Genomic DNA, 56,959 nt, shown 5'->3' with positions numbered 1-56,959 from the left:
CTCGTCAAGTTCGTCCAGGTTTTGTCGTAAGATCGAAGTATCAAGATTTAAGGAAACAAAGGATTTCATACAGAGTGGGCCTGTGCCAACCTCTCAACTCTCCGCAATCCATCGAGCTGGCTACGCCTAACGACGTCCTCAATTTTTAGATTTTCGCCCTCGAAGCGAACGAGGACTCGCAACTCGGCTCCCACCCTAAGGGAAAAGAGATCTTTCGTCCCGAGCAATAGCTTTGTTTGCTCCAGAGCTGAGGATCGTCCGCCGCGCGACAGACGTTCAACAGCGTTGACCACCTTTGCTTTCTCTTCCGATGCGAGTTGGTCGAGGTATGACCGCGCTGTAAATGTCCACACTATCTGCATCGAAGCTGATCGCCTTTCGTTCCAACTATATAGTAGTACGATCCCCCCCACCTTTCAACGTGTTCCGACCTTGGCTGCAGTGAATGGCCTATCGACAGCAGCAGGACATTCGATAGAATGTTCGGGCCGTCCACCGGGGACCTCATCGAGCGTTACAACGGCTAAGTCGTGTCCAGGGCTCGCCACGTCGTCATTGCTTACGAGCACAGTGGCCAAGACCAAGTCAAGGCGATCGTGTCGACAGAGCGGTCGCAGCGTAGGAAAGATGGCCGGGGAGGCGCCCGAATGGACGACAACATAATGGGAGTCTTGTGTCGTTTTGCATTTAATCGCAAGACTCCGCATGCGATAATTTCAACAAGATAGCGTGGCACTTAAATTGAGATTGAGCAGTTAATTTTGAGATTCAGGCTTCGATTGGCACTTAAGGTGAGATTCGTCGCCATGGAAAAGATGAATGCCGTCGGCCAATCGTCCTCAGAAAATGCTAAACCGTCACAAACGGTTATTGCCAAATCGGAAGGTGCCAGACGCCGAAAATCGCACCGAAAATCTCAAATTAAATGCCACCACCTGCCGGAACGGCCGCGTTCTTACGATTAAATGCCAAACGACACCATCAACCACCGAATTTACGAGATTCCCGCCTTAGACGCCTGCTACTGCGGGTTCAGCGGTCGCCGACCGATGCGCATACTCGTTCGTGCTAGTAATCAAACTTAGCGACTTTGACCAAATCGCCGAAGCATGAACTTCAGCCTTTCGTTCTCCTTCCGGAGCTTCACGACCATGAGGCTTCTCAGATGGCGGTTTTCAGCCTCGAGAGCGGCGAGCTCTTCATCCAAGCCGCACAGCAGCGGGGGATCGCGGCGAAGATTGAGAATTGGTGCACTTGCGGGGCTCGCTGACGGCGTCTTCTTACTCCGTGCTTTCGCTCCAGACTTCGGAGTCCATCCTGAACCCGGGCTACGCTGCTGATGCACCGAGCGCGTGGGGTCGGACGCATCGTCTTCCACAGCTTCAGACTCGATGGAAAACTCTTTCGACGACGACGTTGCGGCAGGACTATCCGGAGGGACTTCGCCGTCAATCGGAACATCCGAGTAGTCTACCACCTCGAACTTCACCGCGACAACGTCCTCCTGAACTGATGCTGCTTGAGGCAGATCAAGCTTTGGCATCACATCGTCAGCCTCTACCGCGCGGGCAACAGCCTGCAAATCCAGATCGCCCCAGATTGAGGTTCGGCGAAGTGTCTGGCGCCTGTTCGTCTTATATTCGACGATGAAATTGGATCGTGGTGTTCGCATGTTCCTAAGAAATGGAATGAGTGAGGGCGCAGAATGATCAGGATGCACGGGAATTTTTGAAACCGGCCAATCCCGAGGATTGCACGTCAAGGTGATCGAGGGATGGACACCGAAAGACCGCTAACTCATACCATGTCTCTTGCGCAGATCAGCGTTTTCGGCGCGCAGCTTCTCTGAGAGCAGCTTTCTGAGGCGCCGATTTTCTTCCTCGAGCTGGATGAATTCGGCGAGTTCGTCATCCACCGAAAGAGATGCTGCGGAAACGGGTGGCGCCGGTTGAGCCAAAGCCTTCTTCCACTGATAATGAGTCTGATCCGAAATACCAGCGCTTTTCACGGCATCTTCAAGGTTGCGCCGCCAGCGACCGTAGCTTCAATCTGACCAATCTTTTCCAGCTTTTCCTCCCCGGTAAGGCCGCGGACCTTCTGCTTCGCCAGTTTCGACGCATTCGCACGAATTTTTTCAGCCTTCGTGTTATTTCCTTTTTGAAGTCTTTTTCGGAGCAGCGGGCTCAGCTTCTGCCGCTACGGCGCCATCCTGGGTCTGGATTTCTTGGTCAGCAATTATTCATCCTCTGTACATCGCTGCTTTGTTTGCCAGCGCGATCCAAGAGTCAATTGTTCTTGCCACCTGTACGGACTAATTCCATGAATCAGATGGCACGACCCGTGATAATACAATCGATCTGAACACATAGTCGTCGGGCTTCTCCAATCTAGAAACCAGTTCTCATGTGTTCGAATCCTGTAGTGCCCGGGTTCGGTGGTTTTGCTAGCCAACACGACGCTGCTGGACATGAGAACGCATCAAAGCCATCAATATTGGTCTAAGCGAGAACTCGCCACTCCGTCAGCCATCTTCCGAGTGATCGAAGGATCGACTTGAAGAGGTTCTATTTCATTCGCTGCGAGGTCCGATCGGGATATCGACGCAGCGGAGCGTCTTTCTCTCTAGGTACTAGCCGCCACAGCACAAGTTGAGCGCGTACCGATCTCCGTGCGAACGAAACCAGGCATCAAAGCTGCGCAAGCAAAAGGCCCACCGCCTGGCAACACCGGTCTCCGGGAAAAACGCCATAAGGTACTGGCTGGGATGGCTGCATGCAGAAGGCTGCTTTCGGCGATCGCATCCAAGCTTCGCCAACATATGACTCCCCACTGTGCAACGCATCCAAATATGTGGTCGCGGAGCGTCCGCATGGATATAAGGTCTCGCATTCGCTCACGCACCTGAACGGGCCGCCATTCTGAATGGATCTGCGAAGTAAAATCGCACCTTAGAATGCTATTATTGCAACCAAGTAGCAAAAACAACAATTTAGCTTGTGGTCAGCTGACAACAAAACAAAGCGGCGGTTCAAAGGGCACTAATGTTTTTCAAGGGATATAATTTGGAACCGCGATTAAGCCCGCCTTTGTTCGCCGCCATTGGCCCGCAGCAACGCCATCAACATTGGTCCGAGAGAAAACTCGCCGCGTTTCGCCCTCGACGTCAAATCGCGAAGATATCCACCGGCCGATGTGATGTGCCCCGCCCGCTCCAGGATTGCAGCCATCATTGCGGCCGCGTTTTCAGCCCCTATTACTTCGCAGGCGTCCTGGTAGGCCGACGGGCTTACCCCCAGCATTGATCGCACGACCACGGCGGCCATCATAAGGTCCCGCCAGCTGCCGATTGCTCCGCCCGGACCATACATGGAAATCTCCGGGCATGCCCGAAGGACCATACCAAGCGGGAATGATTTTATCGATTCGGCTCTTAGTTCAACGTTTTTACTCTGCTTCGCGCCCTGCTCGTTTTCAGAGCAAGGTTCAAGTTCATTGCTGGATTCGGTATTTGAATTCTGTATGTGCTGACGGAATCCGTCATCATTGGCGTCGGATTTTCCAAGATTGACGTGCCGTTCCAATAGATTGACTACTTCTTCCTTCAGCATCTCGACTTCGTCGAGAATTCCGATTAATTCGTCCGCCCCTTTTGCCCGCCGCAGCCGTGCCATGGCTTCAACATAAAGCTCCTCGACCTTGGCCCAATCCCCGGGAACGTGATCTTCCATTGCCGCAGAGATCAATTTCCGGACATCCCGTCGGGCAATTGTGATGCGCTCTTTGACGATTTTGAGCTTGCGATTACCCTCTGCGACCTGCTGGGCCATAACCGCAAGTTCTTCTGATCGGGCCAGAAGCGGCGCAAGACTGAAGCCAAAGGCTGTCTCGATGGACCCATCTGAGCTCTTGCGCGCATAGCGTTTCCCGTTCGGGCTATCATTCCGTTGGATGAGACCTGCATCGACCAAGAGGGCCAAGTTCTCGCGTAGCGTCGTGCCGGCGATACCGTTTGCCCGTGCCGCGAGTTGGGCATTGGACGGAAACACGATAAGATTCGCTTCCTCCTTGAGTTCAGCCTCAGGGTAGAATGATAGAAGCGCGTTGAGCACTGCAAGTGCCCGATCGCGCAAACCCAACAATGATCGCGCGTCACAAGCATCGCGATAGATCTTCCACTTGTCGGCCGATTTACCCTGCCTGATGTCGGCGGATTTGAACTGTGCCGCCACTAAGGCAAGCGTCATCGGCCGCCGCCCAAACGGCGTCGTCACATTTCCACTCTGCATGTCTTTCACCCTTCAATAGGCAAAAGAAATCTGCTCACCAAAAACGGTGCCAAAGACTCTTGACTGCGATTCATGGAAATGCGATTCTCAGGCTGCTTAGACCATTGAGAGAGGCTTCCACGACGGCGACGTTTGGGGGCCTTTCTTTTGCTGTTCCTATCCTTATTTATCCTTCAGATGACGGATTTTCCTTTCTGAAGTTCGCGTAGAGCGCAGGAAGCTGCTCCATAACAAACTTTGCAAAAGTCTCGTCTCTATCTCGGTTCATTTCGATTTTGCACTGCTTGCCGCCGATGGCGAGCGTCGCGATTTGAAGCCCGTCAGCAGATTTTGCGACCAAGCGGGTGGGGGCTACAGACGGCGCCGTCACATCATCTATCTTGGACGCTCTTAGGACGACCAGGAAACGATTGTCAGAATCCCTATGTGAGAAGGATTTGTCCTGGGTGGCTTTGCGGGCCTTCTTCTCTGCGCCCGGGACTTTCAAAAGTTCTGCGAGCTCCTGCCACCTCGGTCGACCGATCTTCGGCGCACGGCCAATGGAATCAATCAACCACTGCGGAACTGCCCGAGCAACTGTTACCAGCTTTTGAGCTTCGTGTCGGTCAACAGACAAAGCCATTTGTATTAGCGACCGTTGAAAACCACCCTCGTCCAGTTTGAGTGCAAACGCCGCCCGTTCGATGAAAGTCAGGTCTTCACGAGCGGAATTCTCAATGCCCTGCGCGACGACAAGACGATCGTCATCCAGTTCGCGGACATAGGCTTTGACTTTCAAGCCGAGTTCGGCAGTCGCACGTAGTCTGCGGTGGCCGTAGGCAACCTGATATCGTCCGATCTCAGCTGGATGCGGTCGAACAAGGATCGGAATTTCTTGTCCATGATCTTTGATCGAAGTCTTAAGGACCTCCAAGACAGCCATGTCTTGGTCCTCAAACCGGTCCGCGAAGGGCGAGGGGTCGACCAATTCTGGGTCTATTTCGACTGGAACAGCTCCGTCAGCAACTTGCTGCTTGAGCTCTTCGTAATGTCTTTCCACCTCTGAGAACGTGTCTTTCAACGACCGGACCGCACCCGAGGCAACTCGCTGCACAGGCTGCTGTGCGTCATTAGAAGCGGTCTGATCGTTGCCCCCGGCAAACATTGAGCGAATGGATTGTGTACGTTTGCTCATCGTTCCGACCCTATCCAAACAACAGTTCTAGTAAGACCGTGTAGTCAGCTGACAACACACTAAGGTTTTGATTTATCAGCGATTGAGCCGCCATCATCGACCCCAGACCTTGTTTATCTGGTCGATAATTTCCAGATTCACGGCATTGATGGATTCCATTGCTCGATCATACGTCGTCCGTCCTACCGCGCCGCGCGAGAGTTCATAGAGCGACTGCTTGGTAAGACCGGCATTGGCGATTGCCGTCGACTTCCATGCGGATGCCGCCATGACGTCGATTCCGAAGACGTCACGAAGCAGCGCCACGATTTCCTGCTCGGGGACGTCGCGCGGATCATGCCTCGTAATAAGAAACCGTAGAAAGTCGTAGTCGAGCCGTCCGCCGGCTTCTTCAATTACCGACACGAGATCGGACGTCATCAAGAGGAACTGGCTCATGGATGCGACATCGACCATTTGGGGATGGACAGTCACAATCATGCCACTCGCTGCGTTAAGGGCGCCCATGGTCAAAAAGCCCAGTTGTGGGGGGCAATCGACGACAACGACGTCGAAGTCCTGTTCGACCTGATTGATTGCGCCTGCGACACGTCTGAAAAATAGATCCTCCGGACGCCCTCGATTCTGCAGCATGAATCGAGGGGTCTGATGTTCAAACTCCATCAGTTCGAGATTACCCGGGACAATGCTTATCCCGGTAAAGTAGGTGCGCCGGATAACGTCCTTCATCGTCACCCTCTGGTCGTCGTAGCGGATCGCACCATAAAGGGTCGTGTTTTCGGCAACGTCGAACTCTGGCTGATAACCGAACATTGCGGAGAGGGAAGCCTGAGGATCAAGATCAACCGCCAAGACACGGTAGCCCTGCAACGCAAGTCCTTGTGCGAGATAAACAGCAGTTGTTGTCTTCGCGGAGCCGCCTTTGAAATTTGCGACCGTGATCACCTGAAGTTTTTCGCCACTGCGCCGACGTGGCCAAAATCTACTTGCTTCCTTAGGTCGAGCTCCGGCAAGATACTCACGGAGTTGATTGATTTGCTCCAAAGTGTAAGAGCGGCGACCGGCGCTTCCCAAATCTGGCGAAGGGCCGAGTCCATCGAGCGAAAGCTGGCGAAGATAGCCGTCTGACACGCCGACAATTTCGGCGACCTCGCCGGAAGTGAAAGATCGAAGCGACTTTTGTGCGGTAGGGGGAAACGCGCGCTCACCAACCGCCCTGAGTCTCGCAGACAACGCTTCCGCGCGCTGGGTGATGTGTGCGGAAGTTGATGCTCGATTAATGTGCCGGTCGATCACGTTCACTTGGGCCTCAGGTTTCAGACGGTTTATTAGCGTCAGACGCGTTATTGCCGTCTCAAGATAACGCATGATTCTGGCAATGCCGCAAGGGAAATAGCGTTAACAGAAGGTTAACGACCGCAGATCCACCTAACACACAAAATCCGGATTTATTATCTAATACAACCTGTTAGCATACCAGACCGTCAGCTATGTTCATGATTTGTCTTACTGTGAATCCTACAATCGTAACCCAAAGGAGACGACACGGAATCCGCATTGTCGTCCAGCTAAAGCAGACTCACCACCGCGACTCAGCTGGATCTTACCTTGTAGAATCCTACAACTACTCACCGTGTCCAAACCGTGCTGAGTTCTCCGCCGAACAACGACGACGGAGAAATTCATGCAGGTTCTCGCGATCTCAACACCGAAAAATATTCAGGAAGCTGAGCTTATCCACCGCCATCACGAGCTACGCGCGCGGGTCTTCGCCGACCGGCTAGGCTGGGATGTCGAAGTTATCGACGGCGTGGAATTGGATGCTTTCGACACTCTGATACCGACTTACATCCTCGCAATTTCCGACAGTCGCCAGGTAGCAGGATGCGCGCGGCTGCTTCCGGCGCCTGGCCCCACAATGGTGGCCGACGTCTTTCACTCACTCCTTCCGAATGGCCGGTTGAACGCCCATTCCGCGATGATCGAGAGCTCCCGTTTTTGCGTCGATACGGCGCTCGGCGAGGGCAGGGGAGACGGATCCGTCCATGAGGCGACGCTGACCATGTTCGCCGGCATCATCGAATGGTGCATGTCGAACGGTTTCACCGAAATCGTCACCGTCACTGACCTGCGTTTCGAGCGGATCCTCGCGCGCGTCGGGTGGCCCCTTCAGCGCTTGGGCGAGCCCAGGAAGTTCGGGGTGACGATGGCGGTCGCGGGAATCCTACTCGCCGACGCCAGTACATTTCAAAAGCTCCGTCCCGCCAACTATCGCTCTGAATTCACCTCCCTCAGCAAGGCAGCGTAGGAGAAATCCGTGAACCAGCTTCGCTCTCACCCTCGGCTTGTGCGTAAACTTCAGGAAGCACTCGGTGACCAGCTCTGCGTGGCGCTGGACGATGCAACAGTCGTCGAGATCATGCTCAATCCGGATGGAAAGCTGTTTATCGAACGCCTCGGACATGGCGTTGCGCCCGCCGGCGAAATGTCCCCGGCCGCGGCCGAAATGGTGATCGGTACTGTCGCGCATGCACTGCAGTCGGAGGTCGATACCGAACAGCCGATCATCTCCGGAGAGCTGCCGATCGGCGGTCACCGCTTCGAGGGACTGTTGCCTCCCGTGGTCGCCAGGCCTGCTTTCACGATCCGGCGCAGGGCATCGCGCCTCATCCCGCTCGAAGATTACGTCCGGACCGGAGTGATGACCGAATACCAGGCCGCGACGATCCGCAGCGCGATTTCCGCGAGGCTCAACATCATCATTTCCGGGGGAACGGGCTCGGGCAAGACGACGCTTGCGAATGCTGTGATCGACGAGATCGTGAAAAGCGCGCCAGAAGATCGGCTCGTCATTCTGGAAGACACCGCCGAAATTCAATGCACTGCCGAGAACGCAGTTCTGCTCCATACCAGCGATACGATCGACATGGCACGGCTTCTAAAGAGCACGATGCGCCTGCGTCCTGATCGGATAGTTGTGGGCGAGGTCCGCGACGGCGCTGCCCTGACCCTGCTCAAGGCTTGGAACACCGGTCATCCGGGCGGCGTGGCGACCATCCACTCGAACACCGCCATGTCGGCGCTGCGCCGTCTTGAACAGCTGACGGCCGAGGCAAGCCAGCAGCCGATGCAAGAGGTGATCGGGGAAGCCGTCGATCTCGTGATCTCCATTGAGCGGACGCCGCGCGGACGGCGCGTTCGCGACGTCATCCAGGTCGAGCGGTTCGTCAACGGTCAATACGAGGTCGAATCCGATCAGCTCACAGAAGAACAGGAAGCGCGCCATGTCGCATAGGAAATCATTCATCGCCGTCGCGCTCTTGGCGGCGCCCATCGTTCTCGCCTCGGTCGCGCCGACCCTTGCCAGCTCCGGCGGCAGTCTCCCGTGGGAAGGGCCGCTGCAGCAGATCCAGGAGTCGATCACCGGCCCGGTCGCGGGTGCGATCGCGCTTGCAGCAGTCGCCATCGCCGGCGGCATGCTCATCTTCGGCGGCGAACTGAATGATTTCGCGCGGCGACTTGTATACGTCGTTCTCGTCGCCGGCATCCTCCTCGGCGCCACCAACATCGTCGGCCTGTTTGGCGCAACCGGCGCCTCGATAGGACTGACGAGCGAACAGCTCACCACGATTGGATCGGCCGGAGGCGGGGAGGGAACTCATGGCTAATTCCCCATCCGGCCTGCAGCGCAACCGCATCCACCGTGCACTGTCGCGTCCAAACCTGCTGATGGGCGCCGACAGGGAGCTTGTGTTGCTGACCGGTCTCGCCGCCGTCATCCTGATCTTCGTGGTGCTGACGGTTTATTCGGCGCTCTTCGGAATCGCCGTCTGGGTCGTGATCGTCGGGCTCCTCAGAATGATGGCGAAGTCCGACCCGTTCATGCGGCAAGTCTATATCAGGCACATTTCCTACAAGCCCACCTACAAGGCGACGACATCGCCTTGGCGCCGGTATTGAGGAGGCGGCCATGGTAGCTCTCAAACGCTTCCGGGCGACCGGCCCTTCCTTTGCTGATCTCGTTCCCTATGCCGGCCTGGTCGACAATGGTGTCCTCCTCTTGAAGGACGGAAGCCTGATGGCCGGCTGGTATTTCGCGGGACCAGATTCCGAAAGTGCGACTGACCTCGAACGCAACGACCTGTCGAGGCAGATCAACGCCGTTCTGTCGCGGCTTGGAAGCGGCTGGATGATCCAGGTCGACGCCATTCGCATTCCGACGGTCGACTATCCCACAGAAGACCGTTGCCATTTCCCCGATCCGGTAACCCGCGCAATCGACGGGGAGCGCCGGGCGCATTTCGCGCGCGAGCAGGGGCATTTCGAGAGCAAGCATGCGCTGATCCTGACTTACCGGCCGCTCGAGTCCAAGAAAACAGCTCTCAGCAAGTACATCTATTCGGACGAGGAGAGCCGGAAGAAATCCTACGCGGACACGGTGCTCTTCGTGTTCAAGAACGCGGTGCGAGAGCTTGAGCAGTATTTTGCCAACACACTTTCGATCCGGCGAATGGAAACCCGAGAAACGGTCGGAAGGGGAGGGGAGCGAATTGCCCGATATGACGAACTGCTTCAGTTCGCCCGCTTCTGCATTACCGGCGAGAACCATCCAATCAGGCTTCCCGATGTTCCGATGTATCTCGACTGGATCGCCACGGCGGAGCTTGAACACGGACTGACGCCGAAGGTCGAAAATCGCTTTCTCGGCGTCGTCGCGATCGACGGTCTGCCGGCTGAAAGCTGGCCGGGCATTCTGAATAGTCTTGACCTGATGCCGCTCACCTATCGGTGGTCATCACGTTTCATCTTCCTTGATGCCGAGGAGGCCCGACAGAAGCTCGAACGCACACGCAGGAAATGGCAGCAGAAGGTCCGGCCGTTCTTCGACCAGATATTTCAGACACAAAGTCGATCCGTCGACCAAGACGCGATGACCATGGTCGCCGAGACCGAGGACGCCATCGCGCAGGCCTCATCGCAGCTGGTTGCCTATGGATATTACACACCGGTCGTCGTGCTATTCGACAACGATCGCGAAGCCCTGCAGGAGAAGGCCGAAGCGATCCGGCGGCTGATCCAGGCGGAAGGGTTTGGGGCGCGGATCGAAACGCTGAACGCCACCGATGCCTATCTCGGCAGCCTGCCGGGCAACTGGTACTGCAACATCCGTGAGCCACTGATCAACACCAGCAATCTCGCCGACTTGATTCCGCTGAATTCGGTCTGGGCCGGAAACCCGATCGCGCCATGCCCCTTTTACCCACCGAATTCCCCTCCCTTGATGCAGGTTGCGACCGGCTCGACAGCGTTCCGTCTGAACCTGCATGTCGATGATGTCGGCCACACGTTGATCTTCGGTCCGACAGGTTCTGGTAAGTCGACGCTGCTTGCTCTGATCGCCGCACAGTTTCGCCGGTACGAAAATGCGCAGATCTTCGCCTTTGACAAAGGCAGTTCACTTCTTCCCCTGACGCTCGCTGCCGGTGGTGATCACTATGAGATCGGCGGCGACAATGCGGAAGAGGGGAGGGCCTTGGCCTTCTGCCCGCTTTCTGATCTCGAAAGTGATGCCAACCGGGCCTGGGCGACCGAGTGGATCGAGATGCTGGTCGGTCTGCAGGGCGTCACAATCACCCCCGATCATCGTAACGCCATTTCTCGGCAGGTCGGACTGATGGCGAGCGCATCCGGTCGCTCACTCTCGGATTTCGTCAGCGGCGTGCAGCTGCGCGAGATCAAGGATGCGCTGCATCACTACACCGTTGACGGGCCGATGGGCCAGCTCCTCGATGCGGAGGAGGACGGCCTGACACTCGGGGCCTTCCAGACCTTCGAAATCGAGCAGCTGATGAACATGGGCGAGCGCAATCTCGTGCCGGTGCTGACCTACTTGTTCCGGCGGATTGAGAAGCGTCTGGATGGATCGCCGAGCCTGATCGTGCTCGATGAGGCGTGGCTGATGCTTGGCCACCCAGTTTTCCGCAGCAAGATCAGGGAATGGCTCAAGGTCTTGCGCAAGGCGAACTGCGCCGTTGTCCTTGCGACCCAATCGATCTCGGATGCCGAACGGTCCGGGATTATCGATGTGCTGAAGGAGTCTTGCCCAACCAAGATTTGCCTTCCGAATGGCGCCGCCAGAGAGCCAGGAACACGTGAATTTTACGAGCGTATCGGTTTCAACGAGCGCCAGATTGAGATCGTCTCGAACGCAGTCCCCAAACGCGAATACTACGTCGCCACGCCGGAAGGCCGGCGGCTCTTCGACATGTCGCTGGGGCCGGTTGCGCTGAGCTTTGTCGGCGCGTCGGGCAAGGACGACCTCAAGCGCATCCGCGCACTGAAATCCGGACATGGCCGCGAGTGGCCAATCCGCTGGCTTGAAACGAGAGGAGTTCACGATGCCGCATCGCTACTCAAGTTCGAATAGATGGTTAGCCTGCCTGGCGGCCGCGGCCCTGACGATCGGAGCCGTACCTTCAGCACGGGCGGGGACCGCCACCGGTGCTGCGACGGAGTGGACGCAGCTCGCCAACAATGCGCAATTGGTGGACCTTCTCAAGAGCTCGGGCCTCCAGGTCGACAATCAGCTGACGCAGATCAGCCAGCTTGCGGAGCAGATCCAGAACCAGCTTAAGATCTACCAAAACATGCTGCAAAACACCGCGCAGCTGCCTGACCATGTCTGGGGGCAGGTCGAAAGCGATCTCAATCAGCTCCGCAGTATTGTCGACCAGGGTCAGAGTATCTCATTCTCCATGGGCAACGCCGACGACGTTCTTCAGCAGCGCTTTCAGAGCTACGCCGACCTCAAAACCAACCTGCCGGATAACGCGACGTTCTCCTCGACTTATCAGTCCTGGTCGACGACCAACCGCGACACGATCGCCAGCTCGCTGAAGGCTGCGAGCCTAACGGCCGACCAGTTCGATAGCGAGGAAGATACGATGTCCTCGCTGCGGTCGATGTCCGAAACGGCGGACGGGCAGATGAAAGCGTTGCAGGTCGGCCACGAGATCGCCGCTCAGCAGGTTGCCCAGATGCAGAAGCTTCGCGGTCTCGTCTCGCAACAGATGACGATGATGGGAACCTGGCTACAGACGGAGCAGACCGACAAGGACCTGGCGCAGGCCCGGCGGGAAAAGTTCTTCAACGCTGAGGTCAAGAGCATTCCGGAAGGTCAGAGAATGGAGCCACGCTGGTGAGCCGATCCGTCCTAATTGCTTTGGTGCTTGCTGTCGCCGCTGCATCCGCCGCGGCCACAGTGCTGATCGTAAAATCCAGCGACGGCGGAAGACCTGCGCTTACCGAGGAGCAGCGCTCAGCCCGGGAGAAGTTCTTCGGCTCGAATAAGGAGCTGCCGCCGATCAAGGATGGTCAGGAGATACGGCCGAGATGGTGAAGCCCGCTGTCACACGTTCACTCCTGATAACTGGTCTGTTCTTCCTCGCCTATGCTGCTCCCGCATTTGCGCAGGAGGGGCAGGTCCTCACGGAACTGGAAAACCAGGTCTCCTCTGCCGCGAAGGGCTGGGAGACCACCATCATGGATGCGGCGAAATCGCTGTTCTGGATCCTCGCAACGATCGAGATCGGCATTGCCGCCGTCTGGCTGGCGATCCAGTCAGCCTCGCTGGATAGCTGGTTTGCGGAGCTGGTGCGCCGGATCATGTTCGTCGGGTTCTTCGCATTCGTTCTGACCCAAGGTCCGACCTTTGCCCGGGCGGTGGTTGACAGTCTTTTCCAAATTGGTGCCGGCGGCGGTTCAGCCTCGCCCGCTGAAGTGTTCGATGCCGGCATTCGCGTCGCCTCGCAAATGTCGCAACAGGCGCAGTTCGGCGTATTCGAGGACAATGCGCTGGCGATTGCCGCGGTGCTGGCAATGGGTGTCGTCGTCATCTGCTTTTCGCTGGTTGCCGCGATTTTTGTTTCGGTGATGGTTGAGATGTATGTCGGCCTGCTCGCCGGCATGATCATGCTTGGCCTGGGCGGTTCCTCCTTCACCAAAGACTTTGCTGTTCGCTATCTTGTCTACGCCTTCGGCGTTGGCATGAAACTGATGGCGCTGGTGATGATCGCAAAGATTGGGTCACAGGTCCTCTTGGGTCTGGCCAATGCCCCGACCGCATCCTCCGACCAGTTTGTCACCACCCTGGCGATCGCCGGTATTTCCGTCGTGGTCTTCATCATCGCCATGTACGTGCCGAACATCATCCAGGGTGTCGTCCAGGGAGCCTCCGTCACCGGCGGTATGGAGACAATCCGCCACGGCGGGCAAGCGGCGTCCTTCGCCGCGGGCGCTGGATTCTTGGCCGCCGGCGCTGCCGGCGCGGGTTTTGCGGCGGCCCAAGCCGCACGAGCTGGCGGTTCATCCGTCGCTGGTGCTGCCCTGCGGGGGATAGGCGCAAGCTTCAGTTCCGGGGCACAAGCCGCAGGCTCGGCCGCGAAGGAAAAGGCAATCGGATCTCCCGGTGCTTATGCGGGGTCCATCCTCGGACTAGCCAACGCCAAGCTCGATGAACAGCGCAGCGGTCACAGCGGCCCGACGCCTCCTCCCGAACGCAACGACAAACCATAATCGAGACAAGGGAAGAATAAATGGCAGCGAACCGCGCCCCTGATAATCCGTATCTTGCCGCCCGCCAGGAATGGAACGAGCGCTACGGCACATATGTGAAGGCTGCTTCCGCATGGCGGATCGTCGGCATTCTCGGCCTGACGATGGCCGTCATCGGCTTCAGCTACGCGATGTATCTCAGTACCCAGGTCAAGCTCGTGCCTTATATCGTTGAGGTCGACAAGCTGGGGACGGCAGTCACGGCAGGCTTCCCGGAGCAGATCGAATATGCCGATGTCCGCGTGGTTCGCGCCACACTCGGCAACTTCGTGACAAGCTTTCGCTCGATCACGCCGGATGCCGTGGTGCAGAAGCAATATATCGACCGCACATACGCTCTTCTTCGCACCTCCGATCCGTCGACGGAGAAGGTCAACGCCTGGTTCCGAGGCAATTCACCTTTCGAGAAAGCGAAGTCCTCGACCGTCGCCATCGAGGTCAACAACATCGTGGCGCTCTCGAACCAGACCTATCAGATCGACTGGACGGAATACGAGCGAGACCGCAAGGGCAAGGAAACCGGCACACGCCGCTTCCGCGGCATCGCAACGGTGGCGCTCACCGCGCCACAGGATGAGGCGACGATCCGCCTCAATCCGATCGGCCTCTATGTCCGGGATTTCGACTGGACGGCACAGCTTTAAGGGCAGGGATTTCTCAATGCAAAAGACAGGATTGATCGCAGCCGCCGGCTGCATGGCCGGACTCGCCTTTGTGGTGGGCGCGCAGGCGCAAAGCATGACGAGCAACGAGGTCAAGGGTACGAATATCTCCCGCAAATGGCGCGGCACACCGGGCCTGGTCACAACGGGACCGGACGGCAAAGTGATTTTTCTGTTCGGCGAGACCCAGCCGTCCGTCGTCTGCTCGCCGCTGCAGGTCTGCGACATCGAGCTTCAGGGCGGTGAGATCGTTCGCGACGTGCTCGTCGGCGATACGGTGCGGTGGAAAGTGGAGCCGGCCACCTCGGGGGCGACAGGCGGGCAGGCCATCCATCTGATTGTCAAACCGTCGGAGCCAGGTCTTCTCACCTCGATGGTCGTCACCACCTCACGGCGAACCTATCATATCCAGCTCAAGTCCCATCCCAGCCAGTACATGGCGCGCGTTGGTTTCGAGTACCCCGAGGACACCTCCACCAAGCTCGCCGACATCAATGCCCGTCTCGAAACCGGCGGCATTCCGGGCACGGCGCCGGATAAGCTGAACTTCTCCTATTCGATCAGCGGCGGGGCTTCGTGGAAACCGAAGCGGGTCTATTCGGACGGGGTCAAGACCTACATCCAATTCCCGAAGTCGATCTCAGGTCAGGATGCGCCGGTGCTCTTCGTCGTCTCCGGCGGTCAGAACCGCATCGTCAACTACCGGATGAAGAACAACATGATGACCGTCGACTATGCGATCGACAAGGCGATCCTCGTATCAGGGGTCGGGTGGCGGCAGCAGAAGATCACCATCCGGCGGGGAGGCTGAACCATGCGCAAGCTCCTCGCACTCTTCATCGCGGCCAAACTACTCTCCGGTTGCCAAACGGCCGACGACGCGATGACCACCAATGCAACCCCGGTTGCCGTCACCGGACCGGCCGCAAGCGCGATCGCCGGTGACATGGCAAGTCGTCTCGCCGAACAAATCGGTCCGGCCAGCGCTGCGACGACCATCAAAATGGAAAAGGACCAGTCGGAATTCGCGACCGCCCTCGAGGCGGCCCTGAAGGGCTGGGGTTATACGGTCGTCACGGACGGCAAGGTCGCCAAAGACATCAAGCCGGTCGAGCTTGCTTTTGCCGTCGAGGGCTTCGACGGGCAGGTTTTTGCGCGCGTTTCGACGCCTTCCATCGCTCTTGGCCGCGCCTATACGCCGACGGCGGCCGGCGCCACGCCGACCAGTCCACTTTCGATCATGCAGCGCAACTGACGGAGAGCAATATGGTCCAGTCGCTCCAACTTGGCGCGCCAGCCCAGTCCGACGATCAGAATGGCATGCGCCGGCTCAACCGCCTGCCGATCATCATCGCCATCATCGTCGTCGCGCTCTTCGTTGGCGTCGTCGTGATCGGCCTGTCGCTGCGGGGGCTGTCCTTCCATCGAGGCGACATCGAGGGGGCTTCCAACACCCCGGCGACCAGCTTCGGCGACCAGCTCAAACGGGGTGTCACCGACGGCATCATCGGCGAGCCGGAGAAGCAGGAAGTGTTTCAACCGACCCCTGTCGTCGAGCAGAAGGTCGAGAAACAGGAGACCGCCGTTGAACGCCGGCCGAATGACCGACAGGAGAGACGCTCGCTCGAATCCGAGGAGGAGTGGAAGGCTCGCCTGAAGCGGGAGCAGGACGAGCAGTATATCCGGGAAGCGCAGCGCCAGCGGATGGCTCGCCTCCAGGCTCGCGCTACGGCGCTCGATTCGCCGCTGAAGGTAGACATCGGAGACTTCGAGAAGGCAACCTCCACCAATGACAGCGGCCGCCAGCCGACAAATGCAGCCGTCAACAGTGCGTCGGACCTTTATGCCGCCGCCATGAAATCCGGCCTGATGGGCCAAAACGTCGATCAGAACGGACAGCCGTCGAAGGAGGATTTTTTCAATCAGGACATCAAGGATCTCGGCTACCTGCCAAACCAGGTCGTGCCGCAGATGTCACCCTACGAACTGAAGCGCGGCTCGGTCATTCCCGCCACCTTGATCACCGGCCTCAATTCCGACCTGCCAGGGCGGATTACCGCGCAGGTCAGCCAGAATGTCTACGACAGCGCGAGCGGCTATCGCCTCCTTATCCCGCAGGGCGCAAAGCTGTTCGGTCGCTATGATTCCAAGGTCTCATTCGGCCAGGAGCGTGTTCTCGTCGTCTGGACTGACCTTATTTTTCCCAATGGATCCACCCTGCAGATCGGCGGCATGGCCGGCACGGACGCCGAGGGGTATGGCGGCTTCCAGGACAAGGTTGACCGCCATCTCTGGAGGACGTTCGGTTCCGCAGCTCTGGTGGCAATCATCGGGACGGGGATCGACATGTCGATGCCGGAGAGTTCAACATTGGCCACCCAGGACACGGCATCGGATGCAGCACGGCGGAATTTTGCCGAAAGCTTCGGTCGCGTCACAGAACAGACAATCTCGAAGAACCTCAACGTTCAGCCGACGATTCGCATCCGTCCTGGCTATAAGTTCAACGTTCTCGCGGACCAGGATATCATCTTTCCATCCATTTATAGCGGGCGCTAACCCATCTCGAACGCTGCTCCGCCCGTCGTTTCGTCGGGTGGAGCGATCCATCCGCGCTCAGAAATCAGCGCTCGCCAAAATCTTCTCTCAAATTGTCATATTTTAGATGAAGAGGCCTTGAATACTCGGTAGAGGTGAGTAGAAAACCAGTTGCAACGGCCGTGGATATGCTTCGGCAGAAGGCAACTGCGTTTTCATCGGAAACGAATGGGGACACGGAATTCGCAGCCACGGTCCGATGTTCCGTATGGCTCCGGCTGGCCGAACGGTGGCACCAGGTAACTCGCGGCGCGTGGTAGGCGCGACGGGTGGGAGGCTCGCAGCTGCGCAAGAGGAGACAAGTCCGTGGACGGAGACCTTCGCTCTTTAATCGATATGACGGAAGCTGCGCACGATGAACGCATGATCAAGGGCGCCCTGAAAAGCTTCGCAAACTCCCATGGCTTCGAACGTTTTGCGTATCTTCAGACCGAGGGCCTGGAAATCCGCACATTCAACTCCTATCCGGAGGAATGGCAGGATATCTATCTTGGCGGCCAATATTCGCGCATCGACCCCGTCATCACGGAAGCCAAGCGTCGCATGGAGATGTTCTACTGGACGGCCGATGATTGGCCGGCTCGTGGCACCTCGGAGCTGAGACGGTTTCGCGACCAGGCGATCGAGCACGGCATTCGCAGTGGGCTGACGATTCCGGTCGAAGGGAGTTTCGGGTCGACGATGATGCTGACCTTTGCCTCGTCGGAGAAGAAAGTCGAGAAAGCCAAACTGCTGGACGCCCAGAAAGCCGTCCGGACGGTCCTTGCAATCCATTACCGCCTGAAGATTATCGCTTCGACGACGATAATCGCTCCGAAGCGGCTACTCTCGCCAAGGGAAGCGATGTGCCTCATGTGGGCAGCAAAGGGCAAAAGTGCCCCGGAAACCGCAATGTTGACGGGGATCAACGCGAGGACGGTGCAGCACTACCTCGATAAAGCGCGCGAGAAACTTGACGCGGCGACCGTTCCACATCTAGTCGCGATCGCTAAAGATCACGGCTTGGTTTGAGGGGTCATTCATCGCCATCGAGCGGAACCTCGGGGATGTAGCCGAGCACATCGATGATCTCCGAAAGCTCTTCCTGCTGGGCTTCGGATTTCCTTTGCCGCGCGGCATACTCTTGCTGCAAGCTTTCGAGCACGGCGCTCGAAACCGAGGGGTCGGCGGACGCGCGGGTCCATTCCTCATAAACAGCTTCGTCGGCGACTATAAGCCGGCGGTGCTCTCGGATTGCAGATATAGCAAGCGCCTCTAGTTCTGATTTTTCCATTGAACGTAAACAGGATCCCATCGGTTTGGTTTCGTGTTTTGTCTCGGATAAGTTCACGTCCTTCATCCGCTTCCCCTTAATTTCTTCATTTGCCGCTCGAAAGCCAAATCCTGGTGAGCATTATACCGCATAGGCCATAACTGCACGGCCTGTCTTTCAGAAGTTCATATACCCTATATCCCAAGGTAACTTGTGACGGCCTGGACGAGCAATATCACGCGCCGTGACGAATCGGAACTATAGTTCCTGGAATAATAGTTCCGATTCAGGTTCCGCTCGCGTCATGGATCTCAAGGAGGTCATGGCGATCAATATGCGTCGAATCCGTCATGGCAAACAATTGACGCAGGAGGAAGTGGCCCACCGTACGGGCCTCAGTGTCCGCCATGTCGGAGCAATCGAGCGTGCCGAGATGTCGGCGACCGTCACCGTCCTTGGCCAAATCGCAGAGGCACTGGGCGTCGAACCTGCCGTGCTTGTGACGAGATGAGTAGACGCGCGCGTGCTGACTGCTAGTTGCTGCCCTTGAGGCCCCGTTATGACGCAGCCGGGCATGAATCTGCTCTAATCGTATTTCCGCGCGGCCGTTCTTTCGTGGATGGCTGTGCTGGTGCTTTGATCAACTCGAACACCACGTTCGTGCGGGGCGTTCCGACAAACACTAATATCATGCATTTGAGTTACACTAATTTTCTGCTTTGAACCTCAATACTCGCCTCGCTGCCCCCGGCGAAACGAAGTCAATCTATTTTTGGCCTCCAATGTGTGAGAGGTCGATCCGCATCCCCGCTCGGCCAACATCCTGCACCGTCTCAGGCTCTTGCTCTCCTGGTTTCGGTTCGGCGCTCTCTTCCTCGTCGGGGATCTTCTCCTCGCTTTGCTGCGGCACTTCAACTGCCGTTCCCGGATCCTCCGCCTGAAACACACTGACGCCCTCGAACTCGCCGGTCTTCCATGCGTAGACCGCATCCTCGAAGATCTGCGGGAAGACATCTTTGCTCGTCGGGTTGCCATACCATTTCGCGACGATCCGGAGCACCTTGGCGAACATCGCCGTGCCTTTGCGGAGGTTCTGGCAGGCATCGACGAGGTCCGGTTTGAGATCACTCGCTTCCTTGACGCCAACGCCGGCGGGAAACTGCGTGAGACCGACGCGGACCACCGCCTGACCAGCATATTGCCGCACGATCACCATCGCCTCGTCAGCCGACGCAGCTTTTGGCACGAGGATCAAACGGCCACCGGATTTGACGGTGACGGCGAGGGGATCAGCCGAGCCTGCTGATACCACGAACCGTTCGACGATCGCGGGTTTTAGGGAAGGGTCGGCGCATTCTTTGATCAGGGCGGCGTCCAGCATAGTGTCTCCTTTCAGGTGTTAAAGGCAATGACGAGCGGCTTTGCGAAGAGTTTTACCCAGGCGGTAGTCGCGGCGCGCTGTATGGCAATGATCGACGTGCCTTCGGTCCACCAGCCGTTTCCGACGGCGAGGATGGCGTCCGGATCGTGCAGCATCGACTGCAGGACCGGCCAAACGATCAGTTGCTCGTAGCAGATCAGTGGTGCGGCCCGGCCGGCACCGATAGTGACGATTGGGTTCGCGAAGAAATCCGCCCGGGCGCCGCCGCTCTCCCCAAACCAGGATCGCCATGGCTGCCACATCGAGCCGGGAACCGGCATGCGTTCGCGATAAAGGATGCGGCGACCCTTGCCGTCGATCGAGACGAGGACATTGTCGTAGCCGTCTGCGTCGACTACCACGGCGCCGGCGATGACGGTGGCATCGCCATCGGCAAGTGCGCCCGTCCATAGACGCTCCACGGTCGGCGTCCAGAAGCCGAGCGCACTTTCTGGCAACACCACAAAGCGGGTGCCATCGCCGGCAGCGTCGCGCACCGTTGCGATCAGGTCATGCTGGCGTCGAAGACCGGTGTCGCGGCCAAGCGAAGCGCCCATTTCCAGATCGACGCCGCGCCAGGCTTCCGGTAGTCTCGGGTCGGTCCAGATTGCGGCGGACCATAGCCAAAAGCCGGTCAAGGCGATGGCGACAGCTGGCCATATGCGGGTTACGAGGCCCGCAAGGCCAGCTGTCATCCAGCCCAGTCCCCACCATCCCCATCCCGGAAACAAAACTCCAGCGGCCGTGACAGGATGCGCCCAGCCCGTGATGCCGAACGGCGGGACGGCCATGATGACGGCCGCAAGGAGATAGCGGAACGGACGAATGCCGGCGATCCCGGTCCACAGGACCGTATGCACGGCGACGAAGCTCGAGGACGCGCACAGCCAGAGGAGCAGCCCCGGCCAGATATCAGACGAATAGAAGGCAGCGACGCCTTGCGGCAGGCCACGAGATGCGGCCAGAAAATAGCTGGCCGAGACAAGGGCCGCGACCGCCCTCGTTTGCGCCATCGACCAAAGAACGGGAAACGCCAGGGCGACGGGCAGAAGCAACGCGTGGCCGCTCCAGCCCACCACGCCGATCGCGATCGAAGCGACTATCAGCTGCGTCGCCCGAAGAAACTCACGGCGCATAGGTGAGGATCTCCTGCGCTAGGCCGAGAATGCCTGAAGCGGGCACCGGACCGAAGTACCGGGAGTCGAAGGAGCCCGGGAACGCCGAATGCAGGAAGAGATGTCCTGGCGGAACGATGCCACTCGGAAACGGCGCCAGCGGCCGCCCCTTTCCGTCTCGTGGCGCGAGGCTGGAAGAGGCAACCACCCGCCCATCGACAATCACGCTGGCGCCGATTTCGACATGCTGGCCTGCGACGGCGATCACCGTCTTGATCAACGGGGCGACGCCACCCGGGCAGGAACCGGAACGGAGATAGTCGCGCGCTCGCGCCTCCCGCATTTCCGCGGTTGCCGGTGGGCAAACGAACACTAGGTCACTGACAGCAACGGGGCGACCGAGCGGAACGATACGCCACAGGCCGAGTGGCTCGCTCGGGGTCAGATTGATGCGATAACCGCCGGCGAGGGCAGTCGCCACCAGCACGATAGCGGCCAACGTCGTGGCCGAGAGGATCACGGCCGCTCGTCGTTGTTGCGCGGTTATCGCCTGGCGCGCTCTAGCTGCCGCCGTCATTTCAGGGAGAGCCCTTGGCTCTTCGTCTGGCGCAGTGTCTCAGCCTGCTTAAGCGCCTCCGTCGTTCGTTCATGAGCGGCAAGCTGCTGGACCGTCCGCATGGAATTCCACGCAGACTGGACCTCAGCCTTCTGGCCAGCCGTCATGCCCGCTGTAACGGTCTCGAAGGCCTTGCCGTTGGTGTCTTTCGCGGCGAGAGGCAGGAAGGTCCGTTCTCCGAAACGCTCGGACACAGCCTTCGCGAAACCTTCGAGTTCAGCTTTCACCATTTTGTCGGCCAACGCATATTCAAGGCCGGCAGGGAGATCGTTGCGATCGATGGCATCGCGGACGCGTTCGAGCATCTGCTTGGCCGCTGGCGAGAGCGCAGGGATGTCGACCGAAACCTTGAGCCGGACCGCGCGCTCCTCCGTCTCATGCTTCAATTCGGCCTCGGCCCGCTCACGAAGATAGCGTTCAAGATTGCGGCCAAGTGCCGGGACATTGGCGATGGCTTTTTCCCGGTCCTGCTTCTCGGCACGGCTGGCAAGAAGACCGGGCTTGCCCTTTAGCGTACCGAAACTTTCGGGGGCGTCGGCGACCTTCGCGAGAGTGGACTTCGCGACCGATTGGTCCTTGACCATCGCGTCGACATTGATTGCCTTGAAGGCAGCCTCCGGCTGCGCGTAGACGAGGTGGAAGCGGGTCGAGACGTCCTCCCATTGTTTCTTGAGGCCGGGGTCGGCGGCGAGCTTGTCCTCGACAGCCTGCTCGAACGATTTAGGGAAGGTGGTGATGCCTGACACCATGGGCTTGGCCTCCTTGATCGGGTTCTGGATTGGGGAGTTTTTGAAGTTGCCGACGAAACCGAGTTTCGTTGCAATTGCGGCAAGACGGGCGCCGAGGCCGACCAGCTTCTGTTTCTGCCGAATGGTCCATTCCAGGCGATCGCGCGCGACCGCCCGGGCGACATTCATGAGGTGCAGGCCCCGGGCTTCCGCGAAGCGCAGCGCCTGGCGATAGAACGACGCCTGCTCGTAATCGAGGGTCGTCTCCTTGGCGTTTCGGCGCGATAGGATCGGGATGAGGCCGCCGGATTTCGCGAAGGAGCGACTGCCGTAGTAGACGGCGAGATCTTCACGATGGCGGGTCATCGCGACGTAGGTCAGATGCCGGTCGAGCGACAGTGACGCAAGCACCTTCACCCGGTCGACGGTCGCCCCCTGGCTCTTGTGGATCGTCGTGGCATAACCGTGATCGAGATTGTTGTAGAAGCGCTGCTCGATAGTAACCTGACGGCGGTGCTCTCCTTCACCAACCTCGGCGACGACCCGGCCAGGAGCGGCTTTGAGCACCTTTGCGAGCATGCCGTTCTTAACGCCGAGGCTGCCCTCGTTCTTGAGGAACACGATCTGATCTCCCGGCGCAAATTTGCGGTGTCCGTCCTCCGTCTTGAATGCAAATCCTTCTGCGACGACACCGCGTTCGACCAACTTGGCGCGCGCCATATCGTTGAGCATTCGCACATCACGGCGAAGGTGCGCGAGGATCAGGCTGGTCTTCGAGGGGTCGTAGTCGCGGTCCCACGCTGCGATCAGGCTCTCGACCGCCTCGTCCTTCAGTCTCAAGCCAATCATTCGACCATGAGCGGTATAGGCGTCGACAGCCTTGCGGATATTGCCACGAGCGAGATCGAGCGAGGCATCGCGCATCCATTGCTGGCGCTGACGGTAGATCGTTTCGAGTTCGGCATAGCCGATGCGAGCGGCAATGGCGCGAAAGGCGGCACCCGCTTCGATCGGCTGGAGTTGTTCGGGATCGCCGACGAGGACAAGTTTGGCGCCGGCCTTGGTCACCGTCTCGACCAACAGCGCCATCTGCCGTGACGACACCATGCCGGCCTCGTCGAGTACGATGACAGTCTTGTTGTCGAGCTGGTTGCGACCCTGGTTCCAGCGAAGCTCCCACGACGACAGCGTGCGCGATGGGATGCCCGCTTCCTTCTCCAATCCCTCGGCTGCTTTGCCGGCCAGTGCTATGCCGACCACACGATAGCCGGCTGCTTCCCACGCCTCACGGGCAGCCTTCATCATCGTCGTCTTGCCGGCGCCGGCACGACCAATCACGGCGGCGATCCTCTCTCCGCCGGCGACATGTTCGATCGCCGTCCGCTGCTCATCCGATAGACGAGAATGGCGTGCAAAGGTCGCCTGCAGCACCGCCTCACGGACACCATGGGAGGCGCGAGCGGAAAGCCAGATAGCGCGGTTGGCCATCTCGGCTTCAAGCCGGATCATCTCCCGGGTCGTGTATTTCGCCAGCTCTCGGACCCCGGTCGCAAGATTCATTCGCTCGCGCTCGAGCCTGAGCGCTTCCGGGCTCTGCAGAATCCTCACCATCAGGCTTTGGAAGAGACGGGCATCGTCGATATAGCGATACAACACCTTCGCAACATCACGTTCGTCGAAGACGCTCTTCTCCCGCGTGATCAGCTCAAGCACGATCTCGGGGCGGCGCTGGATGCGGCGTGCATTCTCGCTACGACGAGCTTCCTGAAGCTCGATGCGTTCGAGTTTGGGAGGCGCGGTCTCCTGCTTCCCGTCGGATTGCTCGGCCTTGCGCTCGATGGCTTTGGCGCCGACGCCGAGGTGAATGGTCGGCTCGAGGTCGATACCCTGCTTTTCGAAGGAGCGGCCATCGATGCGAATATCGAGGCCGGCGAGCGCCAGATGTTTGTTCTGGCAGGCAAACCAGCCGTCGCGGAAAGCGTTGAAGTCCTCAGTGCTACCGGCCCACAGGTCATAGACGATCTTGCCTGCATCATTGCGGATCGGTTTGCCGTCCCGACCGAGCACAGCGACCTTCTTCGAACCGAACCCATCTTCGGTGAGCGGCCGCAATGTCGTCATCAGGTGGACATGCGGATTGCCGGGGGCGTCGTGATAGACCCAGTCGGCGACCATCCCCTTCGCCGTGATGTGCCTCTCCACAAAGTCGCGCATGAGAGCGATATTCTGCTCGGATGTCAGCTCGAGCGGCAGGGCAATGGTGACATCCTTGGCGAGCTGCGCATCGGATCGCTTCTCGAATGCCTCCACCTTGTTCCAGAAGGCTTCGGATGCTCCCGCGACTGAGCGATCTGCAATCATGCTGCGCACCCATTCGGGCGAGTCTGCCGGAATCACAAACTCTTCGTGCAACAGCCCCAGCTTGCGGGTGTAATCGATCGTTCGCGCTTCCCGCTCGTATTCCATTTTCGCGCAGTGCCGGTAGGCCGCCGACAGGACAGCGCTGCGGCCGGAGCCGCGGGCGACGACGCTGACGGAGAAATGGGGGACGGCCACGGCGGAGTTCTTTCCCGGTTGCAAACGAAATCAACGGGTTCGTCGGGAGCGGGAGGCCGGACCAAGCAAGGGCGTCGCGTGAGCGACGTATAATTGCGCCCTTGGAAGCCGCTCCTTCGGAACGGCCGGGATCATTCACCAAAGAATCGCCCTTGGCGATTGTAGGATTCACAGTAGTGCGTTCCGCACTCCGTTCGGAAAGACTGGCTTCGAAAGACAAGCTTTCTCAGCCATGGAGACGATCGGACATGAAAAAACCTGCCTCGAAAATCCGCGACGAAATCGCCAAGTTGCAGGAGCAGCTCAAGGTCGCCGAGACAAGAGAAGCCGAGCGGATCGGCCGGATCGCGCTCAAGGCCGGCCTTGGCGAGATCGAGATTGAGGAAGGGGAGCTGCAGGCCGCTTTCGAGGAAGTGGCGACGCGGTTTCGCGGAGGCCAAGGGGGAGGGAAGGGCGCTACGAACGGAGGGAAAAAGGGTGCCGGCGATAGCAGCGGCGCAACGTCGACGCCGGCGGACTCCTCTGGTGCGGGCGCGGGCAGCACTGGCGAGGCTTGAGCGTATGGCGAGGACGATGACATCCGACGCCCGCAAGAAGGAAACGCGGGAAAAGATCGAGCTCGGCGGCCTGATCGTCAAGGCCGGGCTGCGTTACGAGAAGCGCGCGCTGTTGCTGGGCGCGCTGATCGATGTCGCCCGCCGAATCAAGGGTGATGAGGGCGAGCGATCCAGGCTCACGGCAATCGGCGCGGAGGCCTTTGGCAATGACGATCAATAGGATTGCGCTCGTCGTCGGGCCGGCGGCGCTGATGATCCTGGTCGTCATCGGGATGACGGGGATCGAGCAGTGGATTTCCGGCTTCGGGAAGACCGAGGCCGCACGCTTGGCATGGGGGCGTGCGGGCATCGCGCTGCCCTATGTCGCCAGCGCGGCGATCGGTATCGTGTTCTTGTTCGCAAGTGCCGGCGCGATCAGCATCAAGCAGGCAGGCTGGGGCGTCGTTGCGGGATGCAGTGGAACGATCCTGATCGCGGCTACCCGCGAAACCATACGCCTTGCCGCTTTCACGAAGACGCTGCCAACCGGCAAGACGGTCTTCGCCTATCTCGATCCGGCAACGTCGATTGGAGTAGGCGCAGCGTTCATGTGTGCCTGCTTCGCACTCCGCGTTGCGTTCATCGGCAATGCGGCATTCGCAAGGGCCGAGCCAAAGCGCATTCAGGGCAAGAGGGCACTGCATGGCGAAGCCGACTGGATGAAGCCGCCAGAGGCGGCGAAGCTGTTTTCCGATTCCGGCGGCATCGTCATCGGCGAGCGCTATCGGGTCGACAAGGACAGCGTCGCGGCATTGGCATTTCGAGCCGATAGCGCGGAGACCTGGGGCGCCGGCGGCAAGTCGCCGTTGCTGTGCTTCGATGGCTCATTCGGCTCGTCGCACGGGATCGTCTTTGCGGGGTCCGGTGGTTTCAAGACGACGTCGGTGACCATCCCGACGGCACTCAAATGGGGCGGCACGCTGATCGTGCTCGATCCGTCGAACGAGGTCGCCCCGATGGTCTCCGCGCATCGCGGCGGAGCGGGAAGGGACGTGTTCGTCCTCGACCCGAGGAAGTCGGACATGGGCTTCAACGTGCTGGACTGGGTCGGCCGTTTCGGCGGAACGAAGGAAGAGGATATTGCCTCTGTCGCATCGTGGATCATGAGCGACAGCGGCGGCGCGCGCGGTGTCCGTGACGACTTCTTTCGCGCGTCAGCCCTGCAGTTGCTCACCGCGCTCATCGCCGATGTCTGCCTGTCCGGTCACATGGACGAGAAGGACCAGACGCTTCGCCGGGTGCGCATGAACCTGTCGGAGCCGGAACCGACCTTGCGCAAGCGCCTGCAGGACATCTACGACAATTCGGGTTCGGATTTCGTGAAGGAGAACGTCGCTGCCTTCGTCAATATGACGCCGGAAACCTTCTCCGGCGTCTATGCCAATGCGGTCAAGGAAACGCATTGGCTTTCCTATCCGAATTATGCCGCCCTGGTGTCCGGACGGAAATTCTCGACCAGCGACATCGCCGCGGGAAATACCGACGTCTTCATCAACATCGACCTCAAGACGTTGGAGACTCATTCCGGTCTTGCGCGTGTCGTCATCGGCTCGCTTCTCAACGCGATCTATAATCGCGACGGAAAGCTTGAAGGGCGCGCGCTGTTTCTTCTCGATGAGGTCGCCCGCCTCGGTTACATGCGGATCCTCGAGACTGCGCGCGACGCCGGCCGCAAATACGGAATCACGCTGACGATGATCTATCAGTCGATCGGCCAGATGCGCGAAACCTATGGCGGCCGCGACGCGGCAAGCAAGTGGTTCGAGAGTGCCAGCTGGATCTCGTTCGCCGCAATTAACGATCCCGAGACCGCCGACTACATCTCGAAACGTTGCGGCATGACCACGGTCGAGATCGACCAGGTCAGCCGCAGTTCCCAGGCAAGGGGATCATCGCGAACACGCTCGAAGCAGCTTGCCGCCAGACCGCTTATCCAGCCGCATGAGGTTCTGCGCATGCGGGCCGACGAGCAGATCGTGTTCACGGCCGGCAATGCACCGCTCAGATGCGGGCGCGCCATCTGGTTCCGGCGCAACGATATGAGAGCCTGCGTCGGCGAGAACCGGTTTCATTCGATGGGCGGAAGGGAGAAGGAAGGTTCGAATTCGGCGTCTGCGGTAAACGCCTATGAAACCAAACCGGCTGTAACCTCTGCCGCCGAAGAGGAATGAAAAGCTTGGCGCAAAAGAACGTCATCCCGTTCAGGAAAAATCGGAAGGTCGCCAACGACCGTCCCGGCATTAATGACTCGCGATCGACGCCGCGTCGTCATGGTCACGATCGCGGCCGAGGCTTTCCGACCGCGATTGTCTGGGCCGTGGTGATCGGCGCCGCGGGCTGGCTCTATCTTGATCGCAATGGCCATCTCGACATCGCTGCGGCTTTCGTCAAAGCGCCTGCGCAAGACAGCCAATCGGCGTCGTTCGTGATCTGCGGCGACAGCCATCGCACGAACTGCGTCGTCGACGGCGACACCTTCTGGTTCGAGGGCAAGAAAATCCGCATCGCCGACATCGATACGCCCGAACTCAGCCCGCCCCGCTGCGAAGCTGAACGGATCAAAGGTGAAGCGGCAAAGTCGCGACTACTAACGCTGCTCAACGCCGGAAAGTTTTCGCTGTCGGCCGGCTTCCGCGACGAGGACAAGTATGGACGTAAACTTCGAACCGTATCGCGTGCGGGCAATTCTCTGGGCGATGTTTTGATCAAGGAAGGCCTTGCCCGGCCATGGGATGGCGCGCGACATGGCTGGTGCCAGGGGAAATGACAACCATCATCATCGTCCGCTGTCAGGAGAGAGAGATGGGGCTTGGGATCATAGCCGGCTCGGCTGGTCGATCCGGCAGGAACGGCTCAAGCGAAAGGCAAAGACCAGAGGCGGTAAGCCGCCTCTGGTCTGGGCTTCAATCGCCCGGGTCGAAAGGCTCCTTGTCCTCAAGGCCGATGTGCCATCGTTTGTCGGACCACCGGGAGGGGAGGTAGATCTCATCACCACCGAAGTGCGCGATGATGATCTTTCCGGGCTCGTGGAACAAACCGAAATCGACCTTGTTGTCGATGGCCCAAAGCAGCGCCGCAGACAGAAACTCGCGCGAGATATCGGCGGGAAGGTGCACTTCAGCATCGAAACTGCTGCGCAGATGTTCAAGCCCGGTCGGCTGCTGATCCGCAAGTTTCCGCTCTTCGCTAACCGGCTGTGTGATGTGATGCTGTGTCATCAGGGTCTCCTTTTCGTTTTCTGGCGAAAAGTGTCCGCACCGAAGTCCGTGAGGGGTCAGGGACCGCTGAACGCGGCCGCCGTGCGGCGAGCGGAGGAACCGACTTTCTCTGTGCCGCTTGCGGTGCGGGGAAAATTGGAGGGGCCGCGATGTCATTGACGCCGGAACGGCGGGTGCAAGATAGGACGTCAGAGAGAGATAGGACCGCGTCCTGAAAAGGACGCGACCGCTTGCCAGCTCTGATGGCCAAAAGACCTTCAGTCAGTGCACCTTCAGCTCCGCTCAGAACTCTTCCCAGGTCTGCTTGACGGCGGCGTTGCCGGAAAAGGCCTTGGCGACGGCGCCGACGATCCGGCGCGCGGGCGATGCGACCGGCCGGCTGGATGGGCTCGCCTCGGTGAGGGACGCCGGCCGGCGCATGGCTTCGCCAAACTGGAACTGGCTGATCAGGTCGCGAAGCCGTCCTGCTTCACCGGCAAGGGTCGCGCTCGCCGCATTGCTCTCCTCGACCATGGCCGCATTCTGCTGCGTGACCTGATCCATCTGGTTGACGGCGGTATTCACCTCCGCGAGACCGACCGATTGTTCCCGGGCCGATGTCGCGATCGAGTCCATATGCTGGTTGACGGTGACGATGTAGCCCTCGATGGTTTTCAGGGCAGTCCCGGTCTCGCTGACGAGCTTCACGCCATTCTCCACCTCGACGGAGGAGTTGCGGATCAGCTCCTTGATCTCTCTGGCGGCCTTGGCGGAGCGTTGCGCGAGTTCACGCACTTCCTGTGCAACAACCGCGAAGCCTTTGCCGGCCTCGCCGGCACGGGCCGCTTCGACGCCGGCATTGAGCGCAAGTAGATTGGTCTGGAACGCGATTTCGTCGATGACGCCGATGATGTTGGAGACCTGCTTCGACGATTGCTCGATCTTCTCCATGGCGTCGACAGCACTCGCCACCACTTGGCCGGATTGGGAGGCACTGGTATTGGCCTGGGCGGCGATCCTGCGGGCTTCGTCGGCCCGCTTGGAAGAATTGGCGACATTCACGGTGATCTGGTCGAGCGCCGCCGCCGTTTCTTCCAGCGACGCGGCCTGCTGCTCGGTGCGCTTGGAGAGATCATCGGCGCTGATGCTAACCTCGCGGCTGCCGCTATCGATGGCGTTGGCCGCGTCGGCGACGGAGCGCAGCGTCTCGGCAAGCTGGCCGGCCGCGCCATTGAAATCGGCGCGCAGCGTCTCGAATTCATCCGCGAAGGGCTCGGAGAGACGGAACGTCAAATCACCCGCAGAAAGGTGCTTGAGCCCTTTGCCGAGACCTTGGGTGGCTTGGGCCATGGCTTCTGCCCGGAGGCGATCGCTTTCAGCCTTACGGCGACGATCGTCTTCCGTCAGGTTTCGCTGTTCTTCCGCTTCCTGCTCGAGGCGAATATTGGCGACCGCATTGGCGCGGAACACTTCGACAGCGCCGGCCATGTCCGTTATCTCGTCGCGACCGGACATGGGAACCTGAGTGGAATGATCACCGGAGGCGATACGGCCCATGACCGTCGCAAGCCTGATCAGCCGCCGCGTCACGAAACGCCGGACGTAGAACAGGGCGGCAAGCGCGGCTGCAATCACCAGAAAGCTCGTTGCCGCATTGACGGCGACAGTCTGCTGGGTCATCCCCCGAGACAATTCCGCAGCATTTCGGGCGGCCTGCTTTTCCTTCGCCGCGATCAATTTGACGTCGACGCCAAGGATGATGGAGGTCACCGTCAGATCATTCAGCATATCTGCGATCTGACCGTTGACCTTGGCCTGGGCGGATCGAAGCGCAAACAGGCCTTCAGGACCTCCACCCTCATTCTGGAGAGCCGTGACAAGCTGTTGCATCGCAGCACTACCGCCTGAAGCTTTCAGCCGCGCGAGGATGCTGTCAATCTCCTTGCCAGTCGCATCATATTGATCCTTGACTGCGGCCAGTTCGGTGTCTGACGCATCCGGTATCGCCGATATCAGTGTCGATATCTCGGCGGCCGCCATCTGGAGATCGGTCAGGGCACGCGATCGCTCGATACTGCTGTCCACCGCTCCGACCTGCGCGTTGCGGAGCATTGACGCCAGGGACTTGTAACGGGACAGAGCGCGAGCCACGCCCTCCTGCATGCGGAATTTCGCCTTGATCCGGTCGGAAGATATGGCTGTCAGCTGATTGAGCTTTGGTTCGAGGCTTTGGCTCGTCTTCTCGACCGAATCGAGCAGTTCCGGCGCCACGCCAAGGTCGCGCAAAGCCGTCAGTCGACCGCTTTGACCGGCGAGGATGGCTTCCAGGCGCTTCGAACTTGCGTCGAGCGAAGCGAGATCCGGCTCATAGACGAGATTGGGCGCCTCTGCGAGAAGGATGGCGCTTTCTTGCGCGAAGGCGAGGGATTCGGTGACGGTTGGGAGGGTTCGATCGCCGAGTTCCTTGACGATGCCGGAACTTTTCATCGAATACCAGGACGAGGAGGCGCCGGCGATGGCGGCGAGGGCAGCAATGCCGACAAATGCCGCCGTCAAGCGTCCGGCGATCCCGAAATTACGTCGGTCGTTGGATTTCGCTGTTGCTGGTGTCATCGAAGACGGCTCCTTGGATTCGGGGCGACAGTGGGCGCTTTGATCACGCCACGCTCGCTGGGGTGGTTCGAATAGTTTCGTGATGACATCGACTTCTGACGTTCATCGAGCCGCGGTAACGCGGGGCAGGCATTTGTCTTACTTGCCGTACAGGGCCTTAAGATCGGTGTCGGTCAGGCTGCTTGGCATCCAGAACTTCTCCGACAGGTCAGCGCGGTAATTCGCCTTTGCCTTCTGGATGTCCCAGCCGTCGGGCTCATAGACATAGCGTTTGTGAATGGCTTTGCCATCGAGCAGCGCGACGGCAGCGCGAACAGCTGCGGCCCCTTGTTCCGGCCCGTATTCGGTGGCGATGGCATCAACCCCGCTGTCGATCCATTTCTGGAGAAATCCGTTGTTCACCTCACCGGTGATCGGCGGAACCTTCGCGCCATATTGCTGGAAGACATCCATGCAGGCGCGGCTCATGTCGGCGCCCGATGACCAGATGCCGTCGACCTTCGGGTTTTCGAGATAGAAGGTCTCGCAAACCTTGTGGCCGTAATCATACGACCAGAGACCGGCATCTTCGGCCACGATCTTGATATCGGTGCCCTTGATGGCTTCGAGCAGGCCCTTGTAGCGGTTGATGTCTTCGGGATGAGTCGGCAGTCCGCGCAGGACCCAGATATTGCCCTTGCCTCCGAGTTCCTTGACCAGGAACTCTCCCGAGACCTTTCCGAAGTTCTCGCCGCCGCCTTGAATATCGACGGTGAATTTGTCGGTTTTGGTAAGGCCCGTATGGACGATGACGGGAATGCCGGCATTGACCGCTTTTTCGATACCAGCATCTGCGGAGGTCGGAGAGACCGGTGTCACGATGATGGCATCGACCTTCTGGGCGATCAGCTCATCGATATCGGCGATCTGCTTGGCCTGGCTGAGATTGGCGTCGAGCAGCACGAACTGAGAAATGCGCGGATCACTCTTGGCAGCGGCTTGCGATTCAGCGGCCATTTGGGCAGCCCATGTGTTGGCGTTGACGCCAAAGTGGCTCATCCCGATTTTCCAGGGGCTCGCCTTCTTGAATTTTTCTGCGGGTATTGTGTCCTTGTCACCAGGGCGGGCTACCACCCCGTTCATCAAGTCTATGTCTTGCGCTCTTGCGCTGTGGCCAAGGAGGAGTGCTGCTCCCAAGAGGAGAGCATATTGTTTTTGTTTTGCGAACCCAAGCACGGTCTGTCCCCTCACGTATGGCCACGATGGCGACGATCGTCACCCACTCGAAAAACTTCAGTCATCGGATGCATATCGGATAGTGCTGCCGCGATAGTCGCCAGCTGCGGAACCGTCGCCCGCTTCGCGACTGGCTACCTGCGCCGTTCCTCCGCTCCGGCCTTTGATCTCGGCTTGGTAGGCGAGAATTGCCTTCTGCGTACGTTCAGCTTGCCGCAGGACGCCAAGCAGGCTCTCCGTCGCCTTGAGAAAGCGGCCGCCTTCTTCTTCCATCTGGTCGATCAGTGCACGTTGTTCGGTGCTGAGGCTGCGCTCCAAGGGGAAGTCGATAATTTCTGCCATGTCTCTGACTTTCTCTCATTGCGCTGCAGTGCCTGATCCGCAGGTGCTTTGCCTAGTTGAACCTGATTGCAATAATAATTATTCAGAGAGAATGAAAATTAAATTAAAGTTTGAATGAAGTCGTCGGATCCACTCTCGGATGACTTGCACGGCCATGTCCGGAGCGCTCGGGATACTGCAACTGATCGCGCGAGGTTGGCCCTGTGCCATCCGCGAGAGGATCGTCACGCGAATGCGCGGAGACCGACTGGGCTCCGGGAGCCACAGCGACTAGAGCCGTGCGGCTGCGCCGACTCGCCCAGACAATCGCTCAGGTTTTGAGAAACATCACCGCAATGAATCGGTTGGCCTCGAACGATTCAAAACTGTCGTTGGACGCTCGGGCACGGATCGGCGACTCTGCGAACATGGTCACGCAACCTTACCAGCTCTACATCGAGCGAACCGACACGGCGAAGAACATGGCCCGCTTTTACGCCATGCAGATTTCCATATCGCTTTTCGGGGAAACCTGCCTGACGCGACGCTGGGGGCGGATCGGGACCTCTGGACAAATGATGGTGCACCATTTCGGGCGGGAGGAAGAAGCGGTCAGACTGTTCCTCGACCTGACGCGGCAGAAGCGAGCTCGCGGCTATCGACCGAGGACTTTTGCCCAGCGTCCTCTCAGCTGACCAACGATGACGCCCGAGCCGGAACGAAGGAAAAGGGCCGCCGAGGGCGGCCATGGCGCGTCATTCGCGCCTATTCCAGTCGGTCTCGAAGTTGAGCTCGATCTCGACGAAGAACGGAATCTTGATCGCGAGCTTCAGCCCGAGCTTTCCCTTGCGGAAGAAGTGACAGATCACTCTCCCGAGATTACCGAGCCGGCGGCCGGTGGCTGCAAGGAACTTTGCGAGTTGTTGCATGGTAGGTTCTCCTTTCGAATTGCTGATATCGCGGGGATCGAAAGCAGACCTCGGAGGAGGGCCGCACCGGAACGGTCGAAGCGCGAGCGGAGAACCTGGAGCCGCCTGAATTTTGACTGGGCGAGGAGCCGCATGCGGTGGGGAAAATTCTGGTGGCGCAAGGTTGCGGCGTGACGCGAGGACTGCAACATCCCCTGACGTAGATGACAGCTGTGTCGAAAGGAGAGATGCGATGGCGCGGTTGTTCCTCGGGCGGAAAGCGCTGGAATCGGAGACGGTGATCGCCGACGAAGCTCGGCTCTGAAATGAGAAGAGAAGCCGCCTCAGAAGGGCGGCTCGGCCTTGATGGTGCCGACCTGCTCGGCCAGTTGCACGGCGAGCTCGGCCCGTGCAAGTTCAAGCTCGCCCTCGATCTGGCGGCGCTCGGCCGCGTCGCATGCGTTGTTCAGCTCGGCCCGCAGTTCTTCGATGTGCTGTTCGATCGTCATGATCTCATCTCCTTGAGTTCGTGAAAGACGAGCTCGCAGGGCGGGACGGGATGGCGGGGTCAGGGATCGCGATAGCGACCGCCGGAGGCGGCGAGTGGGGGAGCCGAATTTCTGGATCGGGCCGCAGGACCGGGCCTGAAATTTGGGGGTTAACCGCTCGTCCTTGATGCCGTCGGCCCGGCCCGGCACCATCAGGAAATCTGAGCGGCTATCCCCGTTTCCGCATGGCACCAAAAAGCCGGAACCTGGCTCGATGCCTGGTGCCGGCTTCTCACTTTGGCGGGAGAGGCTCCGCCGGATCGGCGGAGCCTCGAGAACCTCAGTCGCGGTTGGGGCGTGACCAGATCAGCTGCAGGCCATCTTCGCCTTCGACTTCGGCCAGCGTTGCGTAGATCGGGGCGGGGAAGCTCGGGTCGTCGAGCTTGACCGAGAGATAGTCGCGGCCCTGCTCGGAGGTCTTCTGCCAGGCGGCGCCGAGCTCGACGTTGCCGGCGTAGATGCGGAAGTGCGGCCCCTTGTCGGAGGGGTTTTCGACGCGGGCGATGCGGGCCTTGACGTTGAGGGCGAGGGTGCGGATCGAGCCGGAGAAGCCGTTTTCGGTGGAGGTGAAGGTGCCGATGGTAGCCATTGTCCAAGTTCCTTTTGCTGTTTCGGGCCGCTCCATTGCGGCCTCGATGGCTGTCGCAAGGACCGGGGACGATCGGACCGCACCCAGAGGGCCGAAATGAAATGGAGGGCGGCCGGGAGCAACTTTGTTGTCGCGCGAGGAATGGCGACGAAGTCGGCAGGGGAAGAAAGTTTCGAATGGCCGTTGCGGGAGGACGATCGAGGCGACGCCGCTCTCCGGTCAGACATGCCTCATCGAGCCCGCAAATGGAGCGCCGCTAACGTCAGGTAAAGGGACGGGACAATGGCTCCCCTGAAGGGCAACGGCAATAGGCGAAAACGGTGTCGTGGCAATCCACATCGGCAAACGTCCAGGGACGCCGTCCGACTGCATCAGGCTATCCGGAAATGGAGGCCGGAAATCCGTAGCTGTTGTCGGGCAGCTCGGAGCTCACGGCCATGTCGAGAGAATTGTCTGCACGGCGAAAGACCTCGTAGGTGATCCTGTCGACGATTTCATTGTTTTCTCCGAAGACCAGCACGCGTGGCTTGAGCTTGATGATGTCATCGATTTCGCAAAAGACGCTGGACGCGATGATAATCTCATCGCCTTGCTGGCACGTGCGAGCGGCCGCACCGTTAAGAATGCAGCACCTGGAGCCCGGATCACCGTAGAGCACGTAAGTGCTGATCCTTGCTCCGGACATCTTGTTCCAGATTTCCACATATTCCAGCGGTTTCAGACCGACCTCCCGGCAGAAGTCCGCATCGATCGTGATCGAGCCGTGGTAGTTCAGCTTTGCGTCGGTCACTCGAATGCCATGCAGCTTCGCGCCCACGTATTTTTCCACAGCCTGCCCCTTCCAGTTGATATCCTCGCATCCTATATTTGTGCGACGCAGCATTCCGCAACAACCCATGTGGCGAAGTGTTTTCCTTACAAACAACCTGGACAGGCGGGGGAGGGTGGGAATCCTTTTGTCGCGAATGGCGACGGCATGCCGTCGAAACCGTCGGTATGAAACTTGGAATGACAGCCTGTTGTGTTCGGTGGCGTGCGCGATATCGTTCAGGCGCGATTCGTCGCCCAGGAGGATTTATGCGTCAGCAGACAAAACCGTTCATCGTCGAGAGGAAGCCGTCTCGCAAACCCAAGTCCGATGCCACGAAGTCATCGATCTGGGGCACGTTGGACCTCACCCTGAACCAGCATCCGCAAACCGAACCAGAGCCAATCAGAGAGACGGCCGTCGGTACTGGCGACCGTCCCTGATTCAAAGCACGCCTATGCCGCCGCCTTGTCGGCACCTTCCGCGGACGGCTGCAGACCGTGAAGATAGCTGACTGCACGCTGCGCATGCGCTGCCGCCTGAAAGATCGCCCACTTGTCATTTGAGAGAACGGTGAGCCACGACTGAAGGTAAGAGGCGTGATCCGGTCGCGGCTCCAGCTCTGGAGCAATCCCGAGGTCCGCGCAGAGAAAGCAGCTGCCGAGTTCGGCAATCAATTCCTCGCGGGCGCGCTCCGTCCGGTCCTTCGCGTAGCGCGACAGATCGCGATCAAGACGATCTTTGGCTCCAACCCAATGAATTTCCTCATGTCCAAGGGTCGCGTAGTAGGACTCCACATCCCGGAAGGTCTCGAACGGCGGCATCTGGATGTGGTCGGTCACCGGCGAATAATATGCCTGCGATCCGCCATGCCGGATGACGGCGCCAGTGTCGCGGAAGAAGCGATCGGCAATCTCGATCCGCTCAATCGGATCGAGGACCGGTGTCGGCCGATGGTAATAGTGGTCCGGCAGACCGTCGATCTGGTCAACGTTGAAGACGAAGTACGCCTTCAGAAAGGGAATTTCCCGATCGACATCGTTGCCGTTGCGGTCGGTCTCCGACTTCGTGAAGCGGCTCGCGAACACGACGGTCGAGCCGGTCTCGCCCTTCCGCACGGCCGATCCCAGTTCAAGCGCCTGCTTGAATGTCATCCACATCGGCGAGGAATATCCACGGGCCAGGCCCTCCGACCAAAGCAGCAGCACATTCATGCCGGAATAGGGCTGACCGTTGTGGCGAAGCGGCCGGGTGATACGACCGTTCGTGTTCGCGGCGTTCCATGGCTTCATCCATGGGCGAACTCCTTTCTCCAGATCCTCGATGATCTTGTCAGTGATCCGCGTGTAGATGTCGGCCCGCTGGCCTTCGTCCTTCCTGCTCATTTCAAACCTCCAATTCAAGGAGGTCGCGCCGATCGCGACCCCGTCACGGCGGTCCAAAGTGCGGAGCGGAAAGGGGTGAGGGCACCGAAAGGCCGGAACGGACGTGGAGGACGGCGAAGCCGTTGCCCGAACGCCTCGCTCCGCCAGGACCAAAAGCCGGACGGGTTCGCGACGGGCCGATCTCGGCGTCACTGCTTCAGGAGATTCAAGGAATTGTTTCGAGGTCGGTCGACCTGAACTCATCCGCAGTGGCGAGGATCGGCACGCCATGGAATTTGGCACAGGCATAATGCAGGCAATCGCCGAGGTTCAGGCCATGGCGGCCGCTGCGATAGCGGTGAGCAGCGACAAGGGCGAGCCTCGTCGTCTCGGATGCGGGCGGAAGATCGCGAATCTCGATTTCCCGCGCTTCGAGGAATTCCATCACGATCGTTTCGACCGCGGGCACTGGAAGATTGAACTTGTCGGGCCGTGCAAGGCCGAGGACTGTTTCGAGAATGGCGACCGGAGATGTGAAGGGATGTCTGGCAGAAGCAACGGCGTCGGAGACGCGCGCCGCTTCCGGCTCATCAGAGAGAAGCGCGATGATGGCGCAGGCATCGACGAACATCAGGCGTCATCCCACATTTCGTCGAAGGCTTCAGGAGGAAGAGGCTTGCGGACGTCGTCGCTCATCGCGACCCCATGCTTTTCCCGCAGCCGCGCAGCAGTCTGCAGTGGCGTCTCCGCGCGATTGCGACGCTCGATCGCCTCCCGCATGGCAATGACGATGGCGTCGGTAATGCCGACGCCGGCCATTTCGGCGAACTTGCGCGTCAGCGCGTCCGCTTCCGGATTGTTGACGTTGATCGGCATGGGTCGTCTCCATGTAGATAAATCTCGAAAATAATGTAGATCATCGGGCGACCTTTTCCAAGGCCGTAGGCACGCTTGCTTCCCGACATGGAAAAAGGCGGGGCCGGAGCCCCGCCCGAAAGCGCTCAGTCGAAGGCCGACATCTGTGCTTCGGCCGCCTTGCGATCAAGAGAGTGACCTGGGTTTTCGACGGGCCGATCGAAGGGTTTCCAGGCCTCACCGACGATTTGCTTGTAGGCTGCAACGGCGCCCTCCGCGGCCACCCGAAGCGCATGAGCCTGCACGCCCATGTCGGCGGCAAACTCGCGTCTGCGCTGGGCAGCACTGTCGTAGCCGACAGGGCCGTCGAGGTCCTCGTCGCGGGCGTCGTTGGCAGCCTTGGCCGTGGCATCGCGTGCCTCGGTGACGGCGCGGCTATAGAATTGGCCTGCGCCGTGCGCCGAGCCGACGAAGGCGCCGACGATCCGCTGCAGATGGATCTGCATGGCCTTTTCGCCGAGACCATCGCTCAGAGCATCGGCCGTCTCGGAGATCAGACGCTCATGGAGATCGCGGATTCCGTCGCTGTCGACGATCGCGGTTCCGAAGCTCTCGGCGATCTTCAGCGCCTGGGCACTGTCGGGGCATGTGAGCCGGACCATTTCGACGGTTGCGCCTTTGCGCAGAGCCACGACGCGAGCGGATTGACGAGGGGAGGTAGCGGGCTTTGCCATGATTTCTTCCTTTCAACCTCGAAGCGGCTCCGGCCCCGTGCCGATTTGCCCTTCGGTGCGGTCGCCCCGAACCGGCGGAAGACGGGCGCTTCAAGGTCCGGAGACGACAGGCTGAGCGGAGCCGGTTTGCGGGCAAGCGGGGCATCCTGCCCTGCGAGGCCCGCAAGCCTGCTCCGTGAGGGACGGCGCCTCCGGCCGCCGGGCGGCGCGGATAGCGGCCTTGAAGCGAACGGCCGCTGGTTCAGACCGCAGCAAAACCGAAGGGCAAATCGGCACGGGGTCTGGTCCAACCAGGTACTGAAAGGAAGATGGCTGCCGGGACGCTATACGTCGTCACTTCCCGAACTCGCCGCACGCTCAATTGGCGCGATGATGGTCTCGGCCGAGGGTTTCGGCTTGGGCAGCCGATAATATTGCAGCCAGCTCGGACCGTGCGTGTTTCGAAGACCGCGGAGTGTCCCGCCATCGTCATAGGGCGCGCCACCCATCCAGACGTTGTTCAGGATGCTCTTCCAGCGACGCCCGTGTCTTGCGGCATAGGCCTGGAGCGCGGCTTCCTGTTCACCGCTCAAAGGAGGAAGTCTTTCGCGCTTCGGAACAGCGCGCTGCTTACTCGAGGCAACGTCAGCCTGTTCCTCCCTCGCGGCGATCATTCGTTTAAGCTCCGCAACGCCCGCGTCGAGGCACGCCTTTCCGTTGAGGTGGTGGAACTGCTGCCAGAACGCGGTGCGTTCCGCGGACGATGGCCCAATGCCGGCGCTCCGTTCGAGGTCTCCGATCGTACCCATGTCGCTAGACCTCCGCTCGTGGCTGAGCCGCGTCGCCAACGGGTTCGAACCGTTTGCGAAAGGCGGCTATCGCTGCATCCTGCCGAGCCAACTTTCGTGTCAGCGCGTCAACTTCCGGCTGACGCTCCGCTGTCAGGGCGGCGAGATTGTTGCGATAACGTTCGAGGAAGAAGCCCGTATCCGGCGCCTTTCCGCGCCGATATCCGGTTTGCCGGCGCGCGAGCTGTGGCAGGATCGATGTTATCCGGCGCAAGACCTGGCGATCGATCAGTTCGAGCTGGCGCTGCGTCTGCCGCCGCGCTTCTTCCATACGCGCCAGTTGCGCATGGTGGATTGGCATTGCAGCCATCACGCATCCCTCCCTTGCCACCCCACAAAACTGGAAGGACCGTCACAGGGATTATGACGGTCAGGATCGATGACGAAACCGAAGCGGTCGCGCGCGGCATACTCGGCGCGGGGCACGAGAAAGCGCATCTCCTCCACCCGCCCATCGCGCCGGCCGCCTCGCGTGGCGATGACCTCCGTCATGTCGGCATGGCGGCTGGAAAAGATCGCGGAGATCACGATCCAGTCGCCGGCATGCTTGCGCTCGAAGGCTTCCCGGTCCTTTGTCCAGGATTGGCCGGGCTGGAGTTCGCGGCCGTGGATCGCCTCCCAGGCGGACGGCCAGCTATTGCGGATCGTCTCATCGGCACATTTGCGCTCGTAGGACGTGAAGAGATCTGGGAAGGTGAGGGCGACAATCGCCCATTCTGCGTCCTCCTCGTACCAGGGCAAGGACTTTCGCAGCATCGGAAGGACGCGGGCATTCCGTTCGGCCGACAGATGAAACCCGCCATGACCGGCGGTCATATGGGAGACGATCCCCTCGGCGTAGATCGTCGCGAGCTGCGACAGACCCCATGGCGTAGTCGCTGCCATGCGGCTCTGGATCCGCCCGAGCGCGGATAGTTCATGGCTGTGCCGCGCGGTCTCGAACACGCGCGCGCGGAACGCTGTCTCATCTTCGAGGCGCCCTTCGTGACCGTGGAAATCCTCCCGCGTCAGCTCTGACAGCGGGCGAGTGAGGCGCCAGGCGCTCGCGAGGAAGCTGGCGCCATCGCGCGCCGGCACCATTGCCAGGAAGGTATCGGCGATCCGGGCGACCGGAAAGCCGTCCGCGCTGACGCCGAATTTCACCGCGGAGTCGTCGGCGGTAGGAACCCTGTCGTGTTGAAGATCGGGCGTGCTCATGCGGCAACCCTCCCTTCGACATGAGCCGCCGCGACCTCGTCGGCGGTCACCTCTTCGAGGATGGCATTCGGGTATCCATGCTCTTTCAGCCAGGCCACCGCCGCCTCGTGATTGCCGGCGAGATGGACAAGCTCCGCGTTCGCACCGGCGCGATCGAAGAGGCGGATAGAACCGAGTGCGGGGCGTTCGAGAACCTTGAAGGCGAGATCGGAATCGAGACCGAAGGTTCGGTGAATGCGCATGACGACGGTATTCTTTCCGCCGAAATCAGCCTCATGCAGCGTGAAATGCCCGGGCGAGGCGTAATTTCCGGATTGGCGCGGACCCTCCTTGCGGATCAGGCGGCCTTTGCTGTTGCGGGTTTGCCAGGCCGCCAGCTTCTTCTTGAAACGCTCGGGCGGCCGAGGGCTGCCGTCGGACCAGGCGACGATGGAGCCGATCGGGGCGAGGTCGTAGATCAGGGACGCAGACATAAGACATCTCCTTGGAATTCTGCGGTTCATGGAAACGAAGCCGCCGCCGGTGATGGCCGGCGGCGGTTGTCGATCGGATGAGAAGGGAAGGGAGGCTATTCGGCCGCAATGCCGTAGGCGGTTTCGTCCTCGTCAGGAGCCCCGTCGTCGGCCTCCGGATCGGGGGCGTCAAGTTCGGCGGCCTCGCCGGCGGCGCTGTCGTCCGCGAGTTCGCCAAGACCATCGCTCGTTTCTTCAGTGGTGACGCTGTCCTCCTCTTCGACGATCTCGCCTTTCTTGATCAGGTCGGCAAGTTCCTTCGGATCGGGCGCGAACAGGGCTGCCGGGTGGACGAAGTGCCCTTCCTTGAAGTGCTCGACGAGTGCTGCGCGGGTCTCGCGGACCTTCGGGCGCGGCAGAACCGGGGTGTCCTTGCACGACGCCTCAAGCGCCGCCCGCGACAGGCAAAGCAGGAAATCTTCGGTGCCCATGTTCGGGAGATATCCATCGGCGCCGATGGCCTCGCCGGCGATACGTGACACGATCCCGCTGTTCGACATGCCGCGGCGGCAAGAGAGCACATCGACCAGCATCGAGCGGGCGGCAACCCGCAACGTGTCGATCTCGAAGGACAGCTTACCGTCAGAGTCGAGCAACCGAACCGCATGGCGAGCGAACCGCTTCGTGCCGAAGACGGTGTCGTTTGCCCCGGAGTCGACCCGTACATTCAAGCCGGCGAAGGCGAGCACGAGGAGCGCCGTCAGCGTGTCGTCCTCGATCGGCGCGCGAGCGAGCGCTTCGTGCAGCGCGTCGGTCCTGAGGTCACCGATCATGTCGTGGCCCTTTTGCGTGACATCCGGACGCTGTTTCGGCGCGTCGATCACATCGTCGCCAGCGGTGGCACCACCTCCAACGACCGCTCTCTTGCCCGCCGTCTTCTTCTCCTCCGGCATCCGGTAATGCACGGTCTGAACCTTGCCGTTCCGATCCAGGTACATTGCGGTGTGGTCGCCCTTGCCTGGCTTGCCATAAACGCGGCTGGCCTTCTGCGGCAGCTTTACGTCACCCCATTGCGTGACCTCGGCGATCACGCCCTTCTTCGGCAGATTGTTGGTCATCCACTCCTGCTGGGCGCCGAGATAGGCTTCGACGTTGGTGGTGTAGCGGCTGTCCTCATCGGCAGGGGCAAACAGATCCTCGATCCATTCGATGCCATAGGCTTCCCTGAGATCGTCGCCGAAGCTCGCATCCTTTGCGTACATGCGGGTCTTGCTCAGCGCGTTGGCGATCTGGAACCACGTGGCAGGCTGGCCCTTCTTCGGCTTCTGCGCCTTCCAGACTTCCTTCTGCTCATCGAGGTGTGCCGCCGCGATCGTTCGAAGCTGCTGCTCGTTCGGCATGTCGCCGAGCGCCATTTGGTCGAGCATCGCCGGAAAGACATTGGCGAGCAGCCGCAACTTGCGAATCTGCCGGACGGGGAGGGCAAGTGCGACCGCAATCGCTTCCTCGGTCCAGTCGAGTGCGATCAGGCGTTCGATGCCGCGCCACTGGTCGACGGGGTTGAGCGGCTCCCTGGCGATGTTCTCGACCATGGACCGCATGGCGCCATTATCGTTAGCGGCTTCGACCACGAGAACCTCGATTTCCTCAAGGCCCGCGGCGATCGCCATGCGGGTCCGCCGATGGCCGGCTTCGATGACGTAGCCGTTTCCGCCATCGCTTTGCGGAAAGATGACGGGCGGCTGGATGATGCCGACGGCTTTGATGGTCGCGAGCAGCAGCGCATCAGCCTGCGGGGTGGATTTCGACTGACGAGTATTGTCCGGGTTGTCCTTCAACGAGCGCGGATCGACCTTCATGATGTGCATGGGATTTTCCTCTTCCGAGATGCGGGACACGGCTCGCTTGCCGGTCCTTCCTGTCTTCGTTTCTTTCGAAGACACCTCCCGGACCGCGGGGCGGGCGGCCCGGCGCAACTGCGGCCGAGCGTCCCTGCTGCGATGTCCGAGCGGGGCTAACAGCCCTGCGCGGGACGAGTGGCCGGGATGCGCAGGCGGCGGTTGAGCGCAAGCGGCGACTGGAAGACCGATCTGCGACCGGTTTCTTTTCCCTCTTCCTTCTTTTTGTCCTCCCTCCTTCCGGAAACTGCCGCTCACACTTTTGATAGTTCACAGCAACCGGAAACGCGCCTTAGGCTGTCGCAGCTCAAGGAGGTTTCGATGCACGATACAAAAGAGATATTTGCCTATCAGGTCGTTCCGGGAACAGACGAGATCCTTGCGTTCACCGAGACTTTGGGGCTCGCCTGGCAGGAGGCCTCCCGACATTTCGAGGGGCTGAAGGCCATGGACGAGAATGTCGAAGCGGGGTTGCGATCTACAAAGTCGGTTTGAAGAATCCGAGCCTCTCCGACTTCGTGACCGTCCTGAACGACCCGGAGGATATGAGCGGGCGGCTGATCGAAAAGATGGAGCGCGTCGAGGTGATTACCTGAGCGGGGGAAAACCGCGACGAGGATGACCGTCGTAGGGGTCGCTTCGATGAACGGAAATCAGGACAAAAAAAGAGGGCCACGAGAAAACTCGGGCCCTATAGGTATGAAGGTAATTTAAACCTCCAGAGGGGAACAGCTGCTGCGGCGGCACTGGGAGGAAAACCGCCATGTGCATCAGCTGTGAGCACTATGCTCAAATTTCGGTCGGAAGGAAAGCAAATATTGTGCAATGCAGCTATGCAAATGCTGCGTCGCATCAAAACCGCGATTCCATTCAAGCAGACTCCGCCGAGGCGGCGTCGTTCTGAACTGACGCGGCGGCAAGAGCGTCCTCGACGTCACGAAGCTGTCGGCGCTTTTCGGCAAGTTCGTCGGCGAAGGCGAAAGTGCCGCCTTCGCGCGAGCGATAGGAGACGAGCCGCCGGTGCGCATCATCGAGGCGATGGCGATAACGCTCGCGTTCCTCCTCGAACCCGTCGAGCGCATGCTCGAGGCGGGAGATGGCGCCGAGCGGTGTCACTGTGACCGCAAGGTCAATCTCGTAGGCGGCGCCTGTGCGCTGGAGCGTGGTGGCGTAGCGATAGCCGTCGCCCTTTCCGAAGCGCTCTCCCTCATAGACAAGATCGAAACCGCCGATAGATGCGAGGTGAACCTCGCCCTCCTGTTGGAGCTGGAGGAGCGTGAGAACCTCCTTCATCAGCGCGCGACCGGCTTCCTTGCGCTCATGGTGAAGCTTGCCCAGCACGGTCATCGCGAAGGCATCGCCGGCGGTCGGAACGAGCCGACCGATATCCTGGCCGATCTCGCCGATGCGGCGGGTCGACGTCTCGATGTCACGCTCGGCATCGCGCATCTGCCGGCGCACCGCATACTGGTCATCGTCATGGGCGGCGCGCAACCGTTCCAGTCGCGCGATATCGGCTTCGAGACCCGCTTTCTGCATCAGCCGCTCGTCGCCGGAGGCGATTGCCTTGGCCATGGCGAACTGGTTCGCCTGCCCTTCACCGAAGTCTTCGAGCCGGCGGATCGAAGTATCTCCGCTGAGCGCGGCGGCGATGAAGCGGGCCTTGCGCTCGTTGTTCTGCCACATGGAAGCGTCGAGGCTGCCCTCGGTCGCATAGGCGAAAATGTCGACGACATCGTGCTGATTACCCTGCCGGACGATGCGGCCTTCGCGCTGCTCGATGTGCGACGGCAGCCACGGCACATCGAGGTGATGCAGCGCTTTCAGCCGCGCTTGAGCGTTCACGCCCGTTCCCATCGTCTCCGACGATCCGATCAGGAACCGAATTCGGCCGGCGCGCACGTCGGCGAAGAGCCGTTGCTTGGCCTCGGTCTTCTTGTAGTCCTGCATGAAGGCGATTTCGGACGGGGGAACGCCCAGCCGCACAAACTCGTCGCGAATCCAGCGGTAGGCGGAAAAGCCGCGGGTCTTCTCGACGTTGATCGTGCCGAGATCGCTGAAGATCATCTGCGCGGCGCCGGGCAGGTCAAAGGGTTTGCCGTCCGGCCGGACGTAGGTATCGTCGCTCGTCTCTTGCCAGATGCGGAAGGCATTGCGGACGAGGAGGTTGAGCTTGTTGTCCTCCTCATTGTCGTTGGCCGGTATCACGAGGCGGAGATCGATCGCCGCATGGCGACCGTCGGTAATGACCGAGAGCAGGATATCGTCGCCGGGCTCAGCCGGTCCCTCGCGCATCTCGATCGCCTTGATGCGGGCATCGAGGATCTGCTGATAGGCCTTGAACGCCGGCGTCGGCTTGACGGTCAGGATCTGCCGTCGGCCGGTGGAGATATCAGGCACCTTGACGTATTCGCGGAGATCCGCCGGCATGACGACGTCGGCGAAAGCCCGGAACATGGCGATCAGTTCGGGCACATTGACGAAGCTCGCGAAGCGGCTGACCGGCTTGTATTTGCCGGACGGCTGGATCTCCAGCTCGGTCGTCGTATCGCCGAAGCAGGACGCCCAGGCATCGAATTCGTGTAAGCCGCGCTCGGCGAGAGCCTCGTGGCCGAGCAGGCGCTGGATCGAGAACATCTCACCGAGTGTGTTGGTGATCGGCGTGCCGGAGGCGAGCACCAGCGCGCGGCCCGGGTTCTTCGTTTCGAGGAACCGGGACTTCACATAGAGGTCCCAGGCGCGCTGCGAGCCGTTCGGGTCGATACCCTTCAGCGTCGACATGTTGGTCGCGAAGGAAAGCTTGCGGAACTCTTGCGCCTCGTCGACGATGATCTGGTCGACACCGATCTCGGAGATTGTGAGCAGATCGTCCTTGCGGGTCGCGAGCCCTTCCAGCCGTTCCTGCAAGCTTTCCTTCAGTCGCTCGAGGCGCTTGCGCGACACGCGGTCCTCGCTGTCCACCTTGGTCAGCAGATCCTCGTAGAGCTCCAACTCATCGTGGATCATCTGTTGTTCGAAGGCGGACGGCACGGCGATGAACCTGAAGGCCGAGTGCGTGATAATGATCGCATCCCAGGTCGCGGTCGCTGCCCGGCTCAAAAAGCGAAGCCGTTTGTCCTTGGTGAAGTTGGTCTCGTCGGCGACGAGGATCCGGGCATTGGGATAGAGTGCCAGAAATTCCCGCGCCGCCTGCGCCAGGCAATGACCAGGGACGACCAGCATCGCCTTGGCGATCAGGCCGAGACGTCGTTGTTCCATGATCGCGGCCGCCATCGTCATCGTCTTGCCCGCGCCGACGGCGTGGGCGAGATAGGTCGATCCGGAGGAGATGATCCGCCAGATGCCGCGTTTCTGGTGCCCATAAAGAACAAAGGCGCCAGAGGCGCCGGGAAGTTTCAGATGCGATCCGTCGAATTTTCGAGGCGCGATGTTGTTGAACCGGTCGTTATAGACCCGCGCCAGCCGGTCGGTGCGATCCGGATCGGTCCAAACCCAGTTTTGGAAGGCTTCCTTGATTTTCTGCAGCTTGTCGCGCGCCGCCTCGGTATCGACGACGTTCAGGACCCTCCGCTCGCCACCGGCATCCTTGTAGATATCGAAAATCTGGGGAACACGGCTGTTCAGCGCGTCGCCGAGCAACTCGCCGGCATCACGGCGGCTGGTGCCCCACTCCGATGTGCCGGCGGCGCAGTAGCCAAGCTGCCGTGCTTCCACCGTCCAGCTGCCCAATTCCGGCATATGGTGGATCCTGATCTCGGCACCCATCATCTCCTTCACGAAGGCGACGACGTCGCTGGCCGGAATCCAGGGCGCACCGAGACGTGCGGTGATGTCGGACGGGCGAAGATCGGCGGGTTGGACTGCCTGAAGCGCGCGGACGTTACGCTCGTAGGCTGGATCGAGTGCCGCGGCAGCTTCGGCGACACCAAGCTTGGTGCGGACCGCACCGGAGAGGTAGGCATCCGACGTCTGCCAGGAGCCATCGGCGGGATCCTGGAAAATCGCATCGCCGAGCTCGTCGACGACGGCATCGGCATGTCTGTGCAGCAGTTCGGCGATATGCTCGACATCGACGCGGCCACGTTCGTTGAGCACCACGGCCAACGCATCCGCCGCACTGGTGATTTCGGGCGGCGCAGGCGGCGCGATGACCCGTTCGGAAAAGATCGGGCGCGGTTTTGCGGTATCGGTGTCGAGGTCGTAGTCCTCGATCGAGGCGACCAGCCAGCAATCGGGATCGTCGAGGAAAGGCTGCAGGTTTGGACGGCGGTGCGTTTCGCGCACCTCGCCGGATTCCTCGTCCTCGCTGATCGAGACGGTGGTGTGGTTGATCGGACCGAAATCACGCACGAAGCTCGACCAGGCGATGCGCAAGCGAACCTGCAGATCACGCCACGGCCGATCCTGCTCCTGGGCCCTCAGCACCTCACGCACCGCGTCGCGGATTGGGATCAGCTTCTTGATGATCCCGACGTGCTTTTCCGGGATGCCGTCCCCGGTGCGCCCCTTGCGGACTTTGACCTCCACGGGTGCGCCGTCCACCATCTGCATCAGGCCGTGCCTGTTATCGATGAAGAAGCTACCCTCACGGACCTTGGCGTCACCGGGGCGAAGATCGATGATCTCGCCGAGCTCGTCCTCGAGGTCGACGTCGATTGCGGTCGGCTCACCGTCATAGCGGCCTTCAGGCAGCAGGCGAACGACGTTCTTTAGAGCCGCCTGCAGGTCCTCGCCAGCGCGTGGCTGGCATGTATAGGTCTCGCCGAACGGTCCGGAGGTCAGGGCATGATCGCCGAGGACGAAATTAGGATGCTCTGCAAACCAGCGGTTCACGCGAACTGCGCCCTCGTCTTGGCTTTCGGGCCGCACCTCCTCGAGATCGAGCCATGACAGATCGCTTGTCGGTTCGCCGACCTTGCGCTTGCGGAAGAACAGAAGGTCGACCACGACATCCGTGCCAGCATCGCGGCGGAAACTCCCCTCCGGCAATCGGATCGCGGCAATCAGGTCGGCGGTTTTGGCGATGTACTCACGCGCGGTCGCGTCGGCCTTGTCCATCGTGCCGGAACTGGTGACGAACGCGGCGAGCGCGCCGGGCTTCAGCAGGTCGATCGAACGGGTGATGAAGTAGTCGTGCAGCCTGAGACCGAGTGAGCGATAGGTCCGGTCAGACCGGACGGTGCGATCGGAGAAGGGTGGATTGCCAATGGCGAGATCGTAGATCGGCGCCAGATCGGCGCGCGCAAAATCGCCATTGATGATGCGGGCCTTAGGCTGCAGCAGCTTGACGATCCGGGCCGTGACGGGATCGAGTTCGACGCCGGTGACGAAGGTCCTGTCGCGAAAGGCCGCCGGCATCAGAGCCGGAAACAGGCCCGTACCGATACCCGGCTCGAGCATGCGGCCGCCACACCAGCCCAGGCGCTGCAAGCCCGACCAGATTGCCCGGATGATGAACTCCGGCGTGAAATGGGCATATTGCGTGCAGCGGGCGAGCGACGCGTAGTCGGCATCTGAAACGGCACTTTCGAGCGAGCCACCGAGCTCGCCCCACCCGGCCCGGAAATCGACTTCGCCGGGGCGGCGGAACATACCGTTCGCCAGTTCGCTGGCGCCGAAGCCGGTGAAGCGGATGAGTTGCGCCTGCTCCTTCGCGTTGGCTGGCCGATCCTGCTTCTCGATGTTGTTCGCGATCAGGATCGCCGCAACATTGGCGCGAGCGCGATCCTTCCAGGATCCGGCCAAGCCCCGATCCGCATCGTCGAGGTAGAAGTTGCACCGGTTGCCCTGGCGCCGGGGCGCCGGACGTTCTATCGCCGCGGCCGGCAAGGCCGGGGAGGGAGAGGGCGGCGTCGGTTCCGGGTCATCGTCGTTGGCCGCGACCGTATCGAAGCCGCCGAACGGTGTGACGCCCAGGCCGAGGCCTGATGACAGCGCGCTGCTGCCGAACATGTCGAGAGTGAAGGGATCGTTGCTCATGGAGGTTTCCTCGGAAAATGGCGAGCGTCATCACCCCGCGGGAAGCACTTGCGGGGATTAAAGGGAGCTCAAGGGTTTGGGATAGGTGGCCAAACGGGCCGGACTGGTCGCGAATTGCCTAGGGCTTCGCGACCAGGAAGAGCTGCATCGAGTCCTGAAGGAATGCGATACGCAGGTGCGTCGCCTCCGGCGCGGCCGCCATCATCGCTTCGAGCTGTTCCGCATCGACGAAATCGACTCCGTCATCGCCGCCGAATGTCCGGCGTTTGACTGCGAACCAGTCGTCATTGGTGCGGGGATCGCATTCCTCGGCATAAACGACCAAAGGCTTGGCGCCATCGGGCAGCTTGCCGTTCGACAGGAGGTAGACTCCTTGGTCGCCGACGAGCCAGAGGCCGGGCTTCTCGTCCTTGCCAGGGCGCAGGCCGTAGTAGGGGTTACGAAAGCCGCCATTGGCTTCGGCGTCGGCACGACTGCGGGCGACGACCTCGCGGACGGATGTAAGCGGGAAGGAAAGCATAGTGTGCCTCCCTCATGCGGCAATCGGCGAGGGGAGGTGGCGCAGCTGCACCGGCAGCTTCGCCGCGATCTCGTCGTCGGTCAGCTCGTCGAGCAGTTTCAGAGTGCTGCCCACTGCGCCGCCGTAGAGCATGATCGTGCGCTTGCCGCGCGCAGCTTCGTCCCAGCGATCGCCGGCATAGCCACGATAGTCGTCCGCCGTGATGCTCCAGATATGCTCCAGGCGTTCCTCGCGCGTCATGGCGCGCACCGGCCGGCTCTCACGCTCGATGATTGCCACGCGCATGCGCTCGACGGCGCCTTTGTCCGATAGATCGCAATAGCCGTGGAAATGTCGGATGACACCATCGATGCGCAATGCGAAGAACACTGATGTCACCGAACCCGTCAGATACTCGCGCATGGCGAACATCGACCCGCGGATCCAGAGCGGTGGCAGGATCTCGAACATATAGTCGTGCTCGGTCTCGGCGATCTCGAACCATTCGCCGGAATAGAGGAGCGAGGCGTCACCGTCCCAACGGTTCGGACGTTGAGCGTGCCGATCGAACATCCGGAACATTTGCTGGCGTGAGGCAACGCCGTGGAAGACCTTGCGGATTGCGGGAGAGGGATACATCTGCGGCTCCTTGGAGATGGTTCCGGACCGAAGTGCGGCACTGTCCTTCCGACCTTGCCATCCTCTTCAGTCCTTCATGACACCTCCCGGGCCGCCGGCATCGCGACCGGCCGGGTCAAGGGCCGGCTCGCCCGGGCGAAGCTTCCCTTGACGCGGGCGGCGCGAATGCGGCACGCCGCCTTCCTTCCTTTCCCTCTTTTCTTTCTCCCTGATTTTCAGGGTTTCGTTCCAATCCTCCTCGGGCGGGCGGAGCCGCGACCAGTCGCAGCCGACGGTATCCGCGAGCGCCCGCAAGCGCTCGGCAAACATCTCTCCTTGCGGATTGCCGTCTGTCGCGGCGACGAGGAGACTATCTGCTCGCGAGGCCATCTGCCGAAGCGCCGCCTCCGTCGACGGCGACCATCCGCCCCCGGTACTGAGATACACGGTTCCATCGCGCAGCCCCTCGATGGCGGCAAGGCTCATGGCGTCGATCGCAGCTTCCGTCACGGCCAGGCGCAACGCTGGGTCCGGTCCCAGACGGAAGAGGACCTTCGTTCCACCGGAGGCAAATCCCCGATATTCAGGACCGCGCGCCTCCCAGCCGGTCACAACTCCGGCATTGTCGGTGTGCGCTGCCCACATGCTGCCTTGCGGGCCTTCCCGCAGACGGTCTTGCCCGATCGTGGCTCGGAGCAGAGTGGCAGGAAGGAAGCGCTCACCGTTCAGATAAGCCCATGTCGACGAGCTGGGCCACGGCCGGCGGCGTGCCTGCCAACGCTCGGGTAAAGAAAGATCGAGGTCTCGGTCAGGCCTCGGCGCCTGCCATTCCGGCTCCGTGATCGCAAAACCAACAAGGCCGGCGACCCTTCCGGCGCCTTCGAGAAAGCCAACATGATCGAGATGTTCGACAAGTCCGAACACATCGCCTTTCGCATCGCCGAGCGGATCGAACCATCCGCGACCGTCATGGGTGACGATGATAATTTCGCCCGACCGGCGGAACTTCACCGCCCGCCGGGTACTCTCCTTTAGATCGATGGCGAAGCCCGCCTGCTCAAGAACAGCCGCGCAGCTCACCTGGTCGCGCAGCGCCTCTATTTCCTTTCTGTCCATGCTTTTCCTCATTGCCTTTCTTGCCCGTCGCTTCGCAGGCGCGCTCCACCCGCCGCGAAGAGCAAAGGCCGCAAGGGCGCGGCTGACAATTGTCGGATCATGCAATACCCGGCCGCGGCGCAGCCTCCCTTGCGGCCTGCCGCGCGCAAGCGGCACGCCGAAGGCACTGGCGGCCGGCTCAATGAGCCGGCCAGGGGAAGAACTCATTGACGATCTCAAGGGCGTCACCGGCGTCGATCTCGTCAGAAGGGAGGACGCCATATTCGCCGTCGACTTCGAAGACGGTGACCGGGACCATCAGGTCGCGGGAAAGCTGGAAGGCGTGGGACTGAGCGAGGGAAAGATCGTGCGACATATAAGAGGCTCCTGCGGGAGCGGGCCAATCCCGCTCGATGGCTCCTCAAAAGGCCCGGCGACGGGCGCGATCACCGCGAGGCGAAGCCGAAGCGGCCGCAGCTTGCTAGCGGACCCTTAACGGGTTGATCGTGGAAGATCCGGCGCCGGGCCAGGACGCCATCACAAAAGAGCGGGATTGGGCTGCTTCCGGGGGAGATGAACGGTTCGCGCACGCATTTCATACCATGCCAGTTTCGCGGCTGACTTCCGCAACACGAAGATGGTTTCCGCTTTCGACATTGCCGTTGACTGGCAATCTATCTCGTCCGGATCGTTTCCGACGGCGTTTCGCCAAAAGCCTGATAGTAGACGGCCGCAAACCGCCCCATATGGGTGAACCCTGCACTGCGTGCCGCGTCGGCGATCGACCGCGAGCCGGTATCGTCGACCAGCGCTCGGCGCGCTGCTTCGAGGCGGATCGTTTTGAGATAGCCCAAAGGCGTTGTGCCCTTGAACCGCTGGAAGGCGACCTGCAATGCTCTGACGCTCGTACCGGTCTCGCTGGCTATCGACGCAACAGTGAGAGGTTGCGACAGGTTGGCATGCATATACTCGATCGCCCGTTTCACCTGCCGGGGCACCGCCGGCGAGACCGGCCGCTCGAGCCGCGGCATGTAGCTATTGGGAACAACCTCCAGAAGTGCGATCATCGTCGACTCAAACAGCCGCTCGATGGCAGCCGGCGCCAATCGATCCGCGTCGGAAAGATTAAGACAGCTCCATACGAGATGGCCGAGTGCGGCCAGCCGCAGACCCTTCTCGGTGGTCAGATCGACGATGCGGTCGAAATGAAGGTCTGCCGTGACAGGCCCATCCAAGAGTTCACTGACCTGTTGCACCATCGCCGACTTTGCGAAGGAGAGGCCGATATAGCTGGAATGTTCATGAGGGGTCAGCTCATCGAACTGAGCGAGATCCTCCAGAAAACCAACTGCCTGTGCCGTCGAAAGGCGCAGTGCCCCCGAACGTGTCCCAGGCGTGGTGGATAGGGGCAGGTAAAGCAAATAAGCGTCTGGCGCGCCATCGAACGCCAGCTTCAGGGCTGAATGGCACTTTCCTTTCCAGGCGTGGAACCGGCCGACGATGTAATGGCTGTCCCCGACGCAAGACACGTGATCGCGATCCAGCTGACCAACCGGGCCGGCCTGCGCGATGTTGCCATGTCGGAGTGCAGCATGCTGCAATGGGCATCTCCAGGAGTTGAGTTTCGCCGCATAACCGGAGCGGCACCAAACTAGGCGTTCCCGCGGGAACCCTTTACATCCGTCGCGGCCATGGCCTTGACGAGGGATAGGACCTGACGGCGCAGTGCCGGCCTTGCTATCCTGGCGAAGGCGACGTTGAGGTCTCGCCCCTCGTCGGTATCGAGGAAGGCGCTGAGCTCCATCTCGGCGCCGGTGCCTGTCAGCCCATCGGGTTTTCCATCACGGCTCTGGCTGTCGAAGAAATACGACACCGGCACACCGAGCAGAGTGGCGACATTGAGCAAACGGCTCGCGCCGACGCGGTTCGTGCCCTTCTCGTATTTCTGGACTTGCTGGAACGTCACGCCCAAAGCCTCGGCGAGTGTGCTTTGGCTCATTCCGCGCACGCTTGCTCCCACCTCGACATCGATCGGGCTCGGCGCTTTGGCCTTGCTCTGATTGTTCACATGATTGGTCATTTCATCGCCATCCCTGTCGTTGAAAGGTCGTGGGTTTGCTGCTCGCCGCCCTGCGGCCAACATCAGTCGGGCTCCGAAAGGCTTGCCTTCTCGAGAGCCTCCTGCATCGAACTCGCCTCGAGTGCAGCAAGCGCTTGCTCGAGATAGCTTTCGATTTCAATGACGCTTCTGCCTTGGAGCAGGGCGATTTCATCAACAGTCTTTCCCATCGACACCCATCGAAGGCAGGTCTTTTCGATGGGCGAAAGCATCCAATGTTCCATGACCAACCTGCTTTCGTTGGTGTTTATTTTCATCCTCGAGCAACAGGGCGAACGATCCGCCCGATGGGTTTGCCCCTGACTTCCGCAGCGGAACGACTGGTGACCTACCTCCCGGTTGCCTCGCAGATCCGAAGAAAGCTTTCCGCGCGCAGACTGGCGCCGCCGACCAGAACACCGTCGACATTTTCAAGAGCAAGAATCTCGGCCGAATTCTCAGGTTTGACGGATCCACCATAGAGGATCCTGAGCTGTGCACCGATCGATCCATAGGCATCGATCAGACTGGATCGGATGCAGGCATGGGCGGCGAGAATTTCGCTTTGTTCGGGCAGCCGACCGGTCCCAATCGACCAGACCGGCTCATAAGCTATGACCAAGGCGAGCTCGTTCATTTCGGCGGGCAGGCAACCCTGCAGCTGGTTTTTGAGGACAGTAAGCGTCTCCTGGCGGAGATGCTCCGCTTCTGTCTCACCGACGCAAATTACTGGCATCAAGCCGGCGCTCACCGCAATCTCGGCCTTGCGCCTGACCATCGCGTCCGTCTCGCCCTGATATTGCCGCCTCTCGGAATGACCGAGTATGACGACGCGGGCGCGGGAATCGGCGATCATCCTGGCGGATATGTCGCCGGTATGGGCGCCAGCTTCCTGAGCGCTGCAATCCTGGGCACCGAGAAGAAGCCGGCTTCCGGCGATTATCCTCACGGCGGATTGCAGGAGCGTTGCCGGAGGACATATAGCCACATCCGCATTCAGCTCGCCGATGTTCCAGGCGACCTTTTCGATCTCGGCGAGATCGGCCGTAAGCCCGTTCATTTTCCAGTTGCCGACGATGAGCCGGCGGGGAGTGTTACTCAAGTTCTTGCCCCCGGTTAGTGGCTATATCGCTTCGCCATCTCGGCAAGCGGCAAGGGCTTGATGGCGGAGGCATGTCCGGCGGCGCCGAACTGCTCGTATCGGTCGCCGCAGACCGCTGCCATCGCCTCGATGCCCGGGGCGAGGTATTTGCGTGGATCGAACTCCCCGGGATGAAGGGCAAAGACGCGGCGGATCGCCCCCGTGAACGCCAATCGAAGGTCGGTGTCGACATTCACCTTGCGAACGCCGTGGCGGATGCCTTCCTGGATTTCCTCGACCGGAACACCATAGGTCGGTTTGACCTCGCCGCCATGCGCGTTGATCAGTTCCTGCAATTCCTGGGGCACGGACGACGACCCATGCATGACGAGATGGGTATCGGGCAGGCGGGCGTGGATCTCCTTCAGGCGCTTGATGGAAAGGATGTCGCCGTCCGGCTTCCGGGAGAATTTGTAAGCGCCATGAGACGTGCCGATGGCGATGGCGAGCGCATCCACCTTCGTCAAGCGCACGAACTCGGCAGCCTCTTCCGGATCGGTCAAAAGCATGTCGCGGCTGAGCTCGCCGTCAAAGCCGTGCCCATCTTCTGCTTCGCCGCGGCCGCTTTCCAACGAGCCGAGATGGCCGATTTCTCCTTCGACGGAGACGCCGACCAGATGCGCCATCTCCGAAACCTTGGCCGTGACGGCGACATTATTTTCGAAGCTGAGAGGCGTGCGCCCATCTTCAGAGAGGGAACCGTCCATCATCACCGAGGAGAAGCCGGCAAGAATTGCCGACATGCAGGTCGACGCCGAATTGCCGTGGTCCTGATGCATGCACACCGGGATATGCGGATACATCTCGATCGCCGCACGGATCAGATGCGACAGCGTCGCGTCGCCTGCAAAAGCTCGGGCGCCGCGGCTTGCCTGCATGATGACCGGGCTGTCGGTACGATCAGCAGCCTTCATGATGGCGAGCATCTGCTCCATGTTGTTCACGTTGAAAGCCGGGATGGCGTAGCCGTTCTCGGCGGCGTGGTCGAGCAATTGACGAAGGGTGACGAGAGCCATTTAAGAGCCGATCTCCTCTTGCGAGTGATGGATTTGGTGAAATTGCACCAGGCGTTGGATTTCGTTGCTCGAGCCGAGCAACACCGACACGCGCTGATGATGAGCCTGTGGTTGGATGCGAAGGATGTCTTCGGTTCCGGTGGATGCTGCACCGCCGGCCGCCTCGACGAGGAACGCCATGGGATTGGCTTCATACATCAGGCGCAGCTTGCCGCCGGCGCGGCGATTGGACTCGTCCGCCGGATAGAGAAACACCCCTCCGCGGGTCAGAATGCGATGGACGTCGGCCACCATCGAGGCGGTCCAGCGCATGTTGAAGTCCTGTCCGCGCGGCCCTGCCGATCCCGCAAGGCATTCGTCGACATAGCGTCGGATCGGCTCATCCCAGAAACGCTGGCGCGACGAATTCACGGCAAACTCGGTCGTTTCCGTCGGCACGCGCATGCGCGCGTTGGTCAGTTTGAATTGCCCGTCAGACGGATCCAGCGTGAAGCCGACCACGCCGAGGCCGAATGTGATAACGAAGAGCGTCGAGGGGCCATAGATGGCATAGCCGGCGCAGAGATACTCTCGCCCCTTGCGTAGAACATTGGTGTCGCCGTCCGCCTGGACCTGACTCACCGCAAAGATCGAACCGACGGAAAGGTTGACTTCAAGGTTCGATGAGCCGTCCAGCGGATCGACGTAAAGGATGAGGTCGCCAGCGGCTGGAGGTTTCAACCACGTGACCTCCTCCGCCTCCTCGGAAACATAGGCAGCAAGCGAGACCGCCTCGCCGCATGTTTCGCGAAACACACGATCGGCCAGGACATCGAGGAGCTTCTGATCTTCACCCTGGACATTCGTCGTGCCGGAGCTGCCTATATGGTTCTGAAAGGCTGCTTCCTTCAGGTGATCGGCAACAACGATCGCTGAGGCTGCTATGCTTTCAACCAAGCTTGCCAGGGCAGGATCGACTTTCGTCTCGTGGAGATAAGCGCCAAGTTCTATGTCCGGTGTGATTGTCATGTCGATGTTTCAACCTGTCTCGTAAATCCAGTGAGATCCGATTTCGTTACTCCGCTTCAGACGCAGTTCTGTCCGGCCAATGTAATTCGGTGGCGACCTCACGCCGCGCTCTGGCTGGCCGGTCTTTGGTGCGACAACTCCTCGGCGTTTGAGAACCCAAATTCTCGTGCATTTCCTTCGATCCTGAATTGCTGAACCAGGGCCAGCAGGCTGTCGGCCTGAGAGGCGAGTTCGCGGCTCGCGGCCGTCGTTTCCTCGACCATAGCCGCATTGTGCTGTGTCATCTGGTCCATCTGATTGACGGTCGAGTTGACCCCCTGCAGCGCACTCGACTGATCGTGGCTGCCGCGGGCGATCGTCTCG

Annotated in this window: 59 protein-coding genes and 1 pseudogene (1 of these 60 cut by a window edge); 20 read left to right on the top strand and 40 right to left on the bottom strand. The window is 60.3% G+C overall.

All coding sequences use genetic code 11. The annotated features are described in order from the left end of the window. The 6 genes from PL640_RS24170 to repA form a co-directional block, all read right to left on the bottom strand. Nucleotides 1-69, bottom strand: the start of a protein-coding gene (locus PL640_RS24170) for a Shedu anti-phage system protein SduA domain-containing protein (RefSeq protein ID WP_077768120.1). It extends 570 nt beyond the left edge of the window; the window shows 69 of its 639 coding nt (coding positions 1-69); the start codon lies at nt 67-69; its stop codon lies off the left edge, out of view. Between the two features lie 1,012 nt (nt 70-1,081). After that, a complete protein-coding gene (locus PL640_RS24165; protein ID WP_012476012.1) occupies nt 1,082-1,672 on the bottom strand; it encodes a hypothetical protein in 591 nt (196 codons plus the stop codon). Between the two features lie 120 nt (nt 1,673-1,792). Continuing rightward, entirely contained in the window at nt 1,793-2,008 is a 216-nt protein-coding gene (locus PL640_RS24160) for a hypothetical protein (protein WP_116979320.1), read from the bottom strand. 1,066 nt (nt 2,009-3,074) lie between these two features. Next, nucleotides 3,075-4,286, bottom strand: coding sequence for a plasmid replication protein RepC (repC, locus tag PL640_RS24155; protein ID WP_012476011.1), 1,212 nt, complete (start codon nt 4,284-4,286; stop codon nt 3,075-3,077). A 166-nt stretch (nt 4,287-4,452) separates the two neighbouring features. Then, nucleotides 4,453-5,460, bottom strand: coding sequence for a plasmid partitioning protein RepB (gene repB, locus PL640_RS24150; RefSeq protein WP_012476010.1), 1,008 nt, complete (start codon nt 5,458-5,460; stop codon nt 4,453-4,455). Between the two features lie 93 nt (nt 5,461-5,553). Continuing rightward, nucleotides 5,554-6,762 (bottom strand): plasmid partitioning protein RepA, encoded by a 1,209-nt coding sequence (repA, locus tag PL640_RS24145; RefSeq protein WP_234888145.1) that lies wholly within the window; start codon nt 6,760-6,762, stop codon nt 5,554-5,556. Between the two features lie 382 nt (nt 6,763-7,144). Between repA and PL640_RS24140 the strand changes: the two genes are divergently transcribed. From PL640_RS24140 to PL640_RS24080, 13 genes are all read left to right on the top strand, one after another. Beyond that, a complete protein-coding gene (locus tag PL640_RS24140; protein ID WP_012476008.1) occupies nt 7,145-7,768 on the top strand; it encodes an acyl-homoserine-lactone synthase in 624 nt (207 codons plus the stop codon). Nucleotides 7,769-7,777: 9 nt separating this feature from the next. Next, on the top strand, nt 7,778-8,755 hold the full coding sequence (gene trbB, locus PL640_RS24135; RefSeq protein ID WP_077768123.1) for a P-type conjugative transfer ATPase TrbB: 978 nt from the start codon (nt 7,778-7,780) through the stop codon (nt 8,753-8,755). After that, on the top strand, nt 8,745-9,128 hold the full coding sequence (locus PL640_RS24130) for a TrbC/VirB2 family protein (protein WP_012476006.1): 384 nt from the start codon (nt 8,745-8,747) through the stop codon (nt 9,126-9,128). The genes trbB and PL640_RS24130 overlap by 11 nt, the downstream gene beginning before the upstream one ends. Next, nucleotides 9,121-9,420, top strand: coding sequence for a conjugal transfer protein TrbD (locus PL640_RS24125; protein ID WP_012476005.1), 300 nt, complete (start codon nt 9,121-9,123; stop codon nt 9,418-9,420). Before PL640_RS24130 ends, PL640_RS24125 begins: the two co-directional genes overlap by 8 nt. 10 nt (nt 9,421-9,430) lie before the next feature. Then, nucleotides 9,431-11,887 carry a conjugal transfer protein TrbE gene (locus PL640_RS24120; RefSeq protein ID WP_012476004.1) on the top strand — a complete coding sequence of 819 codons (2,457 nt, stop codon included), beginning with the start codon at nt 9,431-9,433 and terminating at the stop codon, nt 11,885-11,887. Beyond that, complete coding sequence (gene trbJ, locus PL640_RS24115) at nt 11,859-12,662, top strand: P-type conjugative transfer protein TrbJ (RefSeq protein WP_077768124.1); 804 nt, start codon at nt 11,859-11,861, stop codon at nt 12,660-12,662. The genes PL640_RS24120 and trbJ overlap by 29 nt, the downstream gene beginning before the upstream one ends. Further along, on the top strand, nt 12,659-12,859 hold the full coding sequence (trbK, locus tag PL640_RS24110; protein WP_012476002.1) for an entry exclusion protein TrbK: 201 nt from the start codon (nt 12,659-12,661) through the stop codon (nt 12,857-12,859). The genes trbJ and trbK overlap by 4 nt, the downstream gene beginning before the upstream one ends. Next, nucleotides 12,853-14,034, top strand: coding sequence for a P-type conjugative transfer protein TrbL (gene trbL, locus PL640_RS24105; RefSeq protein ID WP_012476001.1), 1,182 nt, complete (start codon nt 12,853-12,855; stop codon nt 14,032-14,034). Before trbK ends, trbL begins: the two co-directional genes overlap by 7 nt. A 20-nt stretch (nt 14,035-14,054) precedes the next feature. Next, entirely contained in the window at nt 14,055-14,717 is a 663-nt protein-coding gene (locus tag PL640_RS24100) for a conjugal transfer protein TrbF (RefSeq protein ID WP_012476000.1), read from the top strand. A 16-nt stretch (nt 14,718-14,733) separates the two neighbouring features. Continuing rightward, nucleotides 14,734-15,546 carry a P-type conjugative transfer protein TrbG gene (gene trbG / locus PL640_RS24095; protein ID WP_012475999.1) on the top strand — a complete coding sequence of 271 codons (813 nt, stop codon included), beginning with the start codon at nt 14,734-14,736 and terminating at the stop codon, nt 15,544-15,546. 3 nt (nt 15,547-15,549) lie between these two features. Next, nucleotides 15,550-15,990 (top strand): conjugal transfer protein TrbH, encoded by a 441-nt coding sequence (gene trbH / locus PL640_RS24090; protein ID WP_012475998.1) that lies wholly within the window; start codon nt 15,550-15,552, stop codon nt 15,988-15,990. Nucleotides 15,991-16,001: 11 nt separating this feature from the next. Further along, on the top strand, nt 16,002-17,294 hold the full coding sequence (trbI, locus tag PL640_RS24085) for an IncP-type conjugal transfer protein TrbI (protein ID WP_012475997.1): 1,293 nt from the start codon (nt 16,002-16,004) through the stop codon (nt 17,292-17,294). 345 nt (nt 17,295-17,639) lie between these two features. Then, on the top strand, nt 17,640-18,344 hold the full coding sequence (locus PL640_RS24080; RefSeq protein WP_077768125.1) for an autoinducer binding domain-containing protein: 705 nt from the start codon (nt 17,640-17,642) through the stop codon (nt 18,342-18,344). 4 nt (nt 18,345-18,348) lie between these two features. On the opposite strand, the gene PL640_RS24075 is transcribed toward PL640_RS24080, so the two are convergent. Then, nucleotides 18,349-18,672 carry a transcriptional repressor TraM gene (locus tag PL640_RS24075; RefSeq protein WP_012475995.1) on the bottom strand — a complete coding sequence of 108 codons (324 nt, stop codon included), beginning with the start codon at nt 18,670-18,672 and terminating at the stop codon, nt 18,349-18,351. Nucleotides 18,673-18,889: 217 nt separating this feature from the next. Here PL640_RS24075 and PL640_RS24070 point away from each other — a divergent pair, with 217 nt between their 5' ends. Beyond that, on the top strand, nt 18,890-19,096 hold the full coding sequence (locus PL640_RS24070) for a helix-turn-helix domain-containing protein (protein ID WP_077768126.1): 207 nt from the start codon (nt 18,890-18,892) through the stop codon (nt 19,094-19,096). 255 nt (nt 19,097-19,351) lie between these two features. Here PL640_RS24070 and PL640_RS24065 read toward each other — a convergent pair whose 3' ends face one another. The 4 genes from PL640_RS24065 to traA are packed head-to-tail and all read right to left on the bottom strand — an operon-like array spanning nt 19,352 to nt 25,020. Then, nucleotides 19,352-19,966, bottom strand: a complete 615-nt coding sequence (locus PL640_RS24065; protein ID WP_012475993.1) for a TraH family protein — start codon at nt 19,964-19,966, stop codon at nt 19,352-19,354. A gap of 11 nt (nt 19,967-19,977) precedes the next feature. Beyond that, on the bottom strand, nt 19,978-21,141 hold the full coding sequence (locus PL640_RS24060; RefSeq protein ID WP_012475992.1) for a conjugal transfer protein TraB: 1,164 nt from the start codon (nt 21,139-21,141) through the stop codon (nt 19,978-19,980). Next, nucleotides 21,131-21,697 carry a conjugative transfer signal peptidase TraF gene (traF, locus tag PL640_RS24055; RefSeq protein ID WP_012475991.1) on the bottom strand — a complete coding sequence of 189 codons (567 nt, stop codon included), beginning with the start codon at nt 21,695-21,697 and terminating at the stop codon, nt 21,131-21,133. The genes PL640_RS24060 and traF overlap by 11 nt, the downstream gene beginning before the upstream one ends. Then, on the bottom strand, nt 21,694-25,020 hold the full coding sequence (gene traA, locus PL640_RS24050; protein ID WP_012475990.1) for a Ti-type conjugative transfer relaxase TraA: 3,327 nt from the start codon (nt 25,018-25,020) through the stop codon (nt 21,694-21,696). Before traA ends, traF begins: the two co-directional genes overlap by 4 nt. 248 nt (nt 25,021-25,268) lie before the next feature. Here traA and traC point away from each other — a divergent pair, with 248 nt between their 5' ends. The 4 genes from traC (at nt 25,269) to PL640_RS24030 (ending at nt 28,383) form a co-directional block, all read left to right on the top strand. Next, complete coding sequence (gene traC / locus PL640_RS24045; protein ID WP_012475989.1) at nt 25,269-25,577, top strand: conjugal transfer protein TraC; 309 nt, start codon at nt 25,269-25,271, stop codon at nt 25,575-25,577. 4 nt (nt 25,578-25,581) lie between these two features. Next, nucleotides 25,582-25,797: a type IV conjugative transfer system coupling protein TraD gene (gene traD / locus PL640_RS24040; protein ID WP_012475988.1), complete on the top strand. Its 216-nt coding sequence runs from the start codon at nt 25,582-25,584 to the stop codon at nt 25,795-25,797. Then, nucleotides 25,784-27,787: a Ti-type conjugative transfer system protein TraG gene (gene traG / locus PL640_RS24035; protein ID WP_012475987.1), complete on the top strand. Its 2,004-nt coding sequence runs from the start codon at nt 25,784-25,786 to the stop codon at nt 27,785-27,787. The genes traD and traG overlap by 14 nt, the downstream gene beginning before the upstream one ends. 200 nt (nt 27,788-27,987) lie before the next feature. Further along, a complete protein-coding gene (locus PL640_RS24030; protein ID WP_234888144.1) occupies nt 27,988-28,383 on the top strand; it encodes a thermonuclease family protein in 396 nt (131 codons plus the stop codon). Nucleotides 28,384-28,519: 136 nt separating this feature from the next. Here the strand turns inward: PL640_RS24030 and PL640_RS24025 are convergent, their stop codons facing one another. From PL640_RS24025 to PL640_RS24010, 4 genes are all read right to left on the bottom strand, one after another. Continuing rightward, entirely contained in the window at nt 28,520-28,834 is a 315-nt protein-coding gene (locus PL640_RS24025; protein ID WP_077768127.1) for a hypothetical protein, read from the bottom strand. 282 nt (nt 28,835-29,116) lie between these two features. Next, entirely contained in the window at nt 29,117-31,426 is a 2,310-nt protein-coding gene (locus tag PL640_RS24020; RefSeq protein WP_012475985.1) for a methyl-accepting chemotaxis protein, read from the bottom strand. Nucleotides 31,427-31,564: 138 nt separating this feature from the next. Then, entirely contained in the window at nt 31,565-32,641 is a 1,077-nt protein-coding gene (locus tag PL640_RS24015) for a substrate-binding domain-containing protein (protein ID WP_269830112.1), read from the bottom strand. Nucleotides 32,642-32,698: 57 nt separating this feature from the next. Beyond that, on the bottom strand, nt 32,699-32,983 hold the full coding sequence (locus PL640_RS24010) for a hypothetical protein (protein ID WP_077768129.1): 285 nt from the start codon (nt 32,981-32,983) through the stop codon (nt 32,699-32,701). Nucleotides 32,984-33,390: 407 nt separating this feature from the next. Between PL640_RS24010 and PL640_RS24005 the strand changes: the two genes are divergently transcribed. Next, nucleotides 33,391-33,657 carry a WGR domain-containing protein gene (locus PL640_RS24005; RefSeq protein ID WP_306801661.1) on the top strand — a complete coding sequence of 89 codons (267 nt, stop codon included), beginning with the start codon at nt 33,391-33,393 and terminating at the stop codon, nt 33,655-33,657. Between the two features lie 60 nt (nt 33,658-33,717). On the opposite strand, the gene PL640_RS24000 is transcribed toward PL640_RS24005, so the two are convergent. The 13 genes from PL640_RS24000 to PL640_RS23940 form a co-directional block, all read right to left on the bottom strand. Beyond that, nucleotides 33,718-33,891, bottom strand: a complete 174-nt coding sequence (locus tag PL640_RS24000) for a hypothetical protein (RefSeq protein WP_162854302.1) — start codon at nt 33,889-33,891, stop codon at nt 33,718-33,720. Between the two features lie 323 nt (nt 33,892-34,214). Then, on the bottom strand, nt 34,215-34,379 hold the full coding sequence (locus PL640_RS23995) for a hypothetical protein (protein WP_162854301.1): 165 nt from the start codon (nt 34,377-34,379) through the stop codon (nt 34,215-34,217). Between the two features lie 319 nt (nt 34,380-34,698). After that, the gene (locus PL640_RS23990) at nt 34,699-35,007 is read right to left on the bottom strand and encodes a DUF736 domain-containing protein (RefSeq protein ID WP_015084482.1); all 309 of its coding nucleotides are present in this window, start codon (nt 35,005-35,007) and stop codon (nt 34,699-34,701) included. Between the two features lie 376 nt (nt 35,008-35,383). Further along, nucleotides 35,384-35,836, bottom strand: coding sequence for an aspartate 1-decarboxylase (gene panD / locus PL640_RS23985; protein WP_077768181.1), 453 nt, complete (start codon nt 35,834-35,836; stop codon nt 35,384-35,386). A 434-nt stretch (nt 35,837-36,270) separates the two neighbouring features. Further along, nucleotides 36,271-37,200, bottom strand: a complete 930-nt coding sequence (locus PL640_RS23980) for an ArdC family protein (protein ID WP_077768131.1) — start codon at nt 37,198-37,200, stop codon at nt 36,271-36,273. 205 nt (nt 37,201-37,405) lie between these two features. After that, nucleotides 37,406-37,810 carry a type II toxin-antitoxin system VapC family toxin gene (locus PL640_RS23975; protein ID WP_077768132.1) on the bottom strand — a complete coding sequence of 135 codons (405 nt, stop codon included), beginning with the start codon at nt 37,808-37,810 and terminating at the stop codon, nt 37,406-37,408. Beyond that, the gene (locus PL640_RS23970; protein WP_077768133.1) at nt 37,810-38,055 is read right to left on the bottom strand and encodes a type II toxin-antitoxin system VapB family antitoxin; all 246 of its coding nucleotides are present in this window, start codon (nt 38,053-38,055) and stop codon (nt 37,810-37,812) included. The genes PL640_RS23975 and PL640_RS23970 overlap by 1 nt, the downstream gene beginning before the upstream one ends. A gap of 125 nt (nt 38,056-38,180) precedes the next feature. Continuing rightward, nucleotides 38,181-38,768: a hypothetical protein gene (locus PL640_RS23965; protein WP_012475981.1), complete on the bottom strand. Its 588-nt coding sequence runs from the start codon at nt 38,766-38,768 to the stop codon at nt 38,181-38,183. A gap of 323 nt (nt 38,769-39,091) precedes the next feature. Further along, entirely contained in the window at nt 39,092-39,556 is a 465-nt protein-coding gene (locus tag PL640_RS23960; RefSeq protein WP_012475980.1) for a hypothetical protein, read from the bottom strand. Nucleotides 39,557-39,560: 4 nt separating this feature from the next. Then, complete coding sequence (locus PL640_RS23955; RefSeq protein WP_012475979.1) at nt 39,561-39,905, bottom strand: hypothetical protein; 345 nt, start codon at nt 39,903-39,905, stop codon at nt 39,561-39,563. Continuing rightward, nucleotides 39,905-40,792, bottom strand: coding sequence for a DUF7007 domain-containing protein (locus tag PL640_RS23950; RefSeq protein WP_012475978.1), 888 nt, complete (start codon nt 40,790-40,792; stop codon nt 39,905-39,907). Before PL640_RS23950 ends, PL640_RS23955 begins: the two co-directional genes overlap by 1 nt. After that, a complete protein-coding gene (locus tag PL640_RS23945) occupies nt 40,789-41,265 on the bottom strand; it encodes a Nif11-like leader peptide family natural product precursor (RefSeq protein WP_077768134.1) in 477 nt (158 codons plus the stop codon). The genes PL640_RS23950 and PL640_RS23945 overlap by 4 nt, the downstream gene beginning before the upstream one ends. A gap of 95 nt (nt 41,266-41,360) precedes the next feature. Then, on the bottom strand, nt 41,361-43,112 hold the full coding sequence (locus tag PL640_RS23940; RefSeq protein ID WP_012475976.1) for a ParB/RepB/Spo0J family partition protein: 1,752 nt from the start codon (nt 43,110-43,112) through the stop codon (nt 41,361-41,363). A 351-nt stretch (nt 43,113-43,463) separates the two neighbouring features. Here PL640_RS23940 and PL640_RS23935 point away from each other — a divergent pair, with 351 nt between their 5' ends. Continuing rightward, nucleotides 43,464-43,637, top strand: coding sequence for a hypothetical protein (locus PL640_RS23935; protein WP_236771566.1), 174 nt, complete (start codon nt 43,464-43,466; stop codon nt 43,635-43,637). Between the two features lie 375 nt (nt 43,638-44,012). Here PL640_RS23935 and PL640_RS23930 read toward each other — a convergent pair whose 3' ends face one another. From PL640_RS23930 to PL640_RS23875, 12 genes and pseudogenes are all read right to left on the bottom strand, one after another. After that, complete coding sequence (locus PL640_RS23930) at nt 44,013-49,121, bottom strand: DEAD/DEAH box helicase family protein (RefSeq protein ID WP_012475975.1); 5,109 nt, start codon at nt 49,119-49,121, stop codon at nt 44,013-44,015. A gap of 118 nt (nt 49,122-49,239) precedes the next feature. Beyond that, entirely contained in the window at nt 49,240-49,641 is a 402-nt protein-coding gene (locus tag PL640_RS23925; protein ID WP_012475974.1) for a DUF3085 domain-containing protein, read from the bottom strand. Nucleotides 49,642-49,653: 12 nt separating this feature from the next. Beyond that, nucleotides 49,654-50,259: a DUF1419 domain-containing protein gene (locus PL640_RS23920; protein ID WP_012475973.1), complete on the bottom strand. Its 606-nt coding sequence runs from the start codon at nt 50,257-50,259 to the stop codon at nt 49,654-49,656. Nucleotides 50,260-50,325: 66 nt separating this feature from the next. Beyond that, nucleotides 50,326-51,354 (bottom strand): DUF3991 and toprim domain-containing protein, encoded by a 1,029-nt coding sequence (locus PL640_RS23915; protein ID WP_077768135.1) that lies wholly within the window; start codon nt 51,352-51,354, stop codon nt 50,326-50,328. A gap of 178 nt (nt 51,355-51,532) precedes the next feature. Next, on the bottom strand, nt 51,533-51,709 hold the full coding sequence (locus tag PL640_RS23910; protein WP_162854299.1) for a hypothetical protein: 177 nt from the start codon (nt 51,707-51,709) through the stop codon (nt 51,533-51,535). A 298-nt stretch (nt 51,710-52,007) separates the two neighbouring features. Next, complete coding sequence (locus PL640_RS23905; RefSeq protein WP_077768136.1) at nt 52,008-52,934, bottom strand: helix-turn-helix transcriptional regulator; 927 nt, start codon at nt 52,932-52,934, stop codon at nt 52,008-52,010. 50 nt (nt 52,935-52,984) lie between these two features. Then, nucleotides 52,985-53,413 (bottom strand): helix-turn-helix domain-containing protein, encoded by a 429-nt coding sequence (locus tag PL640_RS23900; protein WP_077768182.1) that lies wholly within the window; start codon nt 53,411-53,413, stop codon nt 52,985-52,987. Nucleotides 53,414-53,475: 62 nt separating this feature from the next. Further along, on the bottom strand, nt 53,476-53,676 hold the full coding sequence (locus PL640_RS23895; RefSeq protein ID WP_077768137.1) for a helix-turn-helix transcriptional regulator: 201 nt from the start codon (nt 53,674-53,676) through the stop codon (nt 53,476-53,478). 104 nt (nt 53,677-53,780) lie between these two features. Beyond that, nucleotides 53,781-54,533 (bottom strand): triose-phosphate isomerase, encoded by a 753-nt coding sequence (tpiA, locus tag PL640_RS23890; RefSeq protein WP_077768138.1) that lies wholly within the window; start codon nt 54,531-54,533, stop codon nt 53,781-53,783. A gap of 14 nt (nt 54,534-54,547) precedes the next feature. Further along, the gene (gene fba / locus PL640_RS23885) at nt 54,548-55,588 is read right to left on the bottom strand and encodes a class II fructose-bisphosphate aldolase (protein WP_012475968.1); all 1,041 of its coding nucleotides are present in this window, start codon (nt 55,586-55,588) and stop codon (nt 54,548-54,550) included. Further along, the gene (locus PL640_RS23880) at nt 55,589-56,596 is read right to left on the bottom strand and encodes a class 1 fructose-bisphosphatase (RefSeq protein WP_012475967.1); all 1,008 of its coding nucleotides are present in this window, start codon (nt 56,594-56,596) and stop codon (nt 55,589-55,591) included. Nucleotides 56,597-56,694: 98 nt separating this feature from the next. Further along, nucleotides 56,695-56,959 (bottom strand): annotated as a pseudogene (locus PL640_RS23875) (hypothetical protein); the annotation flags it as partial.

Origin of the sequence: Agrobacterium sp. ST15.16.024, from assembly GCF_027956545.1 — a bacterium.
In the GTDB taxonomy this organism is placed as follows: domain Bacteria; phylum Pseudomonadota; class Alphaproteobacteria; order Rhizobiales; family Rhizobiaceae; genus Agrobacterium; species Agrobacterium cucumeris.
Note: the sequence above shows the minus strand (reverse complement) of the source record. Positions and strands in the feature narration are given on the sequence as shown.

Coding starts and splice junctions, on each gene's coding strand:
- PL640_RS24165 (WP_012476012.1), bottom strand. CDS start 1,672: ATGCGAACACCACGATCCAATTTCATCGTCGAATATAAGACGAACAGG.
- repC (WP_012476011.1), bottom strand. CDS start 4,286: ATGCAGAGTGGAAATGTGACGACGCCGTTTGGGCGGCGGCCGATGACG.
- repB (WP_012476010.1), bottom strand. CDS start 5,460: ATGAGCAAACGTACACAATCCATTCGCTCAATGTTTGCCGGGGGCAAC.
- PL640_RS24140 (WP_012476008.1), top strand. CDS start 7,145: ATGCAGGTTCTCGCGATCTCAACACCGAAAAATATTCAGGAAGCTGAG.
- PL640_RS24130 (WP_012476006.1), top strand. CDS start 8,745: ATGTCGCATAGGAAATCATTCATCGCCGTCGCGCTCTTGGCGGCGCCC.
- PL640_RS24125 (WP_012476005.1), top strand. CDS start 9,121: ATGGCTAATTCCCCATCCGGCCTGCAGCGCAACCGCATCCACCGTGCA.
- PL640_RS24120 (WP_012476004.1), top strand. CDS start 9,431: ATGGTAGCTCTCAAACGCTTCCGGGCGACCGGCCCTTCCTTTGCTGAT.
- trbJ (WP_077768124.1), top strand. CDS start 11,859: ATGCCGCATCGCTACTCAAGTTCGAATAGATGGTTAGCCTGCCTGGCG.
- trbL (WP_012476001.1), top strand. CDS start 12,853: ATGGTGAAGCCCGCTGTCACACGTTCACTCCTGATAACTGGTCTGTTC.
- PL640_RS24100 (WP_012476000.1), top strand. CDS start 14,055: ATGGCAGCGAACCGCGCCCCTGATAATCCGTATCTTGCCGCCCGCCAG.
- trbG (WP_012475999.1), top strand. CDS start 14,734: ATGCAAAAGACAGGATTGATCGCAGCCGCCGGCTGCATGGCCGGACTC.
- trbH (WP_012475998.1), top strand. CDS start 15,550: ATGCGCAAGCTCCTCGCACTCTTCATCGCGGCCAAACTACTCTCCGGT.
- trbI (WP_012475997.1), top strand. CDS start 16,002: ATGGTCCAGTCGCTCCAACTTGGCGCGCCAGCCCAGTCCGACGATCAG.
- PL640_RS24075 (WP_012475995.1), bottom strand. CDS start 18,672: ATGAAGGACGTGAACTTATCCGAGACAAAACACGAAACCAAACCGATG.
- PL640_RS24070 (WP_077768126.1), top strand. CDS start 18,890: ATGGATCTCAAGGAGGTCATGGCGATCAATATGCGTCGAATCCGTCAT.
- PL640_RS24065 (WP_012475993.1), bottom strand. CDS start 19,966: ATGCTGGACGCCGCCCTGATCAAAGAATGCGCCGACCCTTCCCTAAAA.
- PL640_RS24060 (WP_012475992.1), bottom strand. CDS start 21,141: ATGCGCCGTGAGTTTCTTCGGGCGACGCAGCTGATAGTCGCTTCGATC.
- traF (WP_012475991.1), bottom strand. CDS start 21,697: ATGACGGCGGCAGCTAGAGCGCGCCAGGCGATAACCGCGCAACAACGA.
- traC (WP_012475989.1), top strand. CDS start 25,269: ATGAAAAAACCTGCCTCGAAAATCCGCGACGAAATCGCCAAGTTGCAG.
- traD (WP_012475988.1), top strand. CDS start 25,582: ATGGCGAGGACGATGACATCCGACGCCCGCAAGAAGGAAACGCGGGAA.
- traG (WP_012475987.1), top strand. CDS start 25,784: ATGACGATCAATAGGATTGCGCTCGTCGTCGGGCCGGCGGCGCTGATG.
- PL640_RS24025 (WP_077768127.1), bottom strand. CDS start 28,834: ATGACACAGCATCACATCACACAGCCGGTTAGCGAAGAGCGGAAACTT.
- PL640_RS24020 (WP_012475985.1), bottom strand. CDS start 31,426: ATGACACCAGCAACAGCGAAATCCAACGACCGACGTAATTTCGGGATC.
- PL640_RS24010 (WP_077768129.1), bottom strand. CDS start 32,983: ATGGCAGAAATTATCGACTTCCCCTTGGAGCGCAGCCTCAGCACCGAA.
- PL640_RS24005 (WP_306801661.1), top strand. CDS start 33,391: ATGGTCACGCAACCTTACCAGCTCTACATCGAGCGAACCGACACGGCG.
- PL640_RS24000 (WP_162854302.1), bottom strand. CDS start 33,891: ATGCAACAACTCGCAAAGTTCCTTGCAGCCACCGGCCGCCGGCTCGGT.
- PL640_RS23995 (WP_162854301.1), bottom strand. CDS start 34,379: ATGACGATCGAACAGCACATCGAAGAACTGCGGGCCGAGCTGAACAAC.
- PL640_RS23990 (WP_015084482.1), bottom strand. CDS start 35,007: ATGGCTACCATCGGCACCTTCACCTCCACCGAAAACGGCTTCTCCGGC.
- PL640_RS23980 (WP_077768131.1), bottom strand. CDS start 37,200: ATGAGCAGGAAGGACGAAGGCCAGCGGGCCGACATCTACACGCGGATC.
- PL640_RS23975 (WP_077768132.1), bottom strand. CDS start 37,810: ATGTTCGTCGATGCCTGCGCCATCATCGCGCTTCTCTCTGATGAGCCG.
- PL640_RS23970 (WP_077768133.1), bottom strand. CDS start 38,055: ATGCCGATCAACGTCAACAATCCGGAAGCGGACGCGCTGACGCGCAAG.
- PL640_RS23965 (WP_012475981.1), bottom strand. CDS start 38,768: ATGGCAAAGCCCGCTACCTCCCCTCGTCAATCCGCTCGCGTCGTGGCT.
- PL640_RS23960 (WP_012475980.1), bottom strand. CDS start 39,556: ATGGGTACGATCGGAGACCTCGAACGGAGCGCCGGCATTGGGCCATCG.
- PL640_RS23955 (WP_012475979.1), bottom strand. CDS start 39,905: ATGGCTGCAATGCCAATCCACCATGCGCAACTGGCGCGTATGGAAGAA.
- PL640_RS23950 (WP_012475978.1), bottom strand. CDS start 40,792: ATGAGCACGCCCGATCTTCAACACGACAGGGTTCCTACCGCCGACGAC.
- PL640_RS23945 (WP_077768134.1), bottom strand. CDS start 41,265: ATGTCTGCGTCCCTGATCTACGACCTCGCCCCGATCGGCTCCATCGTC.
- PL640_RS23940 (WP_012475976.1), bottom strand. CDS start 43,112: ATGCACATCATGAAGGTCGATCCGCGCTCGTTGAAGGACAACCCGGAC.
- PL640_RS23935 (WP_236771566.1), top strand. CDS start 43,464: ATGCACGATACAAAAGAGATATTTGCCTATCAGGTCGTTCCGGGAACA.
- PL640_RS23930 (WP_012475975.1), bottom strand. CDS start 49,121: ATGAGCAACGATCCCTTCACTCTCGACATGTTCGGCAGCAGCGCGCTG.
- PL640_RS23925 (WP_012475974.1), bottom strand. CDS start 49,641: ATGCTTTCCTTCCCGCTTACATCCGTCCGCGAGGTCGTCGCCCGCAGT.
- PL640_RS23920 (WP_012475973.1), bottom strand. CDS start 50,259: ATGTATCCCTCTCCCGCAATCCGCAAGGTCTTCCACGGCGTTGCCTCA.
- PL640_RS23915 (WP_077768135.1), bottom strand. CDS start 51,354: ATGGACAGAAAGGAAATAGAGGCGCTGCGCGACCAGGTGAGCTGCGCG.
- PL640_RS23910 (WP_162854299.1), bottom strand. CDS start 51,709: ATGTCGCACGATCTTTCCCTCGCTCAGTCCCACGCCTTCCAGCTTTCC.
- PL640_RS23900 (WP_077768182.1), bottom strand. CDS start 53,413: ATGACCAATCATGTGAACAATCAGAGCAAGGCCAAAGCGCCGAGCCCG.
- PL640_RS23895 (WP_077768137.1), bottom strand. CDS start 53,676: ATGGAACATTGGATGCTTTCGCCCATCGAAAAGACCTGCCTTCGATGG.
- fba (WP_012475968.1), bottom strand. CDS start 55,588: ATGGCTCTCGTCACCCTTCGTCAATTGCTCGACCACGCCGCCGAGAAC.
- PL640_RS23880 (WP_012475967.1), bottom strand. CDS start 56,596: ATGACAATCACACCGGACATAGAACTTGGCGCTTATCTCCACGAGACG.